The sequence below is a fragment of the Paraneptunicella aestuarii genome (assembly GCF_019900845.1).
Lineage (GTDB): Bacteria > Pseudomonadota > Gammaproteobacteria > Enterobacterales > Alteromonadaceae > Paraneptunicella > Paraneptunicella aestuarii.
In genome coordinates, this window is the sequence record NZ_CP074570.1 from 1,672,474 (window position 1) to 1,730,144 (window position 57,671).

Sequence of the window (57,671 nt, forward strand, 5' to 3'; positions counted from 1 at the left end):
TGATCAGCGATATCTTTACATCCTGCAGTTACTGCCGCTTCTGGCATGTCAGAAACGTCTTCCCAGTTACGGTCAGCCGATTTTGCATAGGTTGATGCTGGTGTAGCGTGAGTGATACGTGCTGTTGAGATGATACCTGTCGATAGACCACGAATTTCAGCCAGTTCTAATGCTGTTACCAATTCGTTGCCTGCAACGGTAGAACAATCACCGCGAACAATGTCTTCGTCAACGCCGATAACGCCAGCGTCGGTTTTAATTCCTGTCATCATGGCAGTCATTGTGCCCGCTGAGTCAGGAGTTTGAGCATCGACGTTGTAGGTTTTTACTTGCGCTGAAAACGGGAAGTTTTCAAAGCTCAGTAAACCTTCTTCACCAGAATTACCTTGTTGTTGGCCCTTTAAAATGCGCGCTGCGGTTAAGGTTGAAATACCCATACCATCACCAACGAACAAAATTACATTTTTAGCCTTTGTATTTGGCACTTGTTGTAATTTGCTATTGATACTTGATTGAGCACTGGTGTACCAGGCGCTGGATGATTGTACTGCCGGTACTACCTGCGCTTGTGCTGTCACGGATACAGCAAGCGCCATCGCGCCAGTCTTGGCTATCCAGGTCTTGTTCATAGTGGATGTTCCTATAAGTAAGTGTGTTTGTTGTTGCTTCGACTGAGTCCATCTCAGTTAAACGATGGCGAGGATAGGGGGATTGTGTGACAGAGTATTTAAGTAATTAAGACGAAAATATTGCGTAAAAAAGACCAGTAAGACGAATGCGTGACGTTAATATTAAGGTGCGGATAAGTTATTCGGCGGGGGAATGTCGAATTGTTAAACGTATTTTTGTTTTAAATAATAAAAACAGTGAATTGCGTCGAATTTAAATATTGCATAAATATGACAATTTATATTTCTATATGACAATAATAAGGATATTTTGTGACTTATTGCCATTGGTCATACCAGAATTACATTTTTCTACAAATATTTACCCCTGAACGGCAAAATATTTAGGGTTGGAAGCTGGACTTAATTGCAAACTGGTATACTTTTTATATTATGGCTCAAATATGAAAATGTGCTGTAAGGAGTGAAGTTTATGGCCCTGGATCGAGTCATGAATAAAGAGTTTAAAGTGGTGGAGCCGTTGGATTCTCTACGCTATGTTGCATCGCTTTTTGAGACTCGAAATGTGTCACATGTATTGATTCAAGAAAACGGCGTTTTGCTGGGAATTATTTCTGATCGCGATGTGCTTAGAGCAATTCATCCGAATACTTTTTCGGATATTGCCTCTAATGTTGAGCTTAAGGTGTTAAATAAAACCGCGAATCAGATAATGACAGCGAAACCCATTTGTATTGCAATTGAAAGCGCTATTATCAGTGCTGGCGAAATCATGCTGGATAACAATATCTCAGCATTGCCAGTGATGAATGACAAGGGAAGAGTCGTTGGGCTGGTTACTCTCAAGGGGATCGTGAATTATTTTGTTTCCCGTACCCGAAACAAAATGAACAATATCGAATCTTATATTTAAACTTCAAATTGCATTGTTTCCAAAGTGATCTCGGTTGGGGTCACTTTTAGCATGCTGCCCTGTGTATACCAATCACCTAGCACGATGCGCTGTGCCGGTTCAGAGTTGATTTCCAAATCGTGAATTGCTGGCCTGTGAGTGTGGCCATGAATCAGCCTTTTCACGCCATTGTCTTGCATTACCCTGACGACTTCCTCTGGTGTAACGTCCATTATATCGAGCGAAAGAGTGGACTGGTTTTGCTGGCTGATCTTGCGTCCGCGAGCTGCTATTTTGCGTCGTACTGAAAGGGGAAGCATGAGAATTAATCTCGGCCACCACCAACTGCGCGCTTTACGGCGAAATCGTTGATAGGCTTCGTCCTTGGTACAAAGTTCATCACCATGCATAATCAAGGTGGCTTCGCCGTATAAGTCAATCACATCTGATTCCGGTAGCAGCGTCATGCCTGCACGTTTTGTGAAAGCCTTGCGGATCAGGAAGTCCCGATTGCCATGAATAAAATAAATAGCCACGCCCCGTTCAGATAACTGCCTGAATGCCTGAGTGACTTCCTGAGTAAAGGGGTTGATGTCATCGTCGCCAATCCAGGCTTCGAATAAATCACCTAATACATATAACGCGTCAGCATCAACAGCTTGAGTCGTTAGAAAATGCTTTAGGCAAGTTGTGATTTCCGGATGTTCCGGGCTTAAGTGTAAATCGGCAATAAAGTAGGTAACTGGCATGCGAGTGATTCAGGAAGAGAAATTAAGGAGCATCATGAGATGCTCCCAGCACACCATTATTCGGTGATTTCAGCTTTTTCGATAACCACGTCTTCGACAGGAACGTCTTGGTGGAATCCATGCGAACCCGTCGCAACAGCTTTGATTTTTTCAACCACGTCCATACCGTCAGTGACTTCACCAAATACACAATAACCCCAACCATCCATTGATTCGCTACGGAAGTTCAGGAAGTCGTTGTTGTTCACGTTAATGAAGAATTGCGCGGTTGCAGAATGTGGATCATTGGTACGCGCCATTGCAATGGTGCCCATTTTGTTTTCCAGGCCGTTGTTGGCTTCGTTTTCAATTGGGTCGTTTGTTGCTTTTTGCACCATACCCGGTTCCATACCGCCACCCTGGATCATAAATCCATTAATAACGCGGTGGAAAATAGTGTTGTCATAGAATCCATCGCGTACATAAGACAGGAAGTTTTCAACTGTTTTGGGGGCTTTCTCAGCGTTCAACGCTAATGTAATTTTACCAAAGTTGGTGTGTAGAGTGACCATTGCTATACCTGTGTGTTTTTCTAAAAGTCTGCGCATTCTAGCGGAACTCATGCACTATAAAAAGTATCGATGATATTTTGCTGTTGCTTTGGGTAAAAAGCTTGAGAGTCGTCATCAATGGGTGATAATATTTTTACCCGATTTGTTAACCCTATGAGTGCTATTTAAATCAAATGCACGAGGGGAAACATTAAGCAACGTAAAATTAAATATCAGTGAAATGGACCATTCATATTTTTACTGACGTATAATTTGCCGCTGACTTTCATCAAAATCCGAACAGGGTTCCAGTTGCGAGCATGTTCACAACAAAATAATCAGGATCGTAGATGTTACAGATTTATAATACTCTCACTCAGGAAAAGCAGGAATTTAAACCCCTAGTCCCCGGAAAAGTGGGTATGTATGTATGCGGGATTACTGTTTACGATCTCAGTCACATGGGGCATGCCCGTACCTATTTAAGCTTCGATTTAATGGTTCGATACCTGCGCCATAAAGGTTACGACGTAACTTATGTGCGTAATATCACCGACGTTGACGACAAGATCATCAAGCGCGCTATTGAAAATAACGAAACGGTTGATCAATTAACCGAGCGCACTATCTCCATGATGCATGAAGACTTCAAGGCCATTAATTTGTTGGATGCCGACATTGAACCTCGCGTCACCACTCATATGGATGAAATCATCAATGTAATTCAGCGTTTGGTTGATAAAGGCTACGCTTATCAAGCGAATAATGGCGACGTGTTGTTCGAAGTGAACTCCTATAAAGACTATGGTCGTTTGGGCAAGCAAGATTTAGAACAATTGAATGCCGGTGCGCGTGTTGATGTTGATGAGAATAAAAAAGCACCACTGGATTTTGTATTGTGGAAAACGGCAAAACCCGGTGAGCCTAGCTGGCCTTCTCCGTGGGGCGATGGTCGTCCGGGCTGGCACATTGAATGTTCTGCCATGAACCACAAACATTTGGGTGAGCATTTCGACATTCACGGTGGCGGTTCTGACCTGATTTTCCCTCACCATGAAAATGAAATCGCGCAATCATGCTGTGCATTCGACACCCCTTACGTGAACTATTGGGTTCACTCCGGCATGGTGCAAGTGAATCAGGAGAAAATGTCCAAGTCTTTGGGTAACTTCTTCACATTGCGTGATGTATTGCAAGACTACGACCCAGAAACGTTGCGTTATTTCTTGATGTCGGCGCATTACCGTAGTCAATTGAACTATTCAGAAGATAACCTGAAACAGGCGAAAGCCGCGATGGAGCGTTTCTACACCGCATTGCGTGATGTTGAAGCGGATGAATCTGTTGATTTAGCTCACGGTGGTTATTTAGCCCGCTTTGAAGAAGCGATGGATGACGATTTCAATACGCCAGAAGCTTTCTCTGTGATGTTTGATTTAGCCCGAGCTGTGAATAAAGAAACTGACGCTTCTGAGAAGTCTAAATTGGCAGGTGTGCTGAAAAAACTCGGCGGCATTATTGGACTGTTGCAGTTGGATCCTGCTGCGTATTTGCAAGGTGGTTCAAGCGGCGGCGATGATGTGGCTGAAATTGAGGCGCTAATCAAGCAACGTAACGATGCGCGCCAAGCGAAAGATTGGGCGGCAGCAGACGATGCTCGTGACAAATTACAAGCGATGAATATCGTCTTGGAAGATGGGCCTCAAGGGACAACATGGCGTCGAGGCTAAGCTTTTTAGCTTGTTCTTCTTAAAATAAATTTAAAGAGCGCTCAATTGAGCGCTTTTTTATGCTTAAAAATTGAGCTTTTTCTCATTCTGTGAGAGCTTGCATGGGCTCGTCGGTACAGAGCTGGAGCTCAGATTTTGTTTGTTCCAGAATCATGATCCTGCACTTTTAAAATTTTCTATAAGTCCCGTATCTTGCGGCTTTTAGAAACTTTTAGTGTCTATTCTCATTTTCAATCGGTAGCTTGAATGACGTGGTCAGGTTGTTTTTCAATGGATGCGATTTTCAAAGGAAGGACTTTTCAAGGAGCTTTTGCCAAGCACGCTTGTTTATCGCGGAAACAGTTGTTTAGTGCAAAGTAAGACAAGGAAAACCGAGCCACACGTTTTTTGTTTAAATAATAGGTTTAAGTAACAATTTACTGTTAAGGAATAAAGATGATGAAAATGAAAAAATTGGCAGTGTTGGTAATGGGTATTGGAATGTCTATCGGTGTCGCTACTAATGCATTTGCTCGCCCAAGCCCAGAACAATGTGAACTTCAATTAAAACCCGCTTGTGAAGCCGGTAATCAAAAGGCTTGTGTTGAGTACAATTTATGGTGTCTTGAGTAATCACCCGCGCAAAAAAGCGTAAGCACATGATAAAGTAAATAATGTAAGGGGCTAAATTCAGCCCCTTTTGTGTTCGTTAATAACAAGAGATGTTGACATGTTAAAAACCGTGTTGAGTTACGGATTATATTTGATTGTTGGACTGGCTATTGGCATTGGAGCCTCTAAGGGATACCAATGGATGACGGCTGCTTCAGAATATACCATTGGTGATTTTGCTGAATATCACGCGGTAAATAATTCCAAGGTGATTGTGTTGGGTACTGCCTGGTGTAAATACTGTGCCAAAACACGACGCTTGTTTGAAAGTCTGAATGTGGAATACCAAGACTATGATGTTGAAAAGAATAGCCAATATCAGTCCATTTATCAGGAGCTAGGCGCAGGTCCTGTACCCATTATCTTAATTGACGATGTGAAAATAGTCGGCTTTAGAAAAGAGATCATCATGCAATTCCTTACAGCAAAAGGGTTACATCAAGGCTAAGTTGAGCTTTTGCTGGTGGCTCAGGAAAAGCTTGGCGATATGGATGACCAAAGCTAAATCAAACGCTTAAGCCAAACGCTTAAACCAAAACTTAAACAAACCACTAAAAGCAGTCCCTAAAGCCCAAACTTCCACTTGAGCAACAACAACACTGTGGTTGAGTAGAGGATCGAAATAGGCACGCCTGCCTTAATAAAGTCTTTAAAGCGGTAGTTTCCGGCGCTGAATACCAGTAGGTTGGTTTGGTAGCCGTAGGGTGAGATAAAGCTGGCGCTGGCGGCAAAGGCAACAGCCAGAGCGAAGGGCATAATCGACACGCCCAAGGATTCAGATACGCCATAGGCAAAGGGGAACATTAAGGCGGCTGCGGCGTTGTTGGTGACCATTTCGGTCAGTAATAATGTCGCTAGGTAAACAGTCACCAAAGCCATAAACGGGCTACCACTTTGAATAATAGGCGCCAATAGGGTGGTGATTTTCTCAAGCATACCTGATTTTTCCAGCGCCATGGCCAGGCTCATGGCGCCTACTATGATGGATATCAGGTTGATAGGCATGCTGCGTTTTATTTCTGTACCACTAATGACCCCGTAAAACACCAGCAGCGATAGCAAACATAGCAGTGCAATCGGCAGGCTAAGCCATTGTAGAGCGGCGATTAGCACTGCCAACAAAAAGCCGCCAATGGTGAGCCATTCCTGTTTGAATGTGAGTTTTTTGGCGATGCTGACTTCCGACACCATAAAGAAGTTGTTCTTTAAGTTGTGACGATTCTGGAAATCTGGGCCTGTGGCTAACAATAAGAAGTCACCGGCTTTGAGTTTCAGCTCTCCCAGCTTTCCTGACAGGTTTTCACCATCGCGACGAATGGCGACTACAGCAGCATCGAAAAGCGCTCGGAAACCCACTTGTTTAAGCGTCTTACCAATTAACATGGCACGGTTGGACACAATTACTTCGGTCAGGTTTTCGCGCAGCAGGCCGTTACTGTCGGCGAACAAAGTTAAACCGTCGATATGGCTGAGAGTATCTACGCGCTGAATATTGCCGGAGAAGATCAGTTTATCGTCTCTTTCCAGAATAATATCTGGAGCAACCGGGGTGATCAGTTTGTTGTCTCGCACGATTTCCACCAGAAACAATTCTGGCAGGTTACGCAAATGGTTTTCTTCGACGGTTTTACCGATAAGCGATGAACCCCAGCCTACTTTGGCTTCGATGATGTAGTGCTTGTATTGGTCTTCGGAGACTTCGATTTTGGGTAGAAAACCGGAGGTAACAAAAAGCAATAAGCAGCACACAAGGCCAGCGCTGAGACCGTATAAGGTAAAGTCCCAGAACGCGAATCCGGGGTGTCCATGCTCCACCAGAAAGCTATCGACAATCAGGTTGGTGGATGTACCAATAAGTGTGACGGTGCCGCCTAAAATCGCTGCGTAAGACAGGGGTAGCAGTAATCGGGAAGCAGGGTGATGCTGATTCTGTTTTACTGGCCCTGCCAGGCTGGCAACGATGGCAGTATTGTTGAGTAGGGCAGAGCTAAAAAAGGAGACGCCCAATAGCTTGCCTAAACTGCGCCGATAGTCGCTGCTGATTAATGTTCGGCCAATAGATTTGATAAACCCGGTTTTATCAATGGCGACACTAATGATTAATAAAAGAACCAGTGTTACCAGCCCCGGGTTTGCCAGGTTGTGAAAGACATCACTAAGAGTCAGCTGATTGGTTAATAGCAGCGATAGTGTCGCCATCGAGAAGATGAACGCAGTGTTTTTATTCGAAAATATTAGTAAACCGATAGTGCCGACAAACACGAACAATGTAAAAAGCGCATCAAATCCCATGGCGACTCATTTTTATTAGAATTGGCGTTATTAGAGTTTGCTAATATCCAGACTTTGCCAATGTGGGAAGTGCTTTCTTACCAATGCGTTCAGTTCTAATTCGAATTCTGAGAACTCAGTGGTTTTCACTTCTGAAGTGCATTGATCCACGATCATGCCCGCGCCCACTGTGCCGTTAGTCATTCTGTCGATGATAATAAAGGCACCAGTGCTACGGTTTTTACGATATGGATCGCACGCTACACGTTGGGTTAGTTTGACTTTCGTCAATGCGATTTCGTTCAAATTCAAACGTACCGCTTCGCAGTGTTCCAGTGTATTCACATCAATCTGATATTCAATGCTACTGATACTACCGGTTGTCTGTTTGGTCGCAAACTTAATACCATATTGCTTGTTTGGCAACATGGGTTCTTCCGACATCCACACAATGGTTGCCAAAAATTCGTTACCAACGAATGGTGTCGCATCAGCTTTAACAATGGTATCGCCACGAGAAATATCAATTTCGTCTTCAAGCGTTAGCGTGATGGCTTGTGGTGCATAAGCGTACTGCAAGTCACCATCGAAAGTCACAATCTCTTTCACTCGTGAGGTTTTACCAGAAGGTAATACCTTAACGTCATCGCCGACTTTAATTTCACCAGACACTACGTTACCGCAGAAGCCTCGGAAGTTCAGGTGAGGGCGGTTTACGTATTGAACCGGGAAGCGGAACTCACCGTCGCTTTTCTCGCGATTGACTTCGATGGTTTCCAGCAAGTGCATCAACGTATCGCCTTCGTACCAGCTCAGGCTTTCGCCGCGATTCACAACGTTGTCGCCGACTAATGCTGACATAGGCACAAAGCGAATGTCGTCAAAATCCAATTGTTTGGAGAATTCCAGATAATCAGAGCGGATGCGCTCAAAAACGTCTTGACGATAATCCATCAAGTCCATTTTGTTGACGGCAACAATAACGTGTTTGATACCCAATAAGGAAACCAGAAATGAATGGCGACGAGTTTGAGTTTTCACGCCTTCACGGGCGTCAACCATCATGATGGCTAAATCACAGGTTGAAGCGCCTGTTACCATGTTGCGGGTGTATTGCTCATGCCCTGGAGTATCAGCGATGATGAACTTACGCTTGTCAGTCGAAAAGTAGCGGTAAGCAACGTCGATGGTGATACCTTGTTCACGCTCGGATTGCAGACCATCAACCAGTAAGGCCAGGTCGACCTGTTCACCCGTTGTCCCCATCTTTTTGCTGTCTTTAACAACGGCAGCCATTTGATCTTCATAGATCATTTTGGAGTCGTGTAATAGTCTGCCGATGAGTGTACTTTTTCCGTCATCAACACTACCACAGGTTAAAAATCTCAGGAGATCTTTCTTTTCGTGTTGTGCCAGGTAGGCCAGAACATCGTCCTGCAATAATTGGTTCTCACTATGCATGGATTACGCGCTCACTAAAAAATAAGGGTTTAAAATGGATTCTTTCTGGTTGTAAAGCAGTGGCTCGCCGGAATCGACATAAGACGATTCGGCATCGGAGCCTTTATTCAAAATGGTGACTTTACCGCCGGCTGCTCGCACAATGGCGTGTGCCGCTGCGGTATCCCATTCTGATGTGGGGCCAAGTCTTGGATACAAATGTGCTTGCCCTTCCGCTACCAGACATAACTTCAACGAACTGCCCATCGACAGCATTTCTGTTTCGCCGGGAATATTGGCCAAAAACGCTGCAATGTCGGGACTTTGGTGCGAGCGACTTCCAACCACTTTACATACTTCATTGTCGCTACGTACCACGGCCTTGATCGCTTGTTTGCCTTCGGATGTGACTTTATAAGCCCCTTCCGCACTGGCGATATACAAGGTATCCAGAACAGGCGCGTAAACCACACCCATCACAGGCTGACCTTTATCAATCAAGGCGATATTCACGGTGAACTCACCGTTTTTCTTAATGAATTCTTTGGTTCCGTCCAGTGGGTCGACAAGCCAGAACTGTTGCCAGTTTTGTCGTTCTTCCCAAGTGATATCCGCAGACTCTTCTGACAGGATTGGCAGGTCAGAATAGCTTTTCAGCCCTGCAACAATCACTTCATGCGCTGCTAGATCAGCATCAGTTAACGGACTACTGTCAGACTTTTCATAAACGGAGAAATCTTTGTTGTAGATCTCCATAATAGCCTGACCCGCTTGTTTGGCGGTCTGTGCTACTTGTTCCAGTAGTTCAGATGAAAACGTCATTACTTGATATACCCCTTCGCAACAAGTTGGGTATACAGCTGTTCCACAGCCTGTTCAGCTGAAGAACCGTCATACTTTAAGTGAATTTCCGGATTCTCTGGTTGCTCATAAGGTGAGTCGATACCAGTGAAGTCTTTGATATCGCCTTGACGCGCTTTTTGATACAAGCCTTTGGGATCGCGTTTTTCACATTCTTCCAATGGGGTATCAACAAAGATTTCTACAAATTCGCCTGCTTGTAATAAGTTACGACAGTAATCACGGTCGGCTCTAAACGGCGAAATAAACGCAGTAAGCACAATCATACCTGCATCGACGAAGAGCTTCGCGACTTCGCTGATACGGCGGATATTTTCAACGCGATCTTTGCTGCTAAAACCTAAATCGCCGCATAAGCCGTGGCGAATATTGTCGCCATCCAGCAAATAGGTGTAGTGGCTGCGCTCAACCAGCTTTTGCTCAAGCAAATTAGCCAGTGTTGACTTGCCAGAACCGCTTAAACCGGTAAACCAGATCACTAATGGACGTTGCTGCATTGCTTCAGAACGAACTTGTTTATCAACTTTATGTTGATGCCAAACGATGTTTTTGTTTTCCATTAGAAGTAACCCTCCATTTTCTTTTTCTCCATGGAGCCTGATGCATCGTGGTCGATAACACGACCTTGACGCTCAGAGGTTTTGGTTAACAACATTTCCTGAATAACTTCAGGTAAGGTACTGGCGGTAGATTCTACAGCCCCTGTTAGTGGGTAGCAGCCTAGCGTTCTAAAGCGAACCGATTCCATCTTCGGCTCTTCGCCAGGCAACAATGGCATACGGTCGTCATCAATCATAATTTTGATGCCGTCGCGTTCCACAACGGGACGCTCTTTGGAAAGATATAAGCCAGGGATTTCAATATTTTCTGAATAGATATATTGCCAGATATCCAGCTCAGTCCAGTTTGACATGGGGAAAACACGGATGCTTTCGCCTTTGTTAACCTGTGAGTTATAGATGTTCCATAATTCTGGACGCTGGTTTTTTGGATCCCAGCGGTGATGTTGATCACGGAACGAGTAAACCCTTTCTTTAGCGCGAGATTTTTCCTCGTCACGACGAGCGCCACCAAAGGCCGCATCAAACTGATATTTGTCTAATGCCTGCTTTAATGCCTGGGTTTTCATGATGTCAGTGTACTTGCTACTACCGTGAGTGAACGGCGTTATCTTATTACCAGCGCCTTCCGGGTTGGTATAAACAAGTAACTCAAAACCATGCTGTTTAGCCATGCGATCACGGAACTCGATCATTTCTCTGAATTTCCATGTGGTATCCACATGTAATAAAGGGAAGGGGATCTTGCCGGGGGCGAAGGCTTTACGGGCAATGTGTAGTAATACCGAGGAGTCTTTGCCAACCGAGTACAACATAACCGGGTTTTCAAATTCGGCAGCCACTTCACGGAAGATGTGAATGCTTTCCGACTCCAACTGTTTTAAATGAGTAATACTGGGAATATTGGTAGACATCTTGGCCCTAATCTATAACTTTTATGCAAAAGAATTATATGATTATGACCATAACACAAAATATAGAATAAGGATTATGCTTATTGGCTATATAAAATTAGTATTTTATTCAGTGAACTCGGTTCTTTCTATTGCCCATTTAACTGCTTCTAAATGACACTCTGCGGAGAGGTCAAAATCGACACTGATTCTGTCAGCAAGCAAGCAGGCATTTGCCCAGTTAGCAGCCTCAAAGGCTTTACATAATTGCAGGTAGGTTGCTAGCTCACCTTCGCCTTCAATGAGTGGAATTTTGATACTGTCTGACAGGGGCAACTTGTTAAGCAGGTCTTCAAGATTGGTATCCAGCATAGCATCCAGCAAAGATAGCAGCCCAACCAGAAATGCTGTGGCGAAAGCGGGTTTTTGCCCCGGGAGTTTAGCCAGTGACTCACAAAAGCGAGCGCGAACCAAAGACATGGTGGTTAATTCAGCCGGTTTACCCGAGGCAAATTGAGCGGTAAACAGTAGTGAAACAAAGCGACGCAACTCTTGTTGGCCCAGAAATACAATGGCCTGTTTGATATCGGATATTTCATTGCGACGTTTAAAAAAGGAACTTTGAGCGTAGCGCAGTAATTTAAAAGACAGGTTAACATCGCTCTCAAAAGCTCGGGTGATCATGTTTATGTCAGGATCGGGAGAAGCCATTTCAGCCATTAACTCGGCAAGTGCAATATGCGAGGATTCCAGAGAGCGGCTCTGCATGACTTCCGGTTTGCTAAAGAAGAAGCCCTGAAAATAGGCAAATCCCAGTTCTTTAGCGATTTCAAATTCTTCGTGAGTTTCTACTTTTTCAGCCAGTAACCTGATATGCGGGAAGTCTCGAATATCCCGAATAACCTGTTTGATTTCATCCACTGACATTGCAATCCAGTCAATTTTGATGATATCGGTGAAAGGGTAGAAATACCGCCAGGCCGGATCGTGAATGTAGTCATCTAATGCAATTTGGAAGCCATGGGCTTTTAATTCTTTTACCGCAGTTAATAAGCGTTTACCCGGTTGCACTGTTTCCAATACTTCCACAACAACCTGATCGTTAGGCAACATCAGAGGATAACGATTGAGTAACGTGTCTTCAGTGAAGTTGATAAAGGCAAGCTTATTTTGTGTCAGGCTATCTAGCCCAAGATTGAGGTGTAAGCCTTCCAGCATTTTGGATGTGGCTTCATCATCGTCTATGTTTGGGAATACGTTTTCCAGACTGTCTCTGAATAATAATTCGTATGCGTATACGTCCTTGTTAATGTCTAAAATGGGCTGTCTTGCAGTAAAAAAAGCCATTATTTGATACTTCCTATCCTGGGGCTACTCAAAAAACTGTTGTGTATCTGTGCCTGAAACAAGGCTGGTTGAGGCTTACTAATAAAGCATATTTTTCAGAAATTCGCATTGCTTTTTAAAATTTGAATCATAAAAGAATAGCGACTCATCAGCAACGCTACCTCAACCTGTCAATGTACTACCGTAAGTGTAGTGTATGAATCGCATTTTCAAATACTATTTGTGAATTAAAACAGTTACTTTTTCATGGCGTTCAAGGATATCACTGGATGGCGAGGTGGTTATCTTACTTACTATCCATATCATGGCTGATGCTGCAATAAATCCAGGAACCATTTCATACATGAGTGAACTTAAGGATTGTCCATCAATGTTGACAGGGGCGTATATCCAGATCAAAACAACGAATGCACCCGTTATCATGCCTGCAATAGCACCAAGGCGTGTCATATTACTCCAGAACAATGAAAACAATATGACAGGCCCGAAGGCTGAGCCGAATCCTGCCCATGCATTGCTGACAAGGCTTAATATTGAACTGCTGCGGTCGTAGGCTAAGCCAATCGCCACGATAGCCACCAGAGCAACGCAGACACGGCTGATCAATAATAATTCTTTCTGTGTGGCTTCTTTACGTAAAAAACGATGATAAAGATCGCCCGCCAGAGAGCTTGAAGTGACGAGCAATTGCGAGGAAATGGTACTCATTATTGCCGCTAAAATAGCCGCAAGCAGGAAGCCTGTAATAAGCGGATGAAACAGAATTTGGCTGTATACGATAAAGATAGTTTCCGGGTCTGTGAGTTCTATTTTATTCAACGCAACAAAGGCTACGCCCGTTAATCCCACCATTAATGCACCTATGATAGAAACAATCATCCAGCCCATACCGATATTACGTGCAACAGGGACTTCTTTAACAGAGCGGATTGCCATAAAGCGCACAATAATATGAGGTTGACCAAAATAACCCAAGCCCCAGGCCATGCTGGATATGATGGCAAGGATGCTGGTGCCGCTGAGCATGGCCAGTAAATCGGGGTTAATGGCTTCGATCTGATTGAAGGTATTACTAACGCCACCCATGTTTAATATGGCAACGACAGGAACCAGAATAAGGGCGATAAACATGATGCAGCCTTGTACGAAGTCGGTCATGCTCACGGCCATAAAGCCACCAAACATGGTGTAAGCCACTACAACGCCAGTGGTAACGTACAATCCTGTGTAATAGCTCATGCCAAAGGCGCTTTCAAACAACTTACCGCCAGCGACAACGCCTGACGAGGTATAAAGGGTAAAGAACACCACGATAACAATTGCGGAGATAATTCTTAAGGTGTGGCTGCTATCTAAAAAACGGTGCTCAAAGTAGTCGGGAATGGTTAGTGCGTCTGCTAACTCGGTATACACCCTGAGCCTTGGCGCCACCAGTAAATAGTTACAAAACGCACCAATGACTAATCCGATGGCTATCCATGTGCTGGACATGCCTGAAATGTACATGGCGCCGGGCAATCCCATCAACATCCAACCGCTCATATCGGACGCTCCGGCGGACAGGGCGGTAATGGCCGGGCTGACTTTTCTACCTGCCAATAAAAAACCTGCGACATCGGCTTCTGATTGTTGGTAGGAATAAAGGCCGATTGCGAGCATGACCAAAAAATACAGTGCTAAAGAGGCGAGAGTGTATGCATCCATAAGATTTTCTTGCTTTTTTTATGTCTGGACGGAGGTCAGAGTCTAGCGGTCAATGCGGGTTTGAGTAAAGGAGAAATTTGCAAACGCTCAGGATTGAGCGTTTGGCTTGTAACACGAATACCTAAATACCAGTTCCAAACTATCAGTCACCTGTAGAGAATTAGGAGCAAACCCTCAGCCCTGCTTTTCACTTGATGAATCGACGAAGCGGCTGTGGAGCCTACATGGAAGTATCCACGGCGAGTTTGCGATAAATCTCTATGGGTGACTGACAATTAAACACAGCTATTTAGATCGAAAACAGCATTTTGCCTCGTACTTCGTCCATGCTTTGTTCTGTCGGTTTGGCTTTTTCTGCCAGTACGACCACATTCATCTTGCTGGTTTGCCAGGCTCGTCCAAAGTAGTTTTCGTCTTCAAAATGCCCTGTAAAGATTTCGTTGTCTTCCTTGGGGGTAATAAATACGGTGAATTTGTCTGCGCCGTTGCCCAATACCAAATGTAAAGAACGTTGTTTGTCGAACAAGCAATAACTCGCGAAATATACGCGTGAAAACGGTTCTTTGAGTTCGCCACCAAATGACGCCAGCTTGGCATTGACATCAGCCAAAGGCACATTGTCGTCGACCGACAAGGCATAGTCTGCTTCGTGATACATATGACGCAGAGCCACATCGCTTAATTCATAGATGGTGGGCTGTCTGTTAAATAATGTGAAGCTTAAACCAATAACAAAGGCAACAGATGCCGCCAGTGCGATGTGCATTCGATTACGACTACGATCGCGGTTATGGCTTTCTATTGATTGGCGCAAAATGAGCCTATGAGCCAATTCGCTGGGTACAGGCACGTCCAGTGCATTTTCGATGTCACTGTTCATGCTTTTCATTTCGTCCCAAAACTGTTGCTTGGCGGGATCTTGAGTTGCCGCCTCTAATAATGCGGGATCTTTGCTGCCAGGATCAGCATAAACCTGACGGCGAAATTCTAAATCATCCATTCGCTTTCCCCATCATGTTAGAGTCATTTTCGATAGCTTCTTTCAACTGATTTCTCGCCCTAAATAATCTGGTCATTACGGTATTTTTGTTGAGTCCCAGTTGTTCTGATATTTCCTCACCACTAAACCCAAACATGACTTGAAGGATTAATGGTTCTCTGTATTCTTCGTTAAGTGCCGCGATATGACGACGTAATTCTCTATTCTCAATTTTACCTTCCTGAGAGACATCGTTATCCATCAATACCACATCATCCATATCGACCACATCTAATTGCTTGCGTTCAAAGCGGCGTGCATTTTCTCTTCTCAATATTGTGATAAGCCAGGATTTCGCTGCCTTTTCGTCATTGAGTGAATCTAATGATTTCCAAGCGCGCAGAAATGCCTCTTGCACGATATCTTCTGCAATATGTTTGTCTTTCACCAACCAGTAGGCGTACCTGTATAGGTCTGCATGGTAGGTGTGTACGAGCGCTTCATAGCGCTTTTGTTTATCAGCCATGTTTTGAGAGACCGTGCTTTGCTGATTTTGCTTTCGAGAAATCATTTTTTTATTTGATCCGGCTATCTACAAGCTAAGAGTCCAAGCCCATTGTAAACCCCTTTGGAGTTACGACAAGCCCCGGGTTAAGCTGGAGCCTTGCTAAAAAAAAAAGCCGCCAGAATCGATGGTGGCGGCTGTTTTTTTAATTAGGGAAGCCCTTGATTAAGCTTGTTTTAATTGAGCAGCCCATTTGTTCAGCTTTTCTTCTAACAAGTTCAATGGAACCGGGCCATCTTTCAGGATTTCATCGTGGAAACCACGAATATCGAATTTATCACCCAGTTCTTGTTTTAAGCGCTCACGAATTTCGACAATTTTCAGCTTACCAATCATGTAGGCTGTTGCCTGACCAGGCATTGCAACATAGCGCTCAATGGCTTTACGCGCATCTTCTTCCGGGTTGGGTGTATTGTCGATTAGGTATTGGATTGCTTTTTCACGGCTCCACTTTTTAGCGTGAACACCAGTGTCTACAACCAAACGACAAGCACGCCATAGTTCCATGGAAAGGCGACCAAAATCGGAATATGGGTCACGATAGAAGCCCATTTCTTTCGCTAATTGCTCAGTGTATAAACCCCAACCTTCGGTATAAGCAGTAAAGTTAACAAACTTCTGGAATTCAGGAACGCCTTCCAGTTCAGTGGCAATCGCTAATTGCATGTGATGTCCCGGAATACCTTCATGGTAAGCCAGAGCTTCCATTTGGTAGGTCGGCATAGAATTCATGTCGTATAGGTTTGCATAGTACACACCTGGACGTGAACCATCTGGAGCCGGGCGTTGATAGAAAGCTTTACCTGCTGACTGCTCGCGGAATGCTTCAACACGTTTTACGATCATTGGCGCTTTCGGTAACAAACCAAAATAATCTGGCAGCTTGGTACGCATTTCGTCTACTAACGCAGTGGCTTCCGCCATATAACGCTCACGGCCCTCATCGGTGTTTGGATAGTAGAACTGTTTGTCGGTTCTCATGAACTCGAAGAAAGCGGGTAAATCACCTTTAAAGCCCACTTTATCTTTGATGGCCATCATTTCATTGTGAATGCGGTCAACATGCTTTAAGCCCAGGTTATGAACATCATCGGCTGTTAAATCTGTGGTGGTGAACCATTCCAAACGGTTTTTATACCACTTGTCGCCTTCTGGTAAGCGCCAGACGCCATCGCCTTCAGGTGACAAACCAGCATGTTTATCAAGTTCTTTAATCAGTTTTTGATAACCTGGCAATACCGATGCAATCAAGGCGGCTTTGGCATCGCTCAACAACTTGTTGCGTTTCTCATCGCTGATATCCAGTTTGCTGACTTTACCTTTAAAGTCGTCCCAGATAGTAGAGTCCTGCTCTGAGTCATCAAAAGGTTGACCTGTGATGACATTATTAGAAGCCTGAACCATTTGTTCGTAAGACCATTTCGGTGGGAAAATGCCTTTTTCTTCACGAATGCGCAGTTGATCAATAACTTGATCAAATAAATGGTCTACTTTTTGTAGACGGCCTACATAGGCTTCTGCATCGGAAAGGTCGTTAACCTGATGAATGTTGATCAGGAAGCTTGGGACAATGGTATGAAAACCACGGAACTGATGCATGATGTATTCTTGATGACGGAATTCATCATTAGCCAATTGGCGTTTGGTATCTAATTCATAGATGGTTTTACTTAGTAAATCTTGTTCTGTCAGCTTGCTGGTATCGAAAGCTGCCAGTGTTTCCAAGCGTTGTTGCAAGCGAGCAACGTATTCGTCTGCACGTTCTTCGGTGATTTCATCCCATTTATCGTAATCCCATTTAATGCCCAAATACGATTGGTATAAAGGCGATTCTTTAAGATCTTCCTGAAATGCGTCTGCAAAGAACTTGGCTAAGCGCTCTGATTCAGTCATCGGCTTTTCAGCTTCTGCACTAACAGTCTGCTCAGTTTGAGGTTTTGCTGCTTGGGTGGTGGTCGATTCTGGCTCTGCAGCTTTTTGACAACCCGCTAACCAGAGTGCCGACAGAGTGGCAACAACAAGTGGTTTTAATTTCATCATTAGACTTACCTTTTACTGCGTGTTCGGATAAAGAGGGTGTAACTGTGTACCCTTGATTACCGGTTTATCCCGGCTTTGTTTCCGTAATGTTATTAGTAGATCCTTCAATGCAGAGAACAACTCATTGCTGTTTGTTGACTGGTGGTTACTACCTCCAAAACGATTACCAAACAGCGTGTCCAATAGGGCTTTTAATTCACCGTTTTGCAGTTGTTCAACGCTTTTCGCTAATGATTGTTGTGGATTTCTGCATATTTCTGCAAGCCAGGGTTGCAAATAATTTGTAAGATTTTGCGCATCCTGCTGTTGAACAACCTGCTGTAATTGTTGCCACAGTTGTTTTTCCGTGTAATTGCCATGTGTTTCACTGGTCGTGACTAGAGCCTGCTTTTTCCGGCTACTTAACCACCAGAACATCAGTGTGGCTAACCATAGCACCAGTAAAATCCAACTGCTTATTGACCACCATTGAGGAGCGATGGGGGCGGATGTTAATGGCGCTTGAGCCAATGGTAGTTGGGGCGCTTGCTGTTGTGCCACGGTTGCTGGATCTGGTGCTTGAATCGGTGCTGGTGTTGTTGTGGTTTGAGCCGCTTTTACCGTTAAACGCTTTTCCGGCAAGGTAGCAAATTCAGTTTTGCCAGTAACCACATTAAACCAGGGAACGCTCACCGCAGGGATAATCAGTACACCGGCCTCATTTGGAATAATCGCGGTGCTTTCGTTACGCTGTGCGACAAAGGTGCCATTGCGCTGAACTGTGGTGGTTTCTGCCTGATCCGGGTAAGTCTTCACTTGTTCTGGATAGTCACCACCGATTTCTGGTAGCTGAGCTTCAACCACACCTAGTGCAGTCAGGGTGATGGTTCGTGTGACAGGTTCACCAACGGTTAGCTCGCCTTGCAAGCCTTGCCACTCGTCGTGGATTTCAACGTGTTCGCTGGGTAACCAGTGATGTTTGAAATCAGTAGGAATAGGGCGCACTTTCAAGAAGATGTTCTTGCCCACTTTGTTGATGGTGCGAGTACGGTTAAAGAAACCGAAGGAGCGGCGGCTGTTGTCTAATACTTCACCTTCAAAATAGGGAGCTTGAATGGTAAATTCGCCACTTTTCTGAGGAATAATCGAGAATGTCCTTTCAATTATGCGATAACGACGGCCATTGATAATCTCTGAATATTCCTTGTCTTCACCAACCTGTTCAATTTCCCCATCTTGCATGCTAGGCGCTGACAGGCTGCCGCGCTGCAAATCCATGGCAATATGCAGTTTCACTGTGTAGCGTACCTGCTGTTGCAAATACACTTCTTCCAAATCGACTTCGGTCGTCAGATAGACATCTTGCCCTTGTGCCGCTTTACTTTGCGAAACCGGTAACACTTCGAGTCTGACAGGCTGACTGCTTTGACCTTCAATGGTGAAGGAAGGAATGGTATAGATACCTGGTTGACGAGGAATTAACACCGTCGACCAGCGCGTGGTTCTGCTGGTATCAAAATTGATGATTTGTGTTTGATGGCTGGTGGAAGTGCGACCAACCACAAAGTCTTTCAACAGTGGTGAAGTGTCTAGTGCATCTGCGTCAACGCTATCATTAGCGATGATCTCCAACACAAAGGATTCATCCACCATCACCGGGTTGCGGTCGACGGTTGCGGTGACTTGCGTGACATCCGCATATACATAAAGGGGAGCCGTGAACAAAACGGCTAACCATAGCATGCATTGCATTGCTGTTTTTCCGATTTGCTTATTCATTACCAGTTCCTCGTTGCTTGACTTGGTAAACGCTGTCTTTTACGTCGTTCTTGTTCTAATAGCATTTTGCGCTTTAACAGATAAGCCGGATCATCAGGCACCTTACGTAGCAAGGTTTGCATTTTCTGTTGTTGCTCCTTTTGTTCATCAGTTAACTCTTCCTGCTGCATTTCAGCTTGCTGCTCTTGTTCCTTCTCTGATTCTTCTTGTTCGGATTGTTCTTGTTCCGATTTCTGCTCTTGCTGTTCCTGTTGCTCTTTTTCCTGTTCAGACTGGTTTTGCTGATCTTGTTCTTGCTGTTGATCGCTATTTTGCTGGTCTGAATTTTCTGAATCGGACTGCTGCTGGTCTTGCTGCTCTTGATCTTGTTGCTGCTGAGAACTATCGGACTGATCCTGATTTTGAGACTGCTCCTGCTTGTCTTGTTGTTCTTGATTGTCCTGGTTTTGCTGATCTTGCTGGTTCTGTTGTTCCTGCTGTTGTTGCATTTGTTCCAGCAATTCCTTGTTTATTTTTGCGTCCTCATGATTCGGATCCTGCTGCAATGCCTTTTTATAGGCTTCAATGGCTTGCTCCAGATCGCCCGCCTTCGCCAAGGCATTACCCAGATTGTAATTGGATTCAGCGGTATCCAATTGCGAGAAGGCTTCAATGGCTTGCTCATAATCGCCATTACGATAGGCAGCGCTGCCTTTCCACATAGGGTCATCAAACTGAGCGCTGGCGTCGGCGTAGTTTTCTTTATTGAAGGATTGCATGCCTTGTTGATCGGGTCGTTGCCACAGATCACTCCACCAATCCGCTTTGGCTTGCGGTGGCGCTAGTGGCAGCATAACGCACAAGAGCACGGCTAAGATTCCGCGTCTAAATGCATAGGCGGCAAAAGGAAGAATAAACAAGATAAGATAAGGCCCCATTTCCTTCCACTGGTCGCCAAAGTTGCCTTCACTGCCTTCGTTTTGTTCAACATTCCTTTCCATTAGCTCTTGTTCAATCAGGTATTCGATATCCTGATCGGTGGGCTGCATGTCGATGTAACGGCCTTTGCCTTTTCTTGCTAGTAACTTCAGTGGGCTGCTTTCGAACTGAGGAATGACAATAGCACCACGTGAGTCTTTCATTAATTCATTGTTTGGCAATTTGATTGGCGCACCTTCTTCCGTGCCGATGCCCAAAATCGACAAGCGATAGTCATGCTTGGCAATCATTTGAGTGATAGGTGCTACTTGCGTAATGTCTACGCCGTCGGTTATCCAGAATATCTCGCCTTTTTTGTAGCCTGCGCTGTCGAGCAATTTAATGGCTTCTTCCATGGCATACTGCGGCTCACTGCCGGGCGTTGGCATGATTTCCGGAGCAAGGCTTGGGATCAAGGCTGTCAGGTTTTGAATGTCACTGGAAAGCGGGCTGATCACGAAGGCATCACCTGCGTAGGCAATCAGACCAATTTCACCTTCACCGGCTTGTTTAACCAAATCAATCGCTTTGAATTTGGCTCGACTTAGGCGATTGGGTGTGATGTCAGTGGCTCGCATCGACATGGACATATCCATGACAACCACTTTGCCGGTATGTAATTGATACACCGGTTGCGGTAAACGCTCCCAGGTTGGCCCTGCCAAAGCGATAGAGGCGAGTACCCACCCAAAACCTAACAGAAACAATGGCGGGCGTTGTGTTTTGCCACCTTTGACACTGATCAGATGCTGATACAGGTGGCTTGCGATAACCCCTTGCCATCCGGATTGTTGTTTTTGAATGTACTTTAAGCCCATTACCAATAGCAGCAATGGCACAATGGCGAGCAGCCACATGGGTCTGATAAAGTGAAAATCTTGCAATTCTACTAACATCAGGATTTCAACTTCTGGCTAATCATGGTTAGAAATGGCGTGCAGGCAAGCAAGAGTGACAGGCACAATGCCAATGCCAGCGGATAATAAAACAAGGCTTGTAGCGGGCGCATTTGTCGAGTGTCGCGTTCAACTGGCTCTAACTCGTCCAGCGTGGCGTAGATTTCCTGTAACGATTCTGTATCCCTGGCTCGGAAGTATTTACCTCCAGTGCTTTGCGCGATGCCTTGCAACATATCTTCGTCCAGTTCTTGAGAAGGGTTAATTCGACGTGTACCGAACAGGCTGCGCATGAGCATTTGGTCGGCACCGACACCAATGGTGTAAACCGTAATCTTCTCTGAAATCGCCAGTTCTTTTGCTTGTTCCGGCGTAATATTACCAGCGGTGTTTTGTCCGTCGGTTAAGAGGATCAGCACGCGGTTGGAATCCTCTTTTTGCTGGAATCGTTTTACCGCCAAACCAATAGCGTCGCCGATGGCAGTTTGCTCACCGACCAGCTCTATCACGGCTTCATTCAGAAATTGCTCAACTGTGTCTCTGTCGTAGGTGAGAGGCGTTTGCAAGTAAGCGGTATCGGCAAACAGGATTAAGCCTAGACGGTCGCCGACACGGCGTTGAATAAAGTCTTTCATAACGTGCTTGATCATGACTAGACGATCAACTTGCTGACCATTTACTTCCATGTCTTCCATTTTCATACTGCCGGATAAATCCACCGCTAACATCAGGTCTCGACCTTCGGCGGGAATGCTTACTGGTTCACCTAACCATTGTGGACGAGCTGCGGCTGTGACTAAAGCGATCCAGGCTAGAGTGGCGATCAATAAGCGCCATTTGCTGGTGCCGGTTTTTCCGGTGGAAACTGCAATACCGCTGGTGAGCTTGGGGACTTTCAATGCTGCGAATTGCCCTTGCTTCTTTTCGGGGATTAAGCGGAACAGAATGGGTAAGGGAAGGGCGGCAAACGCCCACAACCAGGCAAACTCAAACATGCTTTACCTCTCTCTTTGCTTCCCTCTTTACTGCCAGGCCAGCTTTTGCTGAGCGAGATGGTTTAAAGTTGTTTAACCAAGACATTGCGGAACTTCTGATTTGTTCAAAATCCACCTGTTCGGCATTGGCTTGATACAAGCTGTGCTGCCAAGGGGTCATAGTTTCAATAAATGGCTCGCGTTTCTTTTCTGGCAGTTGAGCCGCAAGAAACTGAAGCCATTGTTCACCATATTGTTTCGCGACTTGTTCCTGAGGGAAGTAACTAATACATAGGCGCTTTAGTAGCTCATTCAGTTGGGCTGGCCAGTCGGATTGTGAACTATCTAATTGAGATAGAAGGACTTTGGTGTCGCGCTTGGCTTGCATAAAAAAGCGATAATTACGCCACCAGCGAACTAATAGAAAAACGCCAAGTAAACTCAGAACAAGCAATATCCACCAGCCATACGCGGGTGGCCAGGCACTGACTTGTTCCGGCAGATGGATATCTTTTAATTGGTCTAATGGATTCAAATCAGCTTCTCCCTGTGCGTCTGGTTTGCCCGTTGAGTTGTTGTTCCAGAGGCAATGCGGCGCTGATTTCCATATGTTGAACCATGCATTTTTGCAAACTGGTGCGAATGTAATCGCTCATTTGTGCATGTGCGCTGGCATATTGTTGCGCGGTTTTTTCTTCGCCCAAAGTAATGGTTTGCGAGTTAAAGCCATCGGTGAGCGAGACATTATGTGGTACAGATACTTTGGGCAATTCGTGTTCAAAAGGGTCTGTGACTTGATAGGCGACCAGTTCACAGTGTCGTGCGATACGGGAGATGTGTTGAGTTGCAATATCATCCAGATGCATAAAATCACTGATTAAAAATACCAGGCTGCCAGGGCGAGCCAAACGGCGTAAGCGAGCGCAGGCGTCGCTAAAATAGCCGGGGTTAGTTTGATGGATAGCGTGTGGAGCTTTTTGCGGTTCTTTTTTTTGCGCCTGATGCATATCCACGATACCGCTGAGTAAGGCCAGAACGGCTTTTTGTCGCGTTAGTGGTTTGAACTCATGGTGTTCATGCTCGTTGAACAGTAAGCCGCCAACTCTATCGCCTCGCTTCGCTGCCGACCAGGCAATCAGTGATGCGAGGTGCGCTGTTTGCACTGATTTGAATAGAAGTTGAGTGCCGAAATACATGCTGGAAGAGAAATCCGCCAAAATGAACACCGGGCGCTCTCGTTCTTCACGATACAGCTTGGTGTGGGTTTTCCCGGTGCGAGCGGTGACTCGCCAATCAATGGCGCGAATATCGTCGCCGGGTTGATAATGACGAGCTTCGTCGAACTCCATACCGCGACCTTTGGTTTTGGTCACGTAGCTGCCCGCCAACTTTGCCTGAATAGTGCGGCGAGGGTTGAGGTCGATAAGCGCTGTTTTACTGCGATATTGCAGTAACTCTTTTATGTTGAGGTTGCAGCCATCGCTGAAATGCGTCTGCAACCATTGCTGTGCGTCTAGCATTGCCAATTTGTCGTTCATCATGAAAACGTTGTGAAAAACCTTATGGCACTGGGACCAGTTGTAAAATGCGATCCAGAATTTGATCCGGAGTCATGCCTTCTGCTTCGGCTTCGTAAGTACACAGTACACGGTGGCGCATACAGTTGTGGAAGACGGCCTGAATATCATCGGGGCCAACAAAATCTCTACCTGCTAACCAGGCATGGGCGCGAGCGCACTTGTCCAGTGCGATAGTGGCACGAGGGCTGGCACCGAATTCAATCCAGTTGGCCAGTTTGTCGTCATAACGTTGTGGTTGACGGGTGGCTATGATCAATTGCACCAAATACTGTTCCAGTGGTTCGGCAAGATGCATTTCCAGAATGGATTTACGAGCAGCAAAAATCGTATCTTGAGTAATAGGTGTAGGCTTTGCCACCTGATTGCTAATGGCTTCGCCACGAGTTAAACGTAGAATTTCCAATTCTGTAGCCGCTCCCGGATAGTCGATGTTCAAATGCATCAGGAAACGGTCAAGCTGAGCTTCAGGCAACGGGTAAGTACCTTCCTGTTCAATGGGGTTTTGGGTGGCCATAACCAAAAACAGTTCGGGCAGTTTGTAGGTTTTGTTACCTACAGTAATTTGACGTTCTGCCATGGCTTCCAATAGCGCCGATTGCACTTTGGCTGGAGCACGGTTGATTTCGTCGGCAAGTACCAGGTTGTGGAACAACGGCCCTTGCTGGAAGACAAACTGCCCGGTTTCAGGACGATAAATATCCGTGCCAGTTAAGTCGGCGGGTAGAAGATCCGGGGTAAATTGAACCCGGTGAAAATCACCTTCGACACCGTTTGCCAGCGCATTAACGGCGCGGGTTTTAGCAAGTCCGGGTGGGCCTTCAACCAAAAGGTGGCCATCCGCCAACAGGGCAATAAGGATATTCTTGGTAAAATCGTGTTGACCAATAACTTGAGAATCAAGGTACTGTTTTAAATGATTAAATGCATCTACAACCATGACGTACTGTCGTTTCCTGTTATGTTTGCCTAGGGCACGCCCTAATAGTTCTAATACCGACACTTTATGCGCCGATGTCGGTGTTGCCGAGCCATATCCTGTAACAAATGGTGTGAGGGTTAGTAAATTCCTCTTGCTATCTCGGGGAGGAGTGATTATTTTCCGCCCACCGAGCCAGAGATATTGCTCTTGCTAAAATTCCATGCAGATGCTGCATGTTGTGACTTAACCAAAGCTTAATGGGGTATTTTTGCGGTTTATCAAGCTTGATTTAACCCATTGAAAAGAAACCAAACCGTGCTAATTCTTGTGAACGATGTTAATCAAATGTTTTCATTTGTGTTCGCAATGGGTACAATCCGACCTTTAAACAGGTCAGACCACTTAGAGGTAGATGATGGCACCTAAACAAAACCTGACAACCCAAGCAGGGGATCGTATTGCAATTGTTGCCGGGCTACGCACACCGTTCGCCAAGATGGCGACCTATTTCCACGGTGTACCGGCGGTTGATTTGGGCAAAATGGTGGTTAACGAATTAATGGTGCGCAATAACTTGTCACCTGAATTGGTTGACCAGGTCGTATACGGACAAGTTGTTCAAATGCCTGAAGCGCCCAACATTGCGCGTGAAATCGTGCTTGGCACGGGGATGAATGTAGGCACTGATGCTTACAGCGTTTCTCGCGCATGCGCCACCAGTTTTCAAGCCACAGTAAACATTGCCGAATCCATGTTGGTTGGTAATATCGACGTGGGTATTGCAGGTGGTGCAGATTCAACGTCTGTTTCGCCTATTGGTGTTTCCAAGAAGTTAGCCCGTGCTTTGGTTGATTTGCAGAAAGCGAGAACGCTAGGTCAGCGTTGGGGTATTATCAAAAAGCTGGGCTTAAAAGATCTTTTACCTGTTCCTCCTGCTGTTGCTGAATATTCTACTGGTTTGTCGATGGGGCAAACTGCCGAGCAAATGGCGAAAACCCATGGCATCACCAGAGAGGCGCAGGATGAGTTAGCACATCGTTCTCATTCATTAGCGGCAGAAAGCTGGAATGAAGGCAAGCTAGCCAATGAAGTGATGACAGCTTATGCCGAACCTTTCAAAGGCGCACTGGATAAAGACAATAACATCCGTTTTGATTCCAAACTGGAAGGCTACAAGAAGCTGCGTCCTGTTTTTGATAAAAAACACGGTACGGTGACTGCGGCAAACGCAACGCCTCTTACTGATGGTGCATCCGCGATTATTTTAATGACAGAATCGAAAGCAAAAGCTTTGGGTTACAAGCCAATCGGCTACCTGAAAAGCTATGCCTTTGCTGCCATTGATGTATGGGAAGATATGTTGATGGGGCCGTCTTATGCGACACCGATGGCATTGGATCGTGCTGGCATGACGTTGAACGACCTTACCCTGATTGAAATGCATGAAGCCTTTGCAGCGCAAACGCTAGCGAACGTGAAGATGTTTGCCAGTGATAAATTCGCCAAAGAAAAACTGGGGCGTGATAAAGCTACAGGCGAAATTGATATGGATAAGTTCAATGTAATGGGTAGCTCCATTGCTTACGGACACCCCTTTGCGGCAACCGGTACGCGCATGATCACGCAAATGTTGAATGAGCTGAATCGTCGTGGTGGCGGAACGGGTTTGTTAACCGCATGTGCAGCTGGTGGCCTGGGTGCTGCTATGATTGTTGAAACTGAATAAATTTACCGGATAGCTGTTATGACAGAGACTAATAAAAGCGCATTTACGCTAACCAAAGGTGACGATGGTGTAGCGATCTTGCTCATGGATGTCCCCGGTGAATCCATGAATACTTTGAAGGCTGAATTTGGTGATGAAATCACCAAGATGCTGGATGACATCGAAGCGGATAAAAGCATTAAAGGCGTGGTGTTAGCCAGTGGCAAATCCAGCTCATTTGTAGCGGGTGCCGATATCACCATGTTGGCGGCGTGCAAAACGGCGGCAGAAGCGGAAGCCTTGTCCAAGGGCGGTCAGGAAGTGTTTGACCGCATTCAGAATATGAGCGCTACCTTTGTTGCAGCCATTCACGGGCCTGCATTGGGTGGTGGATTAGAGCTGGCGTTGGCTTGCCATTATCGTGTTTGTTCTGATGCCAATAAAACGGTTCTGGGTGTGCCTGAAGTTCAATTAGGTTTGTTGCCGGGAAGTGGTGGCACACAACGTTTGCCTGAATTAATTGGTATTCAGCAAGCCATGAAGATGATGCTGACCGGTAGTCAGGTTCGCCCAAGCCAAGCCAAGAAATATGGCATTGTTGATGATGCCGTTCCGCAAAGCATTCTAATGGATGTGGCAAAAGAGTTTGCGCTTAAGGGTAAACCCAAGCGTAAAGGGCCAAAATTGAACTTTGTTGGCAAAGTTCTGGAACGCACCACTTTTGGACGTCAATTCCTGTTTAAGCAAGCTCGTAAGCAAACCCTTGCTAAAACTCGCGGCAATTATCCTGCGCCAGAAATGATTTTGGATGTGTTAGAAGCCAGCGCTGGTAAAGCGTGCAAGCGCGGTTATCAATTGGAAGCCGAGTTCTTCGGTAAGTTGGTAATGACCCCAGAATCTGAGCAGCTTCGCAATATCTTCTTTGCAACCACTGAAATGAAGAAAGAAACCGGTGTTGAAGGTGTTGAGCCTGCTCCGGTGAAAAAGGTGGGTGTGTTGGGTGGTGGTTTGATGGGCGGTGGTATCGCCTTTGTGACTGCGACTAAAGCGGGCGTACCTGCACGTATTAAAGACGTGCGTCCAGAAGGCATAGCTAACGCAATGAAGTACACCTTCGATTTGCTCAATAAAAAGGTAAAACGCCGTTTTATGAGCAAGTCACAAATGCAAAAGCAAATGTCATTGTTGACCGGCACGCTGGATTATTCTGGTTATCAGGATGTGGATTTGGTCATTGAAGCGGTGTTCGAAGATTTGGATCTGAAACAGCGCATGGTGGCTGACATTGAAGAGAATTGTCAGGAATCAACCGTGTTCGCGACCAATACCTCTTCGATTCCCATCGGCAAGATTGCAGCCAAAGCGAAACGTCCTGAGAAAGTAATTGGTTTGCACTACTTCTCTCCGGTAGACAAGATGCCGTTGGCTGAGGTTATCGTGCATGAGGGAACGTCCGACGAAACCGTGTCTACCACGGTGGAATTTGCTCGTCGTCAGGGTAAGACGCCAATCGTTGTTAAAGACGGAGCGGGTTTTTATGTAAACCGCATTTTGGCACCTTACATGAATGAAGCGGCTAATGTGTTGTTGTCTGGTGAGCCAGTTAAACATCTTGATGATGCTTTGGTTAACTTCGGTTTCCCTGTTGGGCCAATGAAGTTACTGGATGAAGTGGGCATTGATGTAGGCTCCAAGATTTCTCCCATTCTGGAAGCTGACTTGGGTGAACGTTTTAAAGCGCCGGATGCTTTCGATAAGTTGTTGGCTGATGATCGTAAAGGTAAGAAGAACAAACGTGGTATCTACCTGTACAGCGGCAAGAAGCCGGGTAAAAACGTGGATGAAAGCGTTTATAAATTGCTGGGCATTAGCGTTAAGCAAACCTTGTCGAAAGAGCAAATTGCTGAGCGTTGTATGTTGTTGATGCTTAACGAAGCGGCAATGTGTTTGGATGAAGGTTTGATTCGTTCCGCTCGTGACGGTGACATCGGTGCTATTTTCGGTATCGGCTTCCCGCCATTTTTGGGTGGCCCATTCCGCTATATGGATACGCTGGGTATTAGCCATGTGCTCGCTCGTTTGGAGCACTTCCATGGGCAGTTTGGTAATCGCTTCGCACCTGCTGAGATCCTGAAGAAAATGGCTCAGGAGGGAGCTACTTTTTACTAGGCTGGACGTTCTACTAAGGTATTCGTTGCCGCAAGTTATATTGCTGCAATCCTTAATTTACAAAACCCGGTGTCTGGCATTTGCTGCACCGGGTTTTTTAATCTTACAGCTCCTTTTTTACTACTCAATTTCTACTGCTTAATTCCTTTTGCTTGCAATTTAATCACATTATTGAAATTTGAATTACACTCTAAATAGAGTGTTTTAGTTATTTGGAGTTTCAGCCGAATATGTTCGGGTTGTGTAAAGCTCCGTTAGCAACATAGGTACGAAATTATGGGATTTTTTAACCGCTTATCATCTGAACCTGCTGTTGATATCAACCCTTTGAAGGAACAAATTGCGCTTTTGGAAAATGCAAAAAGGCAGCTGGAAAATGAGGTAAATATTACGAGGTCTGAAAACGATGACACTCGTAGAGAGCTTGATTTAGCGGCAGGAATTCGAGATTTGCTGATGGAATCAACGGAAGCCATGAACACGATCCGCGAAACGGTGGCTGATGCCGCTGATATTCTTAGCGAAGAGCATCATAAGTTAGTCGACCAGGGAACCGACTTTGATAAATGTACTACAGTTCTTTCCGGTATTTCTGAAGCCTTGGCGGGCATCGAGAATCAAGCGAAGGAAAGCTGCGAGGGAGTGAATAGTCTTCGAGGCTTAACTGAACAAATCACCAACTTTGTCACTATCATTCGGGGTATTTCAGAGCAGACTAATTTGTTGGCATTGAATGCTGCTATTGAAGCGGCTCGTGCTGGTGAACAGGGTAGAGGATTTGCGGTAGTGGCTGATGAAGTGCGAGCCTTGGCGCAGCGCACTAATACAACCACCGAAGAAATCAGTCGGTTGGTTAATTCCATTGAAAAGGAAATGGTGACGGTTGACCATCGTATCAATGGCATGACAGACAATTGTCACAATGTCTCGGAGTCTAATCGTGAGGTGCTTTCTACCGTTAAAGAGGTGCTGGATCGTTCTAAAAACTTGTTCCAAATCGTTGAACGCTCTTACAAAGAAAGCTTTGTGCAAACGGTGAAAATGGATCATGTGGTATGGAAAGCTGATGTTTACCGGATGTTTTTGGGATTGTCTAAAAAGTCCATTAAGGAATTTTCCGATCATACCCAGTGTCGACTGGGTAAGTGGTATTACAATGGTGAAGGCGCTGAGCTTTATAAAAATACGACCTGCTATCAGCGTTTGGAAGATCCTCACAAGCGTGTTCATCAAATGGGAATTGAAGCGCTGAAATGCGATAAACCGGAAGAGGGCATGGTGTTTCTCAAACAAATGGAAGAAGCCAGTATGGAAGTTCTGCGTTGCCTGGATGAAATGGCGATGAAGTGGTAGCCAGACCAATTTCATTCACGACCTGGTTTTAACTATGTTATTTTTGTCATCGAACTAAACCGCTCTAAGTAAACATGGATAACGCGTGATGATAAAAATAACCAAAATGCTTGTTTTAGGCTTGTTACTTGCCTGCTCTTTTCCGAGTCTTGCCGATGATAAAAGCGATTTAAACCAGTTGCTTAATGATTTTCTCGACAACAAGGTGGGGGATGATTTCAAAAATCATAATCGGTTCTGGGCAGACGATTTGGTGTATACCAGTTCTGCCGGAAAGCGTTTTGATAAGTCAGTTATTATTGATGGCATAAAAGAAGAGAAGAAAGTAGGCAAGCGTCCGGATTCAAGTGACAATCCTGATCCCAAATACTGGGCAGAAGAAACCGATATTCGTTTGTACGGCACAACGGCTATTGTTGCATTTAAGCTTGGGGCTGAATGGCAGGAAGAGGGAACGACTAAAACTCAGTTTTACTACAACACGGGAACCTTCCTGAAACGTGATGGTGTGTGGCAGGTGATTGCCTGGCAAGCAACGAAAATTCCTCAATAATTTAGGTCATAAGACCTAATACTTTTAGCGAAAGTTAATCTTGTCGTCATGCTGACGCAGGTCCGCATCTCTTAACATGTTGCCATTCATGCTTGTCGGCAATCTCACTCAACAAGTCCTTGTTTAATATAAGATCACCCTTGCATATGACGTGTTTTCTGTTGCCTGTTATTCTTACCCACGCTATCTTTAGGCTTTCCACACATAGACTTTCCACACAATAAGCTGGTTGATGCACATGAACGATTCTGATGATGACAACAATCAACCTTCGCGCAAGCGAGCGTATGCTGTGTTTGAACCGCCCGGTTCAAAAGAGAGTGGCAAGCCCAAACGAGGCATGCATACCACTATGATGGGGCAGGGGGTTGATGCCAAGCATTCCCAGATGAAAGGTCCCAAAACCATGAGTGAAGTGCTGGCACAGCATATTGGTCAGAATCAAAAGCAACGCAAGCATATCTCCGAACAGATTGGTCGAGTGAAACAAGGCCACAATAAGCGTATGGATGGTAATGACACTGAATTTAAGCGATCAGTGAATTTGCTCGATAGCCACCAAAAAAAACTAGGCAAAGGTGGTAAAAAAGGCATGGAAGGACTGAATAAATTAAAAGGAGCACAAGAGGCTTTTACTGCCGCCAAAGGGGTGCGTTCAGCGTTAGCTCCGTTTTTAGATAATGCCGATCATAAACAGAAAAACACCACTGAAGAGCAGCGCAAAGCCTTTGCTGATGCCATGAAACCCATGTTTGGCGCGCTAAAACAGTTTGGCGCAAAAGATCTGGGTAAGGACAACGGTCGTACCAAGATTGATCCAAGATCGGGCAAGGAAATTCCTGACAATCCAAGAGCCGATGCCATGCGTTCTTTTGTAAATAATTTGGTAAATGACAAATCATTCAAAAGTATTGTTCCTTCTAAAGAGCAGCAGGAAGCCTCGAAGATCAAGGTGGAAACGACCGAAGGCAAAGATGGTAAAAAGCAGTATTCATTTTCCATGCAATCCACTCAGCCCAAAGATCCAATGAAGGGGCTTCAATCCCTAATGAATATTGGCAATATGGCAAATAAAGCCATGAATACTGAGGCAATGGGTGTGAGCAAGAGCGATGCGAAGCAGCGCCAAAAGCAGATGCAAAATCTGGATAAACAGTTCGATAAAATGAAAGGGCTGAATATGTTTGCGCATCTGGACAAGCGTCAGCCTGTTAAAGTGGAGGTTAAGCCCCCCGAAGTGACTAAAACGCCAGATGCAGGCAAGGCGAAATCGGGTGGTTCGAGTGGGGAATGATTCTAATTCTTCCGTTAACCTGAATTTGTGGTCTTTAGCATGGCCAATTGGCCTTGAAATGCTATTGATCTATTCCATTGGTTTTATCGATGTTTTCTTTTTAAGTTTGGTGTCGATGGAAGCCGCCGCAGCATTTGGTGCCATTCAGGCGGTGATGGCGGTCATCATCATGTTGTTTAAGCAGATGGCTCAAGGTGGTGGTAGTGTCGCTGCACAGTTTCTTGGTGCTAGAAATAAAGATCAGGCTAATCATACTTTTACTGCGATTTTAATTATTAACACCTTGCTTGGCGTTGTTGTCGCTTTGGGGGTTTATCTGGTGCATCCTTTTGTGGGTGGTTGGCTGGGTGCTTCCGACGAGATTAGCACTCACATCAGCACGTATCTTTCGATTGTTGGCCCCGCGCTGTTCTTCATGGCGGTGCGATTTGGTTATTCCGCTATTGCGGCATCATTGGGGAAAACGCGCTGGAATCTGGCTTCTTCTATCGTCTCCAATATCGTAAATGTGGTGTTGAATACTCTGCTTGTTGTTGGATTATTTGGCTTTCCAGAGTTGGGTGTTCAAGGTGTGGCGATTGCTACAGCCGTGGCTTATTTTGTGTACTTGCTGGTGTTGATGTTTAACGTACACCGAAATTCTGATTATCGCTTTTCTCTGTCTGGTGACGTCTGGATGCAATTCAAAAAGCGTTTGCGCCCAATTATGCGTATTGCCATACCATCAACGATGGAGCCAATACTGTTTAACGGGTTTCAGCTTGTACTGACGATTTTAGTCATTGAAATCGGTGATTTGGCTCTGGCTGCGCGTACCTTTGTATTACAGATATCGACGTTTATTTTGCTGTGGTCATTCTCTATTGCGCAGGCTAATCAGATTATTACCGCGCATCATGTTGGTAACGAACGGTTTGATTTAGCTGATCAGGGCTTAAAGCGAAATACGGTGATTGGCGTTGTTGGTTCGATTGCCGTGACGCTCATTGTGATTGTTTTTTCTGAACCGATTCTTGGTATTTTCACCGGTGATGCTGACGTTATTAAGCTATGTACTGCACTTTTCTTTCTGGGGTTGATTATGGAGCCATCGCGTTCAGTAAATATGATCGTGGTGTTTTCTCTTGGTGCCTCGGGCGATGCTATGTTTTCGGCCAAGTTAGGGCTGATTGCAAGTTGGTTTTTTGCTTTGCCTTTGGCTTATTTCCTTGGAATTCATCTTGGTTATGGCCTTATTGGTATCTGGGTCGCCATGATTTTGGAAGAGGCGTTACGAGCCTGCCTGAATTATATTCGTTGGACTCGCGCCCATTGGCAGAATTGTGGCGTGATTTCCTCGATAACATAGTGTTTATCAATTACTTAGAGCTCCTCCTTGACATGGGGCACGTCAATTACCTTTTTTCAATGATATAAGGTTAGCTGCAATGGATATTAGCATTATCATTCCCACCTACAATCGAAGTACATTGTTGCAAGCGACGCTACAAACGTTAGCTCAGCAGACGCTTTCCAAGTCTTGTTATGAGGTGATTGTTGCCGACGACGGTTCTTCTGACAATACGCGGGAAGTTGTTGAAGCATTCAGCGACAGGTTATCGATTCAATACTGTTTTCAGGACGATTTGGGCTTTCGCGCTGCGGCTGCGCGTAATATGGGTATTAAGCGAGCGAATGCGCCGATATGTGTGTTTTTGGATACCGGAATGCTGGTGGCTCCCAATTTTGTTGAGGCGCATCTGCAAGCACATCAAAAGCAACCGGGTGCAACGGCTGTGGTGGGGTATGCTTACGGTTTTGGTGTTGAAGAGCAAGACAGGCAACAGCTCATTGATAGTATCGACATCAGGAACATGAAAGCAACTATTGAGTCGCTCAAATCCAAAGGCGTACTGTCTGATATTCGGGAATCGAAATTTTATCAGCTTTATGGAGATGACCTGTCTGAACAACCCGCGCCCTGGGTGTTGTACTGGACATGTAATGTGTCTTTCAGTACCGATGCATTAAGAAGCATTCAAGGATTTGATGAAGAGTTTCGTTCCTGGGGACTGGAAGACATTGAGTTAGCGTATCGTCTTTTTTTATCCGGCGCGACCTTTGTTTTGGCGCGAGAAGCCGAGGCGGTGCATTACCCTCATGAACGCAATGATACAGAAAACGAGCGAACAGACTTTGAAAATAAGCAGTATTTTCATCGCAAGTACCATAATCAGGTTAGCGAACTACTGCTTTTGACTCGTTACAATCTCAGGGTGAATGGCATGTTGCTGCATCTGGAAAACAGAATGGATTGCAGTGAGCTTTTTGCCGATGAGCCGGAGGTGGTCGCCAGACTTTCCCTGGATTGAACTATTAGAACTATTAATAGATTGCAATCAATCCTGACTAAAGCGCTGGCTGGCTGTGTTTGTTTTGTGAGACAGGCTGTCTGCAAGCAATAGCTTTTCAAATTTCGCGGCGCTTAAAGGCTTGCTGAACAAGTAGCCTTGCAGCATTTCACAGCCAAACTCGCTGAGCACTGCCAATTGAGCTTCTGATTCTACGCCTTCTGCTACCACTTCCAGGCCAAGGTTATGGGCGATATTGATAATGGCTTCAACCATGTTTTTATCGGTATGGTTTTTATCAATGTCTTCAATAAAGGCTTTGTCGATTTTCAGTGTGGTTATTGGGAAGCGTTTCAGGTAAGCCAGCGAAGAATAACCGGTTCCAAAGTCATCAAGGGCTAATTGAATGCCTTGAGCTCGTAGTGCCAACATCACGTTCAGCGCGTCTTCCGGGCTTTCCATCAAGGTGCCTTCGGTAATTTCACATTCCAGATGTTCTGGTGCCAGTCCGGTTTTATCCAGAATATTACGTACCTGAATGGCAAAGTCGGATTGTTTGAATTGTAATGCGGCGATGTTAATGGCAACTTTGCCTTTTAGTAAGCCTTTCGACACCCAACGAGCAGTATCTGCACAGGCCATTTGCAGCACTTTCTCGCCTATTTCCAGAATCTGTCCGGTTTCTTCTGCCATAGGGATAAATTCGGCTGGGCTAACCAGACCATTTTCCGGATGTTCGAAGCGTACCAAGGCTTCCATACCACATAGCTGGCCGGTTTTTACGTCAACTTTGGGTTGATAATAAACGCGGAATAGTTCGTGTTGTAGGCCGTAGCGGATCAGGTTTTCAGTATGTAACTGATTAACAACATCTTGATTTAACTGTTCCTGGAAGAACTGATAGCGGTTTCCGCCCAGATTTTTGGCGAAGTACATGGCGGTATCCGCATTTTTAAGAATCTCTTGTGGTGACTTGCCGTCTGTTGGATAAAAGGCAATACCGATACTGGCTTTCACCACGAACTCCTGACCATAAACATGGTAGGGCTGCGCCAGTTTATCCAGAACCGATTGTGCGAAGTGCGACAAGCGATGAAATTCAGGTTTGCCTTCTATGATGATGGCAAATTCATCACCGCCCAAACGAAACGCAATCATGTTTTTGCGTATAAGGTTTTCCAGGCGACTAACCACCTGTTGTAAAAGCTGGTCGCCCGCCGTGTGGCCTACTGTGTCGTTGATTTTCTTAAAATTGTCCAGGTCAAAGCATAGCAATGCATGTGGTGCGCGGGTGCGGATCAGGTATTGCTGATAAGAATGAAAATAGGAACGGTTAGGCAGTTGCGTTAATGAGTCAACATTGGCTAATTTTAACAGTTCTTTCTCGGTATTCTTTTGCTCCGTAATATCAGAAAACACACCTACGAAATGGCTGGTTTTATTGCTGTCGCCCACAATCGCGTCAATACGCAAGTTGATGGTCGATGTTTTTCCGTCGGCAGTAATGGTATCGAGTTCTCCTGACCAATGACGATGATTGGACAGGCTATTTTTTACTTCGACTTCAAAGTGTTTCGGATACTGCTTGAATTGCAATGGGGAGTTGATGACGTCGAAATGAGATTCGCCGGTGAATTTTAAATAGGCGTTGTTAACATAGACGATTTGGTAGTCGTTGTCGGCAATGAAAATACCATCGGATGTATTGTTTACGGCTTGCTGTAATAAATTGAAATTTTCTTTGGTATGTAGTGCTTGAAGTTGTTCACTCAGAGAGAAAGTTTCATGGTGTTCGCTTGGAGCTATGCGCAATTGAACGTCATGGCTTTCTGCAAGGCTCAGATGAGCCAGTGATGGTTTTGTTTCTTTATTAATTTCTCGCGCTTTGAATTTCTTATGCTCTTTTTTCTTCTTCGTGGAGCGTCGGGATGATTGTTGAATAAACAATACGGACGACAACACGATCAGGACACATAACAGTCCAATGGTTGTCCACAGAAAAGGATTGCTTGCGGTTAATCCGGCGTCGCTAAATGAATGCGATTCTTGCGCGCTCACTGTCAGCGATAACATGGTTAAAAATAGCCCTGTTAACTTACCTGTTGCACAGTAGTTCTTTATTTGGCTTATTTGTTGGCGAGTTTTTTGAACGAGGGACATCTTTATTATTATTACTTCTTTGCAATTGACTATATACAGCACATGGGCCAATTTTGAGTCATCATACCAGATGTCTTTTCGATAGCACAATTTCTACCTGCATTGTTTAATTTTTAATTGTGTAAGCTGTTCACTACGCGAACAATTTAACAATGTATAGCATTGTAGAAAGTTGGATTTATCTTATTGTTTTACAATCGTTTTATTGTATGAGTTTTTCTTTCTGACGAAATTGCGCAAGATTCGTGAGTTCACGGGCTGGTAAATCCTGAGCTGTTCCTTTCGCTCCAACGCTTAAAAGACTTAAGGTTCCCATGTTTTTATTGATTAAATTGAACAGGTATTCGGCAATGTCGGATCTTGTTAGTTGTTCAACCTTAGCGGTTAAAGACGCTTTGTCTGAATCTGTTTGATGACTGGTTTCAAGGGCTGTCCACAGTCTTTGGCACTTCATGGATAAATTCACGTCATGTGCGTTGAGTATGCGTGCCAGATTCTCTTTTAATTTTCTCCATCCTGAGTCATTGATACGGAATATGCCGCTAGGCACCGTACTCAAAAAGCGTTGTGTTTCCAGGTAGAGTTCATCGGCGCTGGCATGGGGAGACTGAATATAGAGCGCTAAACCGGGATGTTCACGATACGGCAGATAGCCACATCCCAAATGATAACCAAGTTGTTTTTTTGTTCGCATCCAATCGAAATAGGATGGCGATAAGATGTGCTCCAGCATCATGCACATGAGAATGTCATAGGCGCTGTTATCTGGCGCCTGAATGTAATGAACCAGGGCCGAGTCATCATGCTGACAATTGACAAAGCTAAAATGAGATTCCAGCTCTCTTAACTCCAGAATTTTGTTTTCACATTGCTCAACGCCATTATTGTTAAAACGCTGAGCGATAAAGGCGTCCAGTTGTTCCGCTTCATTTTGCATCCAGTTGCCATAAATCAGGCTTTGCCAATGGCTTTGGAATAGTCTTTTACCTGCATTTTGAACATCTTCCATTGAAGAATTTAGCACGCTTTGGGTCAATTCTTCCGGCATGTAATTATGCTGCATGACGGTATTCAAAGCAGTGAACAGGCGATTTACCGGTTTGTTTAACAAGCTGTTCTTTAAGGCTTGTACCCGGCGTAATTTAACCTGATTGAAATAGGGTTCAATGCAAGGTGCCTGAGTCAGTTGCTCCAGTATGTCTTTAACCAAACTGAGTTGTTTGTCGGCAAAGCCACTGGTATGAAGTGAAACGCCATTCTGGTGCGGATACAAATGACAGTAAATACCAGCAACGCCCGCGTTATAAAACTCATTGTTTAAGTGTTCTTGAATGGCTGCGGCCCATAAACGTGTATGTGCGGCAGCATTAATATCAAGATTAAACTCAGGAGAAGCAAAGGTGATAAAGACTTCTCCCTTGGGAAGCCTGAATGTTTGATCTTGACCGTACCAGCTTTCCCCATTCAGGTGTTGGCTAATGCGAATTGGAGAATCAAGTTCCGGATTAAGGGGAAGAAGAGATAAATGTTCTGGCAGATAATGGTTTACAGAGGGGAGCGATAGTTCTTTTACAGGCGTTGGTGATTGAATTGCATTTACCCAGCCATCAGGAATGGGAGACAGGCTGTAAGGTGTGTTATACCACTTGGTCATATGCTCGGTACTGGCGGTAGGAGAAACCAGCTTGATGCGCATATTTTCTTGTTTCATTAATTGGATGAGTTGTCTGGCGGGTTCCGGAGAATGGTCATCCAGAACATACTCACCAAAGCTAATGTGCTCATCAGGATAATAATGCAATTGAATTGCCAGATGGTTGACCAGATCTGACGCTTTGACATCATCCTGAAATTCGTAATTGAGCAGGTTGAGTTGTTGTTTTTCTTTAAATCGCCATTTGGGAAAGTCTTCGCCTTTTATTAATTCGATGTAATAGAAGACGGCGTTCAAAATGTCAGGTATCGCTTTCAAGCCTTTATTGGTCAAGTGAATGCTAACGGTATAGTCTTTAAAAGTTTTCCCTTGCATACCGCCGCCAGCAGCTAAATGGGTCGCCCAGCCGCGATGCTTAAAATAGTCCAGTAAGCTACCTTCACCTTCATGTCCAAGCATTTGACTGATGATGGTTTCAGGCTTGTTGCGATACCATTGGTGAATATCTGGCAAGATAAAGCTTAATGTGAGTAGGTGAAGGTTTTTGAGCGGCTTGATTTCAATTTTCTGCGCCAGATTTTGTGGCAAATAAAGCGCTTCTGCTGCTTCGTCCTGACAGGTCGGTTCATTTGATAATATGTGGTATTCAGGCAAGAACTTGCTTTCCATATCATCCAAAGACTCGTTGGAAAGCATACATAAACGCATATTATCTGCTCGATACCATACATCATGATATTGCCTTAACATCTCGGCTACCTGATTCACAGGATATTGCTCAAATACATCCTTGTTACCCACAGAAAATTGGCTAAAAGGGTGATTCGGGTTACAGGTTTCTTTGTCTACCTGATAAATACGTCGTTGCTCATCTTGTTGCTTGTAGTGATACTCAGAATCAATAGCCTGTATTTCGTTACTGATAGCTTGTTCCGGGAATAGTGGATGCGCCAGCATATTGGCAAGCATGGCATTACAAAGGGCGAAATCTTCGTTGGGACAATCAATATGAAAACCTGTCATTTCCGCAGCTGTCCACGCGTTTATATGACCACCGTATGATTCTATATACTGATTAATTTGGTTTTCTTTTGGATAAGCCTTGCAACCCGAGAATAAACAGTGTTCCAATAGGTGAGATAAGCCGGGACATTCCTCTGGATCACGAAAATGCCCCGCAGCGATAGTCATTGCTACCGCGCTTCTGGTCGCTTTGACATCGCTAATTAGCAATACCTTTAGTCCATTAGGCGAAGTAACGATTCGGTATTGCCTGTGGTCATGCTTACTGGTGATCAAAGGGCGCTCAAATAAATTATACAAGTGCGTTTCTACTTTTAAGCATACACATAAATGAATCGTTAATTAGAGGTTTTTTCAAATTATTTAATTCGCTTGGAATTTAAGCCTTTTTAAAGTGTTGTAGAACTATGCAGTTATTACTGATGCGGCATGGTGAAGCCGAGCCTTTTAAAGCAGACGACAAATCGCGCAATTTAACACCATATGGTGTGGAGCAGGCTCGTAGAGCCGGTGATTGGTTGAATGCTGAATTGGGTAGCATTGATGTTGCTATGGTCAGCCCTTATGTGAGAGCACAACAGACACTCACTTCGCTTGCTGAACAAGTGAATGTGTCGCGGGTTATGACCAATTACGACATAACGCCGTCCGGCAACCCTTCTCTTGTACACGATTATGTCGATGCGTTTCTGTTGGACAACCCGGATGTGAAGAGCTTGTTGTTGGTGTGCCACATGCCAATAGTTAGCTTTTTAACTGACAACTTCTGTCAGCAACATCAATCGATGTTGTTTGCTACTTCAGCCATCGTCAATATTGACTATGAAGTGAATAAGAGCAAGGGGGCGATTTGTCGTTTTTATAATCCGGTCTAGAGCGTGTAGAGCTGGGTTTTGGCAGTTTTTAAATTAATATCTAAAATATAGTTTTACTTTTTGCGATTCCCACCGATATAGAATGCGGGAGGACACCAGTATGGCAAGCAATAGCTTACCGGCTAATTTGCAAAAGGTGCTTGAGAACCATGTGGCTCAGTCGGACTTGGCGGACGATGATGAGTTGCGCGGTATCATTGCCCGGTTAGCCAAATTAAATGAATCGGTTGAGCGAGTGAAAGCGTCGATTATGACCAAGCGAGCTCAAAAGCAAGCAGAAGGCTAGAATAGAATAAACTCTGTTTATAATCGTTCTGGCCTTTTTTGCTGTGTCTGTCACGCCTGCGATATCTGTATAAATCCTTCATCCCTGTTATACAACTCCTTCGTTACTGCTATTACTTTTTCGGCGCTTTATAAAACTCAGGAATGACTCTGACGGTTTTCACTATGTTGTCTTTCATTTCGACTATTTCGATAGGATAACCGGCGAGTCGGAAGCTGATCTTCTCTTGAGGAATATATTCAAGGTACTCAACAATAAGACCGTTAAGTGTTTTAGGGCCTTCGGTGGGAAGTTTCCACTTCATTTCCTTGTTAAGTTCCCGGATGTTTGTGGTTCCATCAACCAAAATACTGCCATCTTGCTGCTTGATAATGTCTTGGCTGAGTTCTTCTGGGACGTTAGTGGTGAAGTCACCCACGATTTCTTCCAGAATATCTTCAAGCGTTACCAAACCTTGAATGTCTCCGTATTCATCAACAACCAATCCAATGCGCTCTTTGGCTTTTTGGAAGTTCAATAACAGCATATTTAACGTAGTGGTTTCTGGCGTGTAATAGATCTCGCGTACGGCGCGTAACAAAGTAGCTTTGTTGAATTGATCCTTTGAGAGTAATCGCAACGCGTCACGCATATGAATAATGCCAACCGCATCGTCGATGGTGTCTCTATATAATAAAAGCCGAGTGTGCTGGGCATTAATTAACTGCTTTTGGATGATTTTCCAGTCATCGTTGATATCAATGCCGATAATCTCATTGCGCGGCACCATAATGTCCTCAGCCGTTACTTTCTCCAGATCCAGAACACCTACCAGCATTTCCTTGTGGCGCTTGGGCAGCATTTTGCCAGACTCGTAAACCGCAGTGCGTAATTCTTCTTTGCTTAGGCTGTGGCCTTCGTTGTCTCTGGCTTCAATTTTAAATAAAGAAAGAATGCCGTTGGTGACCAGATTTACTGAATAAACGAAGGGGTAGAATAGCTTCATTAATGGCATCAGGAATATTGACGCAGGAAACGCAATTTTCTCCGGATATAAGGCCGCCAATGTTTTCGGCGTAACTTCGGCGAAAATCAGAATAACGATGGTTAACAGGAATGTGGCGATAGCAATACCTACGTCGCCAAATAGTCGTAGACCAATAATGGTTGCAATGGCTGATGCGGCGATATTAACCAGGTTGTTACCGATAAGGATTAAGCCAATGAGGCGATCGGGTCGGGAAAGTAGTCTTTGAACGCGCTTGGCACTTTTCAATCCTTCTTTTTCGAGGTGTTTAAGTCGATAGCGGTTTATCGACATCATGCCTGTTTCAGAACTGGAAAAAAACGCAGAAAGTAAAACTAAAACGGCGAGTATTCCAAATAACGCGCCCGTCGATATATCGTCCAATTAATTGTTCCTATGCTAAAAACCAGTAGCAAATTTATGTTTAAACATGTGATGCTTCAAGTGTCGATGACGATTTTTTTTGTCGATACCTATAACTCTATGATTTATAGGTGAAAAACATTCTTAAAAACTTATCCTAGAATAATTTCTTTCACGATTCTGCTGCCGAAATAAGCAAGAGTCAGTAACACCGAACCTACAATGGTAGCGATCACTACGCCGCGTCCACGCCAGGCAAACTTGTGATGCGCTGTGAGAATACCGACATAAAGCATCCAGGCAATAATTGACAGGATTGTCTTGTGAGCCTGTTTTTGAGCAAACATATCTTCCAGAAAAACAAAACCGCTCAGTAATGACATGGATAACAAAACCGTGCCAATCCATAAAATTTTGAACAGCGTTTTTTCCACGCTCATCAATGAGGGTAGGGAGGAGTGCAGTAAGGAAGCCTGTTTATGCTTGAGACGATAATTAATGTAGCTGAATTGCAACGCGTACAGTAGGGCAATCATGAGGCCACCGTAAGCAAATAGGGCAAGGCTGATGTGTATTAATAAGCCGGGTTGAAGCTCAATATGCATTAAATGAGTAGCAGGGATCAGGGCGTTCATGGCGATAACAATCGCAGCGAAACCATAAACAACCGGCATCAGGAAAACATGAGTCATGCCAAAGGATATGATGGTCATGGATAAGGCCATCAACCAGGCAACAATCGACGCCACGTTGGTAATACTGAGATTTTGCCCCGAGCCTTGAATAATAATGTCATGGTGCAATATAAAGGCATGAGCCATGAGCGCGACAAGTGCAACATATCTTGATGTCTGGCTTTTTGGCCCGTCCTGATGGAACAGGCGTGACGAGATCAGCCCGGTTGCCACAAGGTATAGCAGGATGCAGATAAGGGTAAAAAGCCAAAACATGGTATTGCTTGTTCCAAAGCTGGGTTCATTTATTCGCGAAGTATAGCGGTTTGTGTTAGCAGGGACTAGGGGCTGTTACCGCAATAACAAAAGTTAATTCCGGGAAATCAGCCAGAATATCCGGGTTTCTGCTGTTCGGTGGTTTGAATATCAGCCCGGCAGTATTATACTCTGCGCCAATTAAATAAACTGTTCGGCACGCTCTGACGTTATGGCGTTACAGAATGTCGTGCCTGAAACTATCAGATACCTGAAAGGTTGTATCTACATGTTTGAGAATTTAACCGAACGCCTTGGACAAACGTTAAGAAACGTCACTGGTCGAGGTCGATTGACAGAAGACAATATTAAAGATGCCATGCGTGAAGTGCGCATGGCGTTGCTTGAAGCCGACGTTGCCTTGCCAGTTGTTAAGGAAGTGGTTGCCAACATTAAAGAGCAAGCACTTGGCGTTGAAGTCACTAAAAGCCTGAATCCTGGGCAGGTCTTCATCAAGATCGTTCAATCCCAACTCGAAAAGATTATGGGGGAAGTGAACGAAGGTTTGAATTTGGCAGCTCAACCGCCTGCGATTGTGTTGATGGCAGGTTTGCAAGGTGCGGGTAAAACAACCAGTGTTGCCAAGTTAGCGCGTTTTCTGCAAGAGCGTCAGAAAAAGAAAGTATTGTTGGTCAGTGCTGACGTATACCGCCCTGCTGCGATCAAGCAGTTGGAAACCTTGGCGAATGAGGTCAATGCTGGATTTTTCCCATCTTCGACGGATCAAAAGCCTGTCGATATCGCCAATGCGGCTATCGACCATGCGCGTAAGCAATTTTACGATGTTGTTATGGTGGATACTGCCGGTCGTTTAGCCATTGATGATGCGATGATGGCCGAAATTCAGGAAATCCATAAGGCTATTAAACCCATTGAAACCTTGTTTGTGGTTGATGCCATGACAGGTCAAGATGCGGCGAATACCGCTAAAGCCTTCAATGAAGCCTTGCCACTGACCGGTGTGATCCTGACCAAAACAGACGGTGATGCGCGTGGTGGTGCGGCGTTATCTGTTCGTCATATTACCGGTAAGCCAATCAAGTTCCTGGGTGTTGGCGAGAAAACCGAAGCGTTAGAGCCTTTCCATCCTGAGCGTGTGGCTTCCCGTATTTTGGGCATGGGCGATGTACTCAGTTTGATTGAAGAAGTTGAACGTAAAGTTGATAAAAGCAAAGCCGCCAAGCTTGCTCAAAAGGTGCAAAAAGGCAAAGGCTTTGATTTACAAGACTTTAAAGAGCAACTTGAGCAAATGCGTAATATGGGCGGCATGATGGGTATGTTGGACAAGCTTCCAGGTATGGGGGCGATGACCGACAAGATTAAAGATCAGGCTAATGAAAAGAGCTTTAATCAAATGGAAGCCATTATTAATTCCATGACCCCTGCCGAACGTGAACGCCCTGACATTATCAAAGGTTCGCGCAAGAAGCGTATTGCAGCCGGTTCTGGTACTCAAATTCAGGATGTGAATCGTCTGTTGAAGCAATTTACTCAAATGCAGAAGATGATGAAGAAAATGTCGGGTGGCGGCGCCAAGAAGATGATGCGCCAGATGCAAAGCATGATGCCTCCGGGCGGTTTACCCGGCGGTTTGGGTGGAATGTTCAGGAAGTAAGCCCACCTTTCCAATTTATCTTGCTAATAGAGTTCAGACGGCAAAGAGTAGACTTTTTGCCGTTGTGATATTCTGCTTTCAAACGCCAATAAAATGCTTTTGAAAATACTCAGTAAACCAGTCCCTGTATTAAAGTCCCAAAACAAAGATAATTACTTGCATTAACAGCAAAAATCCGTACAATTTCGCGGCCTTTTCTTGCGCCTGTCAGGTGTCGGGAAGGTAAAGTTAACATTAGCGTTAATGGGTAAGTTCACAAACCGAACTCACTAACAGCTAAATTGAGGCAATTATGGTAACTATTCGTTTACAACGTGGTGGCGCTAAAAAGCGTCCTTTTTATCAAGTGGTCGTGGCTGACAGCCGCTGTCCTCGTGATGGCCGATTCATTGAAAACATCGGCTTCTTTAACCCAACTGCGCGTGGTCTGGAAGAAAAAGTTCGTCTTGACCTTGAGCGTGTAGAACATTGGGTTAGTCACGGTGCAGCTATGTCTGACCGTGTTAAGCGTTTGGTAAAAGACGTTAAAAAAGCAGCAGCTTAATTCTGTTGCAGAGGTATAGAAGGATGGATAACTCAACAAATACAATTGTGGTCGGCAAAATTGGTGCACCTCATGGTATTCGTGGCTGGGTTCGAATCAATTCATATACCGAGGAATTGGAAGGTATTTTCAATTATTCGCCTTGGCTGATTTCAGTTCAGGGGGAAGTAAAGGAATACAAGGTAACAAGTTGGAAACTCCAAAATAAAAGTGTTGTTGCCAAGCTGGAAGGAATCGACTCTCGTAATGATATTGAGTTGTTAAAGAATGCCGATATTGAGGTTTCTGTTGAACAGCTTCCGGAATTACAGGATGACGATTACTACTGGCGTGATTTGATTGGCCTGAATGTGGTCACTGAATCTGGCTACGACATGGGCACCGTGGAACAATTATTTGAGACCGGTGCTAATGACGTCATGATGGTTAAGGCCAACATGAATGATGCTTACGGAGCGAAACAACGAATGATCCCCTACTTATATGATCAAGTGATCAAAAAGGTGGATCTGCAAGCTAAGTCCATCATTGTGGATTGGGATCCTGGCTTTTAATGACAACATCCAAATGGTTTGGGCTAGTCACGCTCTTTCCCGAGATGTTTCATGCGTTTACCGAGCAAGGAGTGACAGGGAGAGCAGTGCAGAGTGGTTTGTTACAAGTAGAGTGTATTAATCCTCGCGATTTCACTCACGACAAGCACCGCACTGTTGATGATCGCCCTTACGGCGGTGGTCCAGGGATGCTAATGATGGTGCAACCTTTAAGTGATGCCATTGAAGCAGCGAAACAGTCTGCACAAGGTAAAGCGAAAGTGATTTACATGTCGCCGCAGGGAAAACCCCTAACGCAACAGAAAGTGAAAGAGCTGGCTTTACTGGATTCTTTGGTGTTGGTTGCGGGCCGATATGAAGGCATTGATGAACGAGTGATTCAAAGCCACATCGACGAAGAAATCTCTATAGGGGATTACGTGTTGAGTGGTGGTGAACTTCCTGCGATGGTACTGATGGATGCGGTATCGAGATTGGTTCCAGGAGTACTGGGACATGCACAATCGGCAGACGAAGATTCATTTAATAATGGGCTGTTGGACTGCCCTCATTATACTCGTCCTGAAATATTGGATGGTGAGCCTGTACCGAAAGTGTTGCTTAGCGGCAATCATGAAAAAATTAGGCAGTGGCGTTTAAAACAATCGCTGGGAAGAACCTGGCTTAGACGTCCTGAATTGTTAAGTAATCTAGCTCTGACTGAGGAGCAAGAGCGCTTGTTGAAAGAATATCAACAAGAGCATTTGCAGCAAAATGACAGTTAACTAGGAATCGAGGTTAAGATGAGCAAAGTTAATCAAGACATCATCAAGCGTATCGAAGCAGAACAATTGAAATCTGATGTACCGGCATTTGGCCCTGGTGACACAGTTATTGTTCAAGTACGCGTTAAAGAAGGTGAAAAAGAGCGTCTTCAGGCTTATGAAGGCGTAGTTATTGCCAAGAAGAATCGCGGTCTACACTCAGCGTTCACAGTTCGTAAAATTTCTGGCGGTGAAGGCGTTGAGCGTGTATTCCAAACTCACAGTAAATCAGTTGCTTCAATTGAAGTGAAACGTCGTGGTGCTGTACGTCGTGCCAAGCTGTACTACTTGCGTGGTCGCACTGGTAAGGCTGCTCGTATCAAAGAGAAGTTGAACTAAGAAATTCCATTGCTGATGTTAACTTTAAAAAAGCCCGCGAAAGCGGGCTTTTTGCTGTTTGTTCTTATGCAATTAGTTTTGTTCCGTCTCGACATCTTCTAAATCATATATGCCACAATTTTGATGACTATTGTGATGTAGTTGTTTCTTGTCATTTCCTTGTTTGACACGTCCTTTGGACGCGCCAGTCACTTTTCTTGTCTCTGAACAAGAAAAGTAACCCAAAGAAATCAGCCCCAACGGTTAACTGATTCCTGTGCTTCTCGAATATTGAAAGCCGGTCTCACGGTGCATTCATGCACCGAGCAGCCCTAATTCATCATCCCTGATGAATTGCTCTCAATATTCTTGCGTTTTGCTCATTTAGTCAGGGAGTTAACCGAGGGGATTAGGCCATTCTTCAATCTTGATAATGCAGCAATTAGACAGTTACTAATTCCTGGCAATGCGAAAGAGACAAAAAATTGGAATAGCTCCTATTCAGGAATAGTAAAGTGGTATTAGCTATTCGAGTAGTATGAAAACAATCAAAACACTGTTTGCTTGTGTTTGTGATTAAGAGACATAGTTTAGAGTCACAACAATCCTGAAACATTTTTCTCTTGTCCCTTGTCTTCTTATTGCTTCTAAATAATGTATTCTGCTTGAAAATAATAAAAATCGCTTAGCTTTCAGGAGAATAAAATGGAGTCGAATATTGCTTTACTACAACCCGTGGTGTTGCTGGTGTTGTGGTCACTCATTATGTGGTTGTGGATGTATGCTACCCGCATTCCCGCTATCATTTCTGCCAAGATGAAACTGGATCCCAATGCCCCTTCGGGCTCTCAAATGGCGCAGCTACCTGCGAATGTGCGTTGGAAGGCCGACAATTATAACCATTTGATGGAACAACCCACCATTTTCTACGCCATCGTGTTGGCTTTGGTTTTTCTTGGTAATAACAGTGACTTAAGCATATATGCAGCTTGGGCTTACACTGTGTTACGCATTATCCATAGCTTGGTGCAAGTCACCATTAACAAAATTGAATTGCGATTTGCCATATTCGTTCTGTCGAACGTGCCTTTATTTGTACTAACCATCAATGCGGCGTTAAGAGTTTTTGCCTAAACCACTTACCTGTTACCTGTAGTGAACAGTCAAATGCAGTGAAGTTTGCAGACAATTGCCAGTAAACAGTTGTTATTTGACGCTAATCTGGCACACTTTTACGCTTTATTTTATTGGGTAAATGATTACCCTGATATCGCGATCTAACCTCAAATCCCGAATCGAGGTTATGTCAATAAAACAATAACAAGAAGAGGGTGTATGGCAAGTCAATCTTTTGTAACCCGTGCCTTGGATAAGGTCGAGAAGGTGGGTAACAAGCTCCCGGATCCTGCTGTGATGTTTTTGATCAGCTTGATCATCGTGTGGGTGTTATCTGCATTACTTTCAGGAGTGAGTTTTTCCTCACTTGATCCACGAACTGGAGAAGCTGTCGTTGTTAATAATTTGCTGACAGGCGCTTCTTTAGCTGATTTTCTATCAAGAATGGTCACAATCTTCACTGGTTTTGCGCCATTAGGTGTTGTGCTGGTGGCGATGCTGGGTGTTGGTGTCGCTGAGCATTCAGGTTTTATCAATGCTGGTTTGAAGCGTATGCTCGATTCAACGCCTAAAGCATTGCTAACCCCTTCTATTATTCTGGTGGCTTTGGTCAGCCATACAGCGACTGATGCCGGTTATGTACTGGTTATTCCTCTTGCAGGTGTGATCTTCTACGCCATGGGGCGTCATCCTCTGGCGGGTATTGCGGCGGCTTTTGCTGGGGTAAGTGGCGGATTCAGCGCTAACTTTATTCCATCGGCGATAGACCCATTATTGCAAAGCTTTACTCAAAGCGCGGCTCAAATTATTGATCCGGCTATTCAGGTCAATCCGTTGAATAACTGGTTCTTCAACTCTGCTTCAAGCATTTTGATCGTGTTGTTGGGTTGGTATCTCACTGACAAGGTGATCGAACCTCGCCTTCAAAACACCGAAATTGACGGCGATCCTGCTGAAATCCCTAAATTTGAAGAACTGAACGCTCAACAAACCAAAGCCTTGCGCGCAGCGACGGCTGTCATGGTTGGCGGTATTGTGGCCCTGGTCGCCATTCTTTGGCCTGCGGATTCTCCCATGCGTGCTGCCAATGGTGAGCTAACCTCTTTTGCTGCACCTGTTATGCGCTCAATCGTGCCTTTGATATTTTTGCTGTTCTTATTGCCGGGCGTTGTTTATGGCTATATTGCAGGAACCTTTAAAACCACCAGAGACGTTATCGGTAGCATGACCAAAGCCATGGAAAGCATGGCCTATTATGTGGTCATGGCCTTCTTCTGCGCCTTGTTTATTGATGCTTTCAGCAAATCCAATTTGGGAGCATTGTTGGCAATTGAAGGGGCTCAGGTGTTGAAAGCCATGAACCTGCCCAGCATGGTGACAATCGTTGGATTAATCTTCTTAACTGCATTTGTGAACCTGTTTGTGGGCTCATCGTCTGCGAAATGGGCACTATTGGGGCCGATATTCGTACCTATGTTGATGCAATTGAACATTTCTCCTGATTTAACTCAAGCTGCTTATCGTTTGGGGGATTCCTCTTCCAATATTATTACCCCATTAATGCCTTATTTCCCATTAGTGGTGGTGTATTGCCAGCGTTATGTGAAATCTACCGGCATTGGTACTTTGTTATCACTTATGTTGCCGTACTGCATCACTATTATTCTGGCGTGGACAGCCTTCTTGCTGCTTTATTGGGGCTTGGGTTTCCCTCTAGGTATTCAGTCCAGCTACATTTATCCAGCAGGGTAAGTGGTGTTAGCAAGCTGTGTGATTTCTGATGAGTTCACACAGCTTGTTTAATTTCTCTCTAATTTTGTCATCTAAAGGCCATCCGGCGTTAATTCTTAAGCAATCCTGATACAGCGAAAGCGTGGTAAATGACGCACCAATCCTGATATCCAGATCATTTTCCTGCGCGGCTTTTTGTAGCTTTTTGCAGTGCAAACCGGGTATTTGCAACCACAGCACTGTGCCGCCTTGGGGCGAACTAATAGCCGCGTTTTCCGGGAGTTGTTGACGCAGCAAGGCAATATACTCCTGAACATTTAAGGTTAAAAAGGTGCGTAGCTTGTTTAAGTGCTGTTGATACTGCCCTGTGTTGATGAAGTCAGCCAAGCCCACTTGCACTGGCGTATTCAAACCTAGTTGGCTTACTGCGACTCTTTTGATCATGGCATCTTTGTAGATACCAGGAATACACCAGCCAACCCTAAACCCTGGCGAGAGTGTTTTCGATACCGATGAACACCACAATATATAGCCACCTTTGTCCCAATATTTGGCAGGTAAAGGCATATTCTTACTATGAGAAAGCTCAATATAAACATCATCTTCAATCACTGGAAATTGATGCTTGTTAGCCAGTTCAGCCAATGCCTGTTTTTGCTCTTGAGACAGGCTCATGCCCTGCGGATTCATGTGCGATGTGCTAAATAATCCCGCTTGAGCATTGCCTTGTAGAATATGTTTTTCCAACTGAGTTAGATCGATGCCTTCAGAGGTGCAGGGGAGTTCTATGACTTTTCTGTCCATCAGTGCTAACAGTTCCAATAAGCCACTAAAACAGGGGGAACTGATAGCCACGCTATCGCCCGGTTTTGTGGTGGCTTCCAGCGCGAATTGAATAGCATTGATACAACCATTGGTGATCACCAGATCATTCGCGAGGATTGGGAACCCGTGCGAGCTAAAATGCCTGGAAAGGACTTCGCGTAAGCGTTGGTTGCCTTGTGTTTCCGGGTATTCATGTAGTGCTTCGGCGAAGTTGCTAATGCTGCGTTTCAGGCTGCGCTGTAACATTAATGTTGGCATCAGTTCAGGCGCAATGCGGGATATGCCTAAAGGGCCAGATTGGCGAAATTCCTGATAGCAGCTTCCTGAATAATCATTGGCTGACAGGCTTTTTATCTGACTTTGAAACTGTGGTGTTTCGGGTGTGCTTTGATCCGATAATGGGCGAGAAATGTAAAAACCGGACTGCGGTTTGGCAACAATCCAGCCCAATTCTTCCAACAGATGATAACTGTTTAGCATGGTTGTCATACTGACATTTTGCAGTTTGGCCATATGTCGTAGAGACGGCATTTTTGCACCAATATGCAGCTTACTGCTACGAATGTCTTGAATAATGTGCTCAGCGATCTCTTTATAGCGCATGCTTTGCGGTTTCCGTATCTGGATGAATTAATGCATTGGCTAATGCAACTTTTTCAAACTGTATACTAAATAAATTAAAAAATTGATACTGTTATTTGTTTTGTGAACCTTTCATAGTGTGCCTCACGGTTTTGATAAATGTTGAACGCTTTGAGGATCTATGAAACTGCGAGATTTAATCATTGCTATTGCTTTGATGTGTTTATGGGGTTTGAACTTTTCGGTCATTAAGTTAGGAGCCGATCAAATTAACCCGGTGTTATTAACCGCTATGCGTTTTATTTTTGCGGTATTTCCAGCCATCTTTTTTATAGCTCGGCCTAATGTCTCCCTAAAATATTTAGTCGCTTATGGTTTGAGCTTTGGTGTTGGCGTGTGGGGTATGATGACCTGGTCTATCACCTTGGGGCTTTCTGCCGGAATGGCTGGCGTGCTGTTGCAATTGAGTATGGTGTTTGGGTTGTTACTGGGTTGGCTTTATCTGAAAGAAACCATTCAGCCTCAGAAAAAGCTCGGCGCTATGTTAGCGCTTGCCGGGTTGGCGATGAGCTTTATGTTGCAGGATGGATCTGTGCCGCCGAGCGCTTTGATTTTCGCACTTATTGCCGGGTTTAGCTGGAGCCTGACGGCATTGATAGTGAAACTCTCTAAAACTACACAAGTCTTTGCTTTTAGTGTCTGGGGAATGTTGTTTGCGCCTGTTCCATTGTTATTTCTGGCCTGGGTTAGCCACGGTAGTGAAGTATTTATTCAATTACCGCAACAAATGAATGGCACGGTCTGGTTTTCTATTTTGTTTCAGGCTTACCCAACCACATTATTAGGGTACTGGATCTGGAATAAAATGGTGTTGAAGTATCCATTGTCGACCACTTCTTTGTTAACTACCTTGGTGCCTGTATTTGGTATTTTAGGCAGTGTTGTTTTTTATGATGAGCAATTGGGCGCAACAAAGCTGGTCGCTTGTTTGTTGATCCTGTCCGGGCTTTTGGTTAGTCAGATACAGTGGTCTCAACTGGCAGCAATATTACGTGTAAAAAACAGACTGCGTAAAAGAGCGACAACCTCCTCCTGATTACGAATATTCTATTCCGCCTTTTATCGTCATCATTGACTCTGGTTTAATTTGTGTCCATTAAACCTGTCATGATGACGATATTTCAACATATTGAATTTATTAACCTTTTCTAAAAATCTCAAAATAACGCTTGTTAAAAGGAACGTGCAATGTTAGAAAGTCAAGCCTAGGCGCTTACATTGTGCTGGAAAGAAATTGTTTTTAGTATCGTTTACTTTACAACTTGCTTTGCAAGAAAGAGGCTTGAGTAAAATGAAACCTTGCGAACTCCTTCGCTACCCTCCTTATTATTATCACTATTATTGGTGATATTAGCTTTTAGGTAATGCCACATTACCACTCGCCGTCAGGCACCCACTTTTCCCAAAATTTAAACTGAATATTTAACTGAATTAGGTTACACAATGAATATGGCGCACGTAGATAATGTCCACATCTCCTCAGAGAATGTATTAGTTACTCCTTTGCAATTGCAGGAAGAGCTTCCAGTTAGTGATAAGGCATTGGAAAAGATCGAAGAATCCAGAAAGATCATTTCCGATATTATTCATCGCCGCGATCACCGTTTGTTAGTGGTTTCCGGCCCTTGCTCCATTCACGATATTGAGGCTGCAAAAGAATATGCGCTGAAATTGAAAGAGTTGCATGAAGTCTGTAAAGACACTTTGTTCATTGTGATGAGAGTGTATTTTGAAAAGCCAAGAACAACGGTGGGTTGGAAAGGGTTGATTAATGATCCCAATATCGACGGTAGTTTCGATATTGAAAGCGGCTTGCGTAAAGCGCGTGAATTGTTGATTTGGTTGGCGGAGCTTGAACTGCCTGTTGCAACAGAAGCGCTGGATCCGATCAGCCCTCAGTATCTGGCAGAGTTTTTCAGTTGGTCTGCCATTGGAGCACGTACCTCTGAGTCTCAAACTCACCGTGAAATGGCCAGTGGTTTGTCGATGCCGGTTGGTTTTAAAAACGGCACTGATGGCAGCTTGGATATCGCGATTAATGCATTACGCTCTGCTGCGTCGCCACATAGTTTTATGGGCATTAACAAGCAGGGGCAGGTGAGTATTATTAACACTCAGGGGAACGGAGATGGGCATATTATTCTGCGTGGTGGAAAACAGCCAAATTATGACTCTGTGTGCGTGTCTGACTGCGAAGAGATTTTAAATGAAAACAAGTTGTCGGCAGGTTTGGTAATTGATTGTAGCCATGCTAATTCCTCCAGAGATTATCGCCGTCAGGTTCCAGTGGCCATGAACGTGATTAACCAGATCCTGGAAGGTAATCAGTCGATTATCGGGATCATGTTGGAAAGTCATTTGAAAGAAGGTAGTCAATCAAGCACCAATAAGTCTAAAGATGAGCTGGAATATGGGGTGTCGATTACTGATGCTTGTATTAATTGGAAAACAACGTCCGATTTATTGCATCAAGCGCGCGAGAAATTGATTACAGTATTGCCTATGCGTTTGAATAAGCGTAATCAGGCGCTTTAATTAAATAATTGAAGAAACGCCCGAGTCACCGAGAGGAAGAGAATGACCGATATTTCACTGGATGCATTACGTCAACAAATCGACCAACTGGATAGCCAGTTGGTTGAGTTGCTGGCAAAACGCTCGCAGCTAACACAGCAAGTGGGAAAATATAAAAGTCAGGTAGGGCTACCGATTTATGTTCCTAGCCGTGAAGCGGAATTGCTGGCTAAGCGACGTCAACAGGCGGAAGACAAAGGCGTTTCAGCCGATTTAATTGAAGATGTATTGCGACGGATAATCCGCGAATCGTATCAAACTCAGAACAACAGCTATTTGTGCGCTAATCCTGACGCTGGTCGAGTGGTTATTATCGGTGGTGGCGGTGCTTTGGGTAGCCTGTTTGTGAGTATGTTTGGTCGTAGTGGATATCAGGTCGACGTGATTGAACAGGACGATTGGGATAGCGCATCAGAAAAATTCAAGCAGGCTGGACTTGTGCTGGTATCCGTTCCGATTCGAGTGACGCAACAGGTCATTAAACAGCTCTCAAACTTGCCTGAGCATTGTATTCTTGCCGATATCACCAGTGTGAAGTCAGAGCCTTTGCAAGCCATGATGAAGGCGCACAAAGGCCCGGTTGTAGGCTTGCACCCAATGTTTGGCCCCGGCATTAAAAGCTTTGCCAAACAAGTTGTGGTGGCCTGTGAAGGTCGCAAGCCTGAAGAGTATCAGTGGCTGCTTGAGCAGATTAAGATTTGGGGAGCCGCAGTATTTTACACCGAAGCACAGCAGCATGACGATGCCATGGCGTTTATTCAGGTAATGCGCCATTTCAGCAGCTTTGTGTATGGCGCTCATTTGGCAGAAGAAGATCCGGATTTGGATTTACTGGTGTCGCTCAGCTCACCCATTTATCGACTGGAATTGGCAATGGTAGGGCGCTTGTTTGCTCAGGATCCGGTTCTGTACGCAGACATTATCTTTTCCAATCAGAAAAGCATTGGCTTATTAAAGCGCTTTAGAGAGCGTTTAGACAAGTACCTGAAACTGGTTGAATCCGGCAACAAAGAAGGCTTTATTGAACAGTTTAGAGATATTGCCACCTGGTTTGGCGACTATTCAAAACAGTGTTTACAGGATAGCGAGAAGTTATTGCTTAAAGCGGATGACGATCGAACGTTAAGTACCGGGATTTGATTTATCAGAAACAGTTTAATTAGCTGTAATACTTAATTAGCTGTAATACTTAGAAAAGCAGGGAAGATTCCCTGCTTTCCTATATTTAACCCTTTATTCTTTACTTACTCTGATAATGCTTTAAACACAGGCACTTTGGTATGAGTAATGTCTTCTACCGGGTAGCAGCCTAATACTTTCAGGTATCGGGTAATGCCTTTTAGGTCTTCCAGGGCTTGTTGCATGGGGCCGTCCGAGGTATTGCCTTCAACATCCAGATAAAACATTTCTTCCCATGGGTTGCCGGTAATTGGGCGAGATTCCAGTTTGGTCATATTGATCTGGTTGTCTTTCAATACAATCAGGGCATCAACCAAGGCTCCCGGTTTTTGAATGGTGGACATCACCAGCGTGGTTTTCGCAGGAATTTGAATCGGCACTTTCACTGCCTTTCTGGAAACCACAATAAAGCGTGTATGGTTTTCCTGCTGGTTAGCTAAATCTTGCTTGATCGCGTTCAAGTTGTAGAAGTTGCCGCCTTCGATGCTGCCGATAGCTGCGATGTCGTCTCGTTCTGATTCGCTGACCAACTGCATTGCCGCAGAGGTGCTATCGCATGGGACTTTCTTCACATCATCAAGAGAGTCAATAAATACGCGACATTGCATCAAGGCTTGTGGGTGACCATAAACCTGTTTGATATTGCTGATGTCTTTTTGATTTTTAGTGAGCAGTGCATGCTTCACGGGTTGAGTGATCTCACCCACAATGGAAAGACTGGTGTGCTGCAACAAGTCATAGACTTCGTTAATACTGCCCGATGTTGTATTTTCTATCGGTAGCACCGCATAGTCTGCTTCATTGCTTTCTACTTTCTCCAGAACCGCTTTGAAGGTTTTGAATCCCATTTCATGCAGCTCGCCTGGACGTCGAGCAAAATAGCGTTGTGTTGCCAGATAACTATAGCTGCCGGGGTTGCCCAGAAAGGCGACACGATTAAGCGGCTGGCTGTGCTCCGGGTTCGCGCGCTCTGCCAACAACGCTTGTTGATTGAGTACCGAATTCTCAATGATTACGTGAAAGATATTGGTGACGTAGTGAGGATCCAGCCCCAATTTACTGCCTTGTTTTACCAATGAAACCAACAACTGTTCTTCGCGTTTAGGGTCTCGCACATCTTTATGAGTCGCGATTTTGGTTTCGGCTACCTGTTGGGTAAATCGCAGACGTTCTGCCAACAAAGATAAGAGTTTCGCATCAGTGTCAGAGATTTTCTCTCTCAATTCATCGAGGTTGATGGTCATGTGTCTGCCTAATATTCCAATTTACAAAAAAAAACCTCCCGGTTGGGAGGTTTCGTAACTTTCGCTCAAGCGCTAGCCTCCCGCATCAGGATGGACTAAAAATGAGAAAAATCGCGCTTACAGTTTTCATATCCCGAAAGTAAAGCTTGAGCTGCGTTCTGTCAACATCAATACCGGCCTAATTTGGCATTAATGTTAATTCGTAGCGAGTTTCACCCGGTAATAAAGGTGTGGCTCTGCCTTTTAACCACTCTTCGTGTCCTTTACCAAAATAAGGCAATAAAGGATGCGCGGCCTGACTTGATGGCATATGCAAGATCCCTTTGTCTTCATGCCCAGGAGCGACAACAATGCGTTGCGATGCGCCAAAGTCACGTCCTCCCACTCTGGGCATCAATGTATCGCCTGCTTGTGGCTCATGAGGCATGTCGGTTAACAACCCCAGAAACGGCACGTAAGGGCTCATTGGGTGCTTAATGGCTACGGCATTGAACTCACCCCAGGTTAGGGTTTTCCAGTCACCAAAGTCTTTGTTCAATTCATCCAGAGATTCGTTTAATGCTTGCACCAGCAATTTGTCCCAAGAGGTATAGCGAGTGGGAAGCAAGTGCTCGGGCTGTTCAGTAATCATCGCCCACATCGGTTCCTCAACGTATTTACGCACTGAATTGAAGTTAAAGTGTTTATCCATGCTGGAAAGCTGGCTGACTAAATCAGCAAACAACAGATTACGTACTTTCAAGCGGAACTGACGAACAAGCAGATAACCCTGATCTTCTTCGCTGGCGCGCGCCGACCAGTTTTGTAACGCTTTCGTTAGTGCTGCCTGATCTGGATGATTAGAGCTCGGTACGACCTGTTCCAGTAAGAGTTTATGCCAGCGTGTCAGGAAGACAGCACGATCATCTAACTGAATATCCAGCAGATCCTGTTCCGAGAATTGTTCCTTGGCGAACAGGTCATCGCGAATTTGCTTCGCTCTTGCGCCCAATGCATAGCCGCCATTGCCGATTTTGTCGAACATCTCGCCACCCACAACGCGAGAATTGGCTGTCCAGATACGTTGCTGTGCCGGGTTATACACTTTTGGGTATTGATCGTGTGGCAAGTAACCCGACCAACCTTGAGTACCATCGCTCCAATCGCTGATATAGCTACCATCAAATCCGTAACGAACCGGAATGATACTGGTGATAATCCAGCCAATGTTGCCGTCTTTGTCTGCAGTAACCAGATTCTGATTGGGCATTCCCAGAGTCGGGCCAATACTTAAAGCTTCTTCCACCGAGCTTGCTTTTTCCATGTTTAAAAAGTTCAGATTGGTGGCAATCTCATCATGGGCTGTCCAGCGATAAGCCAGCAGATTACCATCACCATCTTCGCCAATAACCGGCCCCCAAATGGTCTCTTTAATTTCATATTGCTCGGGTTGTTTTTTGGCTACCTGAATCGTCTCATTGGCTAAATCAAAGGCTTTGAAGCCTTCAGGAGTCAGGTATTTATCGCCTTTGTCATTCACGGTTAAGCGAATGACATCGCTCCAGTCGCCATAACTATTGGTGAAGCCCCAAGCAACTTTGGTATTACTTCCAACAACCAAGGTTGGTGCGCCGGGCAGGGTTAAACCTACAACCTGATGTGGTTCACCATTCTCCTGCCATTTCATATGGGCGCGAAACCAGATGTTCGGAACACGAATACCCAAATGCATATCATCAGCCAGCATACCGCTGGTGTATTGGGTTAAAGCTCCAGATATCGCCCAGTTGTTACTGCCCGGGCTGAGGTCTTCTGGCTGCATGTCTTGATAGGCTGTTTCTTGTGATGTTTTTTCATGAGAA

Annotated in this window: 49 protein-coding genes and 1 pseudogene (2 of these 50 only partly in view); 24 read left to right on the forward strand and 26 right to left on the reverse strand. The window is 44.8% G+C overall.

Annotated elements, in window-relative coordinates; translation table 11 throughout:
- Positions 1 to 629: the beginning of an alkaline phosphatase gene (locus KIH87_RS06960; protein WP_232360812.1), read on the reverse strand. Its footprint begins 952 nt before the window's first position; 629 of the gene's 1,581 nt are visible here — the first part of the coding sequence; the start codon lies at positions 627 to 629; its stop codon lies off the left edge, out of view.
- Positions 630 to 1,119: 490 nt separating this feature from the next.
- Here KIH87_RS06960 and KIH87_RS06965 point away from each other — a divergent pair, with 490 nt between their 5' ends.
- The gene (locus KIH87_RS06965; protein WP_232360813.1) at positions 1,120 to 1,542 is read left to right on the forward strand and encodes a CBS domain-containing protein; all 423 of its coding nucleotides are present in this window, start codon (positions 1,120 to 1,122) and stop codon (positions 1,540 to 1,542) included.
- Here KIH87_RS06965 and lpxH read toward each other — a convergent pair.
- Together lpxH and KIH87_RS06975 are read right to left on the reverse strand one after the other, a co-directional pair.
- The gene (lpxH, locus tag KIH87_RS06970; RefSeq protein WP_232360814.1) at positions 1,539 to 2,270 is read right to left on the reverse strand and encodes a UDP-2,3-diacylglucosamine diphosphatase; all 732 of its coding nucleotides are present in this window, start codon (positions 2,268 to 2,270) and stop codon (positions 1,539 to 1,541) included. The two genes, KIH87_RS06965 and lpxH, sit on opposite strands and share 4 nt — an antisense overlap.
- Before the next feature lie 56 nt (positions 2,271 to 2,326).
- Positions 2,327 to 2,821: a peptidylprolyl isomerase gene (locus tag KIH87_RS06975; protein ID WP_232361439.1), complete on the reverse strand. Its 495-nt coding sequence runs from the start codon at positions 2,819 to 2,821 to the stop codon at positions 2,327 to 2,329.
- Between the two features lie 329 nt (positions 2,822 to 3,150).
- Between KIH87_RS06975 and cysS the strand changes: the two genes are divergently transcribed.
- The 3 genes from cysS to KIH87_RS06990 all read left to right on the forward strand — a co-directional run bounded on the left by cysS (position 3,151) and on the right by KIH87_RS06990 (position 5,629).
- The gene (cysS, locus tag KIH87_RS06980) at positions 3,151 to 4,530 is read left to right on the forward strand and encodes a cysteine--tRNA ligase (RefSeq protein WP_232360815.1); all 1,380 of its coding nucleotides are present in this window, start codon (positions 3,151 to 3,153) and stop codon (positions 4,528 to 4,530) included.
- A gap of 435 nt (positions 4,531 to 4,965) precedes the next feature.
- Complete coding sequence (locus KIH87_RS06985; protein WP_232360816.1) at positions 4,966 to 5,142, forward strand: hypothetical protein; 177 nt, start codon at positions 4,966 to 4,968, stop codon at positions 5,140 to 5,142.
- 97 nt (positions 5,143 to 5,239) lie between these two features.
- Positions 5,240 to 5,629, forward strand: coding sequence for a glutaredoxin domain-containing protein (locus KIH87_RS06990; RefSeq protein WP_232360817.1), 390 nt, complete (start codon positions 5,240 to 5,242; stop codon positions 5,627 to 5,629).
- 116 nt (positions 5,630 to 5,745) lie between these two features.
- Here KIH87_RS06990 and KIH87_RS06995 read toward each other — a convergent pair whose 3' ends face one another.
- The 16 genes from KIH87_RS06995 to KIH87_RS07070 form a co-directional block, all read right to left on the reverse strand.
- Positions 5,746 to 7,473, reverse strand: a complete 1,728-nt coding sequence (locus KIH87_RS06995; protein ID WP_232360818.1) for an SLC13 family permease — start codon at positions 7,471 to 7,473, stop codon at positions 5,746 to 5,748.
- Positions 7,474 to 7,503: 30 nt separating this feature from the next.
- Positions 7,504 to 8,913, reverse strand: coding sequence for a sulfate adenylyltransferase subunit CysN (gene cysN, locus KIH87_RS07000; RefSeq protein ID WP_232360819.1), 1,410 nt, complete (start codon positions 8,911 to 8,913; stop codon positions 7,504 to 7,506).
- Between the two features lie 3 nt (positions 8,914 to 8,916).
- The gene (gene cysQ, locus KIH87_RS07005; RefSeq protein WP_232360820.1) at positions 8,917 to 9,714 is read right to left on the reverse strand and encodes a 3'(2'),5'-bisphosphate nucleotidase CysQ; all 798 of its coding nucleotides are present in this window, start codon (positions 9,712 to 9,714) and stop codon (positions 8,917 to 8,919) included.
- Positions 9,714 to 10,313 carry an adenylyl-sulfate kinase gene (gene cysC / locus KIH87_RS07010; RefSeq protein ID WP_232360821.1) on the reverse strand — a complete coding sequence of 200 codons (600 nt, stop codon included), beginning with the start codon at positions 10,311 to 10,313 and terminating at the stop codon, positions 9,714 to 9,716. The genes cysQ and cysC overlap by 1 nt, the downstream gene beginning before the upstream one ends.
- Positions 10,313 to 11,227, reverse strand: a complete 915-nt coding sequence (gene cysD / locus KIH87_RS07015; protein WP_232360822.1) for a sulfate adenylyltransferase subunit CysD — start codon at positions 11,225 to 11,227, stop codon at positions 10,313 to 10,315. Before cysD ends, cysC begins: the two co-directional genes overlap by 1 nt.
- A 105-nt stretch (positions 11,228 to 11,332) precedes the next feature.
- Complete coding sequence (locus KIH87_RS07020; RefSeq protein ID WP_232360823.1) at positions 11,333 to 12,553, reverse strand: EAL and HDOD domain-containing protein; 1,221 nt, start codon at positions 12,551 to 12,553, stop codon at positions 11,333 to 11,335.
- Between the two features lie 216 nt (positions 12,554 to 12,769).
- Entirely contained in the window at positions 12,770 to 14,257 is a 1,488-nt protein-coding gene (gene putP / locus KIH87_RS07025; protein WP_232360824.1) for a sodium/proline symporter PutP, read from the reverse strand.
- Positions 14,258 to 14,546: 289 nt separating this feature from the next.
- Positions 14,547 to 15,257 carry a DUF3379 family protein gene (locus tag KIH87_RS07030; RefSeq protein WP_232360825.1) on the reverse strand — a complete coding sequence of 237 codons (711 nt, stop codon included), beginning with the start codon at positions 15,255 to 15,257 and terminating at the stop codon, positions 14,547 to 14,549.
- Positions 15,250 to 15,807 (reverse strand): sigma-70 family RNA polymerase sigma factor, encoded by a 558-nt coding sequence (locus KIH87_RS07035; RefSeq protein ID WP_232360826.1) that lies wholly within the window; start codon positions 15,805 to 15,807, stop codon positions 15,250 to 15,252. The genes KIH87_RS07030 and KIH87_RS07035 overlap by 8 nt, the downstream gene beginning before the upstream one ends.
- Positions 15,808 to 15,966: 159 nt before the next feature.
- A complete protein-coding gene (locus KIH87_RS07040) occupies positions 15,967 to 17,841 on the reverse strand; it encodes a DUF885 domain-containing protein (RefSeq protein ID WP_408635795.1) in 1,875 nt (624 codons plus the stop codon).
- A 12-nt stretch (positions 17,842 to 17,853) separates the two neighbouring features.
- Positions 17,854 to 19,599, reverse strand: a complete 1,746-nt coding sequence (locus KIH87_RS07045) for a BatD family protein (RefSeq protein WP_232360827.1) — start codon at positions 19,597 to 19,599, stop codon at positions 17,854 to 17,856.
- Entirely contained in the window at positions 19,599 to 21,452 is a 1,854-nt protein-coding gene (locus KIH87_RS07050; RefSeq protein WP_232360828.1) for a vWA domain-containing protein, read from the reverse strand. Before KIH87_RS07050 ends, KIH87_RS07045 begins: the two co-directional genes overlap by 1 nt.
- Positions 21,452 to 22,447 carry a vWA domain-containing protein gene (locus KIH87_RS07055; RefSeq protein ID WP_232360829.1) on the reverse strand — a complete coding sequence of 332 codons (996 nt, stop codon included), beginning with the start codon at positions 22,445 to 22,447 and terminating at the stop codon, positions 21,452 to 21,454. The genes KIH87_RS07050 and KIH87_RS07055 overlap by 1 nt, the downstream gene beginning before the upstream one ends.
- Positions 22,440 to 22,961 (reverse strand): DUF4381 domain-containing protein, encoded by a 522-nt coding sequence (locus KIH87_RS07060; protein ID WP_232360830.1) that lies wholly within the window; start codon positions 22,959 to 22,961, stop codon positions 22,440 to 22,442. The genes KIH87_RS07055 and KIH87_RS07060 overlap by 8 nt, the downstream gene beginning before the upstream one ends.
- A 1-nt stretch (position 22,962) precedes the next feature.
- Positions 22,963 to 23,946 carry a DUF58 domain-containing protein gene (locus KIH87_RS07065; protein ID WP_408635805.1) on the reverse strand — a complete coding sequence of 328 codons (984 nt, stop codon included), beginning with the start codon at positions 23,944 to 23,946 and terminating at the stop codon, positions 22,963 to 22,965.
- A gap of 40 nt (positions 23,947 to 23,986) precedes the next feature.
- Entirely contained in the window at positions 23,987 to 24,943 is a 957-nt protein-coding gene (locus KIH87_RS07070; RefSeq protein ID WP_232361441.1) for an AAA family ATPase, read from the reverse strand.
- Between the two features lie 397 nt (positions 24,944 to 25,340).
- Between KIH87_RS07070 and fadI the strand changes: the two genes are divergently transcribed.
- The 8 genes and pseudogenes from fadI to KIH87_RS07105 all read left to right on the forward strand — a co-directional run bounded on the left by fadI (position 25,341) and on the right by KIH87_RS07105 (position 34,350).
- Entirely contained in the window at positions 25,341 to 26,651 is a 1,311-nt protein-coding gene (gene fadI, locus KIH87_RS07075) for an acetyl-CoA C-acyltransferase FadI (protein ID WP_232361442.1), read from the forward strand.
- 18 nt (positions 26,652 to 26,669) lie between these two features.
- The gene (gene fadJ, locus KIH87_RS07080) at positions 26,670 to 28,799 is read left to right on the forward strand and encodes a fatty acid oxidation complex subunit alpha FadJ (RefSeq protein WP_232360832.1); all 2,130 of its coding nucleotides are present in this window, start codon (positions 26,670 to 26,672) and stop codon (positions 28,797 to 28,799) included.
- Positions 28,800 to 29,273: 474 nt separating this feature from the next.
- Positions 29,274 to 29,741 (forward strand): annotated as a pseudogene (locus tag KIH87_RS19485) (methyl-accepting chemotaxis protein); the annotation flags it as partial.
- Positions 29,742 to 29,876: 135 nt separating this feature from the next.
- Positions 29,877 to 30,152: a CZB domain-containing protein gene (locus tag KIH87_RS19490; RefSeq protein WP_408635806.1), complete on the forward strand. Its 276-nt coding sequence runs from the start codon at positions 29,877 to 29,879 to the stop codon at positions 30,150 to 30,152.
- Between the two features lie 88 nt (positions 30,153 to 30,240).
- A complete protein-coding gene (locus KIH87_RS07090) occupies positions 30,241 to 30,705 on the forward strand; it encodes a nuclear transport factor 2 family protein (protein ID WP_232360834.1) in 465 nt (154 codons plus the stop codon).
- A 238-nt stretch (positions 30,706 to 30,943) separates the two neighbouring features.
- Positions 30,944 to 31,999, forward strand: a complete 1,056-nt coding sequence (locus KIH87_RS07095; RefSeq protein ID WP_232360835.1) for a hypothetical protein — start codon at positions 30,944 to 30,946, stop codon at positions 31,997 to 31,999.
- On the forward strand, positions 31,989 to 33,347 hold the full coding sequence (locus KIH87_RS07100; RefSeq protein ID WP_232360836.1) for an MATE family efflux transporter: 1,359 nt from the start codon (positions 31,989 to 31,991) through the stop codon (positions 33,345 to 33,347). Before KIH87_RS07095 ends, KIH87_RS07100 begins: the two co-directional genes overlap by 11 nt.
- 79 nt (positions 33,348 to 33,426) lie before the next feature.
- Positions 33,427 to 34,350 carry a glycosyltransferase gene (locus KIH87_RS07105; RefSeq protein WP_232360837.1) on the forward strand — a complete coding sequence of 308 codons (924 nt, stop codon included), beginning with the start codon at positions 33,427 to 33,429 and terminating at the stop codon, positions 34,348 to 34,350.
- Positions 34,351 to 34,377: 27 nt separating this feature from the next.
- On the opposite strand, the gene KIH87_RS07110 is transcribed toward KIH87_RS07105, so the two are convergent.
- Both KIH87_RS07110 and KIH87_RS07115 read right to left on the reverse strand, forming a co-directional pair.
- Entirely contained in the window at positions 34,378 to 36,489 is a 2,112-nt protein-coding gene (locus KIH87_RS07110; protein ID WP_232360838.1) for a putative bifunctional diguanylate cyclase/phosphodiesterase, read from the reverse strand.
- A 202-nt stretch (positions 36,490 to 36,691) separates the two neighbouring features.
- A complete protein-coding gene (locus tag KIH87_RS07115) occupies positions 36,692 to 39,466 on the reverse strand; it encodes an insulinase family protein (RefSeq protein WP_232360839.1) in 2,775 nt (924 codons plus the stop codon).
- A gap of 107 nt (positions 39,467 to 39,573) precedes the next feature.
- Between KIH87_RS07115 and sixA the strand changes: the two genes are divergently transcribed.
- Together sixA and KIH87_RS07125 are read left to right on the forward strand one after the other, a co-directional pair.
- Positions 39,574 to 40,041, forward strand: coding sequence for a phosphohistidine phosphatase SixA (sixA, locus tag KIH87_RS07120; protein ID WP_232360840.1), 468 nt, complete (start codon positions 39,574 to 39,576; stop codon positions 40,039 to 40,041).
- Positions 40,042 to 40,141: 100 nt separating this feature from the next.
- A complete protein-coding gene (locus KIH87_RS07125; RefSeq protein WP_232360841.1) occupies positions 40,142 to 40,327 on the forward strand; it encodes a hypothetical protein in 186 nt (61 codons plus the stop codon).
- Positions 40,328 to 40,439: 112 nt separating this feature from the next.
- On the opposite strand, the gene KIH87_RS07130 is transcribed toward KIH87_RS07125, so the two are convergent.
- On the reverse strand, positions 40,440 to 41,717 hold the full coding sequence (locus tag KIH87_RS07130; RefSeq protein ID WP_232360842.1) for an HlyC/CorC family transporter: 1,278 nt from the start codon (positions 41,715 to 41,717) through the stop codon (positions 40,440 to 40,442).
- A gap of 131 nt (positions 41,718 to 41,848) precedes the next feature.
- A complete protein-coding gene (locus KIH87_RS07135) occupies positions 41,849 to 42,646 on the reverse strand; it encodes a cytochrome C assembly family protein (RefSeq protein ID WP_232360843.1) in 798 nt (265 codons plus the stop codon).
- A 268-nt stretch (positions 42,647 to 42,914) separates the two neighbouring features.
- Here KIH87_RS07135 and ffh point away from each other — a divergent pair, with 268 nt between their 5' ends.
- From ffh to KIH87_RS07170, 7 genes are all read left to right on the forward strand, one after another.
- Complete coding sequence (gene ffh, locus KIH87_RS07140) at positions 42,915 to 44,300, forward strand: signal recognition particle protein (protein WP_232361443.1); 1,386 nt, start codon at positions 42,915 to 42,917, stop codon at positions 44,298 to 44,300.
- 292 nt (positions 44,301 to 44,592) lie between these two features.
- On the forward strand, positions 44,593 to 44,844 hold the full coding sequence (gene rpsP / locus KIH87_RS07145; RefSeq protein ID WP_232360844.1) for a 30S ribosomal protein S16: 252 nt from the start codon (positions 44,593 to 44,595) through the stop codon (positions 44,842 to 44,844).
- Positions 44,845 to 44,867: 23 nt separating this feature from the next.
- Entirely contained in the window at positions 44,868 to 45,398 is a 531-nt protein-coding gene (gene rimM, locus KIH87_RS07150; RefSeq protein ID WP_232360845.1) for a ribosome maturation factor RimM, read from the forward strand.
- Positions 45,398 to 46,162, forward strand: a complete 765-nt coding sequence (trmD, locus tag KIH87_RS07155; RefSeq protein WP_232360846.1) for a tRNA (guanosine(37)-N1)-methyltransferase TrmD — start codon at positions 45,398 to 45,400, stop codon at positions 46,160 to 46,162. The genes rimM and trmD overlap by 1 nt, the downstream gene beginning before the upstream one ends.
- An 18-nt stretch (positions 46,163 to 46,180) precedes the next feature.
- On the forward strand, positions 46,181 to 46,540 hold the full coding sequence (gene rplS, locus KIH87_RS07160) for a 50S ribosomal protein L19 (protein ID WP_232360847.1): 360 nt from the start codon (positions 46,181 to 46,183) through the stop codon (positions 46,538 to 46,540).
- 684 nt (positions 46,541 to 47,224) lie between these two features.
- The gene (locus KIH87_RS07165; RefSeq protein WP_232360848.1) at positions 47,225 to 47,653 is read left to right on the forward strand and encodes an MAPEG family protein; all 429 of its coding nucleotides are present in this window, start codon (positions 47,225 to 47,227) and stop codon (positions 47,651 to 47,653) included.
- 201 nt (positions 47,654 to 47,854) lie between these two features.
- Complete coding sequence (locus KIH87_RS07170) at positions 47,855 to 49,387, forward strand: AbgT family transporter (protein WP_232360849.1); 1,533 nt, start codon at positions 47,855 to 47,857, stop codon at positions 49,385 to 49,387.
- A 6-nt stretch (positions 49,388 to 49,393) separates the two neighbouring features.
- Here the strand turns inward: KIH87_RS07170 and KIH87_RS07175 are convergent, their stop codons facing one another.
- Positions 49,394 to 50,794, reverse strand: a complete 1,401-nt coding sequence (locus KIH87_RS07175) for an aminotransferase-like domain-containing protein (RefSeq protein WP_232360850.1) — start codon at positions 50,792 to 50,794, stop codon at positions 49,394 to 49,396.
- A gap of 160 nt (positions 50,795 to 50,954) precedes the next feature.
- Between KIH87_RS07175 and KIH87_RS07180 the strand changes: the two genes are divergently transcribed.
- The 3 genes from KIH87_RS07180 (at position 50,955) to tyrA (ending at position 54,547) form a co-directional block, all read left to right on the forward strand.
- Positions 50,955 to 51,869 carry an EamA family transporter gene (locus tag KIH87_RS07180; RefSeq protein ID WP_232360851.1) on the forward strand — a complete coding sequence of 305 codons (915 nt, stop codon included), beginning with the start codon at positions 50,955 to 50,957 and terminating at the stop codon, positions 51,867 to 51,869.
- 407 nt (positions 51,870 to 52,276) lie between these two features.
- The gene (locus KIH87_RS07185) at positions 52,277 to 53,368 is read left to right on the forward strand and encodes a 3-deoxy-7-phosphoheptulonate synthase (protein WP_232360852.1); all 1,092 of its coding nucleotides are present in this window, start codon (positions 52,277 to 52,279) and stop codon (positions 53,366 to 53,368) included.
- 42 nt (positions 53,369 to 53,410) lie between these two features.
- A complete protein-coding gene (gene tyrA / locus KIH87_RS07190; RefSeq protein ID WP_232360853.1) occupies positions 53,411 to 54,547 on the forward strand; it encodes a bifunctional chorismate mutase/prephenate dehydrogenase in 1,137 nt (378 codons plus the stop codon).
- Between the two features lie 104 nt (positions 54,548 to 54,651).
- Here tyrA and pheA read toward each other — a convergent pair whose 3' ends face one another.
- Together pheA and KIH87_RS07200 are read right to left on the reverse strand one after the other, a co-directional pair.
- A complete protein-coding gene (gene pheA, locus KIH87_RS07195; RefSeq protein WP_232360854.1) occupies positions 54,652 to 55,830 on the reverse strand; it encodes a prephenate dehydratase in 1,179 nt (392 codons plus the stop codon).
- Positions 55,831 to 56,008: 178 nt separating this feature from the next.
- A protein-coding gene (locus tag KIH87_RS07200; RefSeq protein WP_232360855.1) for a penicillin acylase family protein crosses the window boundary here: on the reverse strand, positions 56,009 to 57,671 show its 3' portion. It continues 737 nt past the right edge of the window; 1,663 of the gene's 2,400 nt are visible here — the last part of the coding sequence; the start codon falls outside the window, past its right edge; the stop codon is at positions 56,009 to 56,011.

Excerpts from the sequence above, each read along its gene's own strand:
- KIH87_RS06965 (WP_232360813.1), top strand. The coding sequence starts at position 1,120 with ATGAATAAAGAGTTTAAAGTGGTGGAGCCGTTGGATTCTCTACGCTAT.
- lpxH (WP_232360814.1), bottom strand. The coding sequence starts at position 2,270 with ATGCCAGTTACCTACTTTATTGCCGATTTACACTTAAGCCCGGAACAT.
- KIH87_RS06975 (WP_232361439.1), bottom strand. The coding sequence starts at position 2,821 with ATGGTCACTCTACACACCAACTTTGGTAAAATTACATTAGCGTTGAAC.
- cysS (WP_232360815.1), top strand. The coding sequence starts at position 3,151 with ATGTTACAGATTTATAATACTCTCACTCAGGAAAAGCAGGAATTTAAA.
- KIH87_RS06985 (WP_232360816.1), top strand. The coding sequence starts at position 4,966 with ATGATGAAAATGAAAAAATTGGCAGTGTTGGTAATGGGTATTGGAATG.
- KIH87_RS06990 (WP_232360817.1), top strand. The coding sequence starts at position 5,240 with ATGTTAAAAACCGTGTTGAGTTACGGATTATATTTGATTGTTGGACTG.
- KIH87_RS06995 (WP_232360818.1), bottom strand. The coding sequence starts at position 7,473 with ATGGGATTTGATGCGCTTTTTACATTGTTCGTGTTTGTCGGCACTATC.
- cysN (WP_232360819.1), bottom strand. The coding sequence starts at position 8,913 with ATGCATAGTGAGAACCAATTATTGCAGGACGATGTTCTGGCCTACCTG.
- cysQ (WP_232360820.1), bottom strand. The coding sequence starts at position 9,714 with ATGACGTTTTCATCTGAACTACTGGAACAAGTAGCACAGACCGCCAAA.
- cysC (WP_232360821.1), bottom strand. The coding sequence starts at position 10,313 with ATGGAAAACAAAAACATCGTTTGGCATCAACATAAAGTTGATAAACAA.
- cysD (WP_232360822.1), bottom strand. The coding sequence starts at position 11,227 with ATGTCTACCAATATTCCCAGTATTACTCATTTAAAACAGTTGGAGTCG.
- KIH87_RS07020 (WP_232360823.1), bottom strand. The coding sequence starts at position 12,553 with ATGGCTTTTTTTACTGCAAGACAGCCCATTTTAGACATTAACAAGGAC.
- putP (WP_232360824.1), bottom strand. The coding sequence starts at position 14,257 with ATGGATGCATACACTCTCGCCTCTTTAGCACTGTATTTTTTGGTCATG.
- KIH87_RS07030 (WP_232360825.1), bottom strand. The coding sequence starts at position 15,257 with ATGGATGATTTAGAATTTCGCCGTCAGGTTTATGCTGATCCTGGCAGC.
- KIH87_RS07035 (WP_232360826.1), bottom strand. The coding sequence starts at position 15,807 with ATGATTTCTCGAAAGCAAAATCAGCAAAGCACGGTCTCTCAAAACATG.
- KIH87_RS07040 (WP_408635795.1), bottom strand. The coding sequence starts at position 17,841 with ATGATGAAATTAAAACCACTTGTTGTTGCCACTCTGTCGGCACTCTGG.
- KIH87_RS07045 (WP_232360827.1), bottom strand. The coding sequence starts at position 19,599 with ATGAATAAGCAAATCGGAAAAACAGCAATGCAATGCATGCTATGGTTA.
- KIH87_RS07050 (WP_232360828.1), bottom strand. The coding sequence starts at position 21,452 with ATGTTAGTAGAATTGCAAGATTTTCACTTTATCAGACCCATGTGGCTG.
- KIH87_RS07055 (WP_232360829.1), bottom strand. The coding sequence starts at position 22,447 with ATGTTTGAGTTTGCCTGGTTGTGGGCGTTTGCCGCCCTTCCCTTACCC.
- KIH87_RS07065 (WP_408635805.1), bottom strand. The coding sequence starts at position 23,946 with ATGCTAGACGCACAGCAATGGTTGCAGACGCATTTCAGCGATGGCTGC.
- KIH87_RS07070 (WP_232361441.1), bottom strand. The coding sequence starts at position 24,943 with ATGGTTGTAGATGCATTTAATCATTTAAAACAGTACCTTGATTCTCAA.
- fadI (WP_232361442.1), top strand. The coding sequence starts at position 25,341 with ATGGCACCTAAACAAAACCTGACAACCCAAGCAGGGGATCGTATTGCA.
- fadJ (WP_232360832.1), top strand. The coding sequence starts at position 26,670 with ATGACAGAGACTAATAAAAGCGCATTTACGCTAACCAAAGGTGACGAT.
- KIH87_RS19490 (WP_408635806.1), top strand. The coding sequence starts at position 29,877 with ATGTTTTTGGGATTGTCTAAAAAGTCCATTAAGGAATTTTCCGATCAT.
- KIH87_RS07090 (WP_232360834.1), top strand. The coding sequence starts at position 30,241 with ATGATAAAAATAACCAAAATGCTTGTTTTAGGCTTGTTACTTGCCTGC.
- KIH87_RS07095 (WP_232360835.1), top strand. The coding sequence starts at position 30,944 with ATGAACGATTCTGATGATGACAACAATCAACCTTCGCGCAAGCGAGCG.
- KIH87_RS07105 (WP_232360837.1), top strand. The coding sequence starts at position 33,427 with ATGGATATTAGCATTATCATTCCCACCTACAATCGAAGTACATTGTTG.
- KIH87_RS07110 (WP_232360838.1), bottom strand. The coding sequence starts at position 36,489 with ATGTCCCTCGTTCAAAAAACTCGCCAACAAATAAGCCAAATAAAGAAC.
- sixA (WP_232360840.1), top strand. The coding sequence starts at position 39,574 with ATGCAGTTATTACTGATGCGGCATGGTGAAGCCGAGCCTTTTAAAGCA.
- KIH87_RS07125 (WP_232360841.1), top strand. The coding sequence starts at position 40,142 with ATGGCAAGCAATAGCTTACCGGCTAATTTGCAAAAGGTGCTTGAGAAC.
- KIH87_RS07135 (WP_232360843.1), bottom strand. The coding sequence starts at position 42,646 with ATGTTTTGGCTTTTTACCCTTATCTGCATCCTGCTATACCTTGTGGCA.
- ffh (WP_232361443.1), top strand. The coding sequence starts at position 42,915 with ATGTTTGAGAATTTAACCGAACGCCTTGGACAAACGTTAAGAAACGTC.
- rpsP (WP_232360844.1), top strand. The coding sequence starts at position 44,593 with ATGGTAACTATTCGTTTACAACGTGGTGGCGCTAAAAAGCGTCCTTTT.
- rimM (WP_232360845.1), top strand. The coding sequence starts at position 44,868 with ATGGATAACTCAACAAATACAATTGTGGTCGGCAAAATTGGTGCACCT.
- trmD (WP_232360846.1), top strand. The coding sequence starts at position 45,398 with ATGACAACATCCAAATGGTTTGGGCTAGTCACGCTCTTTCCCGAGATG.
- rplS (WP_232360847.1), top strand. The coding sequence starts at position 46,181 with ATGAGCAAAGTTAATCAAGACATCATCAAGCGTATCGAAGCAGAACAA.
- KIH87_RS07165 (WP_232360848.1), top strand. The coding sequence starts at position 47,225 with ATGGAGTCGAATATTGCTTTACTACAACCCGTGGTGTTGCTGGTGTTG.
- KIH87_RS07170 (WP_232360849.1), top strand. The coding sequence starts at position 47,855 with ATGGCAAGTCAATCTTTTGTAACCCGTGCCTTGGATAAGGTCGAGAAG.
- KIH87_RS07175 (WP_232360850.1), bottom strand. The coding sequence starts at position 50,794 with ATGCGCTATAAAGAGATCGCTGAGCACATTATTCAAGACATTCGTAGC.
- KIH87_RS07180 (WP_232360851.1), top strand. The coding sequence starts at position 50,955 with ATGAAACTGCGAGATTTAATCATTGCTATTGCTTTGATGTGTTTATGG.
- KIH87_RS07185 (WP_232360852.1), top strand. The coding sequence starts at position 52,277 with ATGAATATGGCGCACGTAGATAATGTCCACATCTCCTCAGAGAATGTA.
- tyrA (WP_232360853.1), top strand. The coding sequence starts at position 53,411 with ATGACCGATATTTCACTGGATGCATTACGTCAACAAATCGACCAACTG.
- pheA (WP_232360854.1), bottom strand. The coding sequence starts at position 55,830 with ATGACCATCAACCTCGATGAATTGAGAGAGAAAATCTCTGACACTGAT.